Annotated in this window: 49 protein-coding genes (1 of these 49 only partly in view); 32 read left to right on the forward strand and 17 right to left on the reverse strand. The window is 40.2% G+C overall.

The window, feature by feature from the left end:
- From uvrA to VCM39_RS08420, 3 genes are all read left to right on the forward strand, one after another.
- A protein-coding gene (gene uvrA / locus VCM39_RS08410) for an excinuclease ABC subunit UvrA (protein WP_221649924.1) crosses the window boundary here: on the forward strand, nt 1–1,747 show its 3' portion. Its footprint begins 1,079 nt before the window's first position; the window shows 1,747 of its 2,826 coding nt (coding positions 1,080–2,826); the start codon falls outside the window, past its left edge; the stop codon is at nt 1,745–1,747.
- Between the two features lie 367 nt (nt 1,748–2,114).
- Entirely contained in the window at nt 2,115–2,594 is a 480-nt protein-coding gene (gene ybaK, locus VCM39_RS08415) for a Cys-tRNA(Pro) deacylase (RefSeq protein ID WP_002562639.1), read from the forward strand.
- 76 nt (nt 2,595–2,670) lie between these two features.
- Nucleotides 2,671–4,191 (forward strand): peptide MFS transporter, encoded by a 1,521-nt coding sequence (locus VCM39_RS08420; RefSeq protein ID WP_221649925.1) that lies wholly within the window; start codon nt 2,671–2,673, stop codon nt 4,189–4,191.
- A 352-nt stretch (nt 4,192–4,543) separates the two neighbouring features.
- Here the strand turns inward: VCM39_RS08420 and VCM39_RS08425 are convergent, their stop codons facing one another.
- Nucleotides 4,544–5,794, reverse strand: coding sequence for a phosphatase PAP2 family protein (locus VCM39_RS08425; RefSeq protein WP_255585686.1), 1,251 nt, complete (start codon nt 5,792–5,794; stop codon nt 4,544–4,546).
- A gap of 470 nt (nt 5,795–6,264) precedes the next feature.
- Between VCM39_RS08425 and VCM39_RS08430 the strand changes: the two genes are divergently transcribed.
- The 8 genes from VCM39_RS08430 (at nt 6,265) to VCM39_RS08465 (ending at nt 18,337) form a co-directional block, all read left to right on the forward strand.
- Entirely contained in the window at nt 6,265–6,864 is a 600-nt protein-coding gene (locus VCM39_RS08430) for an RNA polymerase sigma-70 factor (RefSeq protein WP_221649926.1), read from the forward strand.
- Between the two features lie 123 nt (nt 6,865–6,987).
- Nucleotides 6,988–8,079 carry a FecR family protein gene (locus tag VCM39_RS08435; RefSeq protein WP_221649927.1) on the forward strand — a complete coding sequence of 364 codons (1,092 nt, stop codon included), beginning with the start codon at nt 6,988–6,990 and terminating at the stop codon, nt 8,077–8,079.
- A gap of 115 nt (nt 8,080–8,194) precedes the next feature.
- The gene (locus tag VCM39_RS08440) at nt 8,195–11,806 is read left to right on the forward strand and encodes a SusC/RagA family TonB-linked outer membrane protein (protein ID WP_289291991.1); all 3,612 of its coding nucleotides are present in this window, start codon (nt 8,195–8,197) and stop codon (nt 11,804–11,806) included.
- 18 nt (nt 11,807–11,824) lie between these two features.
- Nucleotides 11,825–13,315 (forward strand): RagB/SusD family nutrient uptake outer membrane protein, encoded by a 1,491-nt coding sequence (locus VCM39_RS08445; RefSeq protein ID WP_322933082.1) that lies wholly within the window; start codon nt 11,825–11,827, stop codon nt 13,313–13,315.
- A gap of 12 nt (nt 13,316–13,327) precedes the next feature.
- Entirely contained in the window at nt 13,328–14,185 is an 858-nt protein-coding gene (locus VCM39_RS08450; RefSeq protein WP_195348792.1) for a putative zinc-binding metallopeptidase, read from the forward strand.
- Nucleotides 14,186–14,190: 5 nt separating this feature from the next.
- Nucleotides 14,191–15,459: a DUF4302 domain-containing protein gene (locus VCM39_RS08455; RefSeq protein WP_289291987.1), complete on the forward strand. Its 1,269-nt coding sequence runs from the start codon at nt 14,191–14,193 to the stop codon at nt 15,457–15,459.
- A gap of 29 nt (nt 15,460–15,488) precedes the next feature.
- Nucleotides 15,489–17,066 carry an FISUMP domain-containing protein gene (locus VCM39_RS08460; RefSeq protein WP_289291985.1) on the forward strand — a complete coding sequence of 526 codons (1,578 nt, stop codon included), beginning with the start codon at nt 15,489–15,491 and terminating at the stop codon, nt 17,064–17,066.
- A gap of 68 nt (nt 17,067–17,134) precedes the next feature.
- Nucleotides 17,135–18,337, forward strand: coding sequence for a T9SS type A sorting domain-containing protein (locus tag VCM39_RS08465; protein WP_322933081.1), 1,203 nt, complete (start codon nt 17,135–17,137; stop codon nt 18,335–18,337).
- Nucleotides 18,338–18,454: 117 nt separating this feature from the next.
- Here the strand turns inward: VCM39_RS08465 and VCM39_RS08470 are convergent, their stop codons facing one another.
- Nucleotides 18,455–18,952 (reverse strand): GNAT family N-acetyltransferase, encoded by a 498-nt coding sequence (locus tag VCM39_RS08470; protein ID WP_322933080.1) that lies wholly within the window; start codon nt 18,950–18,952, stop codon nt 18,455–18,457.
- A gap of 273 nt (nt 18,953–19,225) precedes the next feature.
- On the opposite strand from VCM39_RS08470, the gene VCM39_RS08475 reads away from it, so the two are divergent.
- The 4 genes from VCM39_RS08475 (at nt 19,226) to VCM39_RS08490 (ending at nt 22,363) form a co-directional block, all read left to right on the forward strand.
- Nucleotides 19,226–19,552, forward strand: coding sequence for a PadR family transcriptional regulator (locus VCM39_RS08475; RefSeq protein ID WP_002562628.1), 327 nt, complete (start codon nt 19,226–19,228; stop codon nt 19,550–19,552).
- 21 nt (nt 19,553–19,573) lie between these two features.
- Nucleotides 19,574–20,653 carry a PspC domain-containing protein gene (locus VCM39_RS08480; protein WP_289291979.1) on the forward strand — a complete coding sequence of 360 codons (1,080 nt, stop codon included), beginning with the start codon at nt 19,574–19,576 and terminating at the stop codon, nt 20,651–20,653.
- Between the two features lie 135 nt (nt 20,654–20,788).
- Nucleotides 20,789–21,787 (forward strand): MBL fold metallo-hydrolase, encoded by a 999-nt coding sequence (locus tag VCM39_RS08485; RefSeq protein WP_322933079.1) that lies wholly within the window; start codon nt 20,789–20,791, stop codon nt 21,785–21,787.
- 69 nt (nt 21,788–21,856) lie between these two features.
- Nucleotides 21,857–22,363, forward strand: a complete 507-nt coding sequence (locus VCM39_RS08490; RefSeq protein ID WP_044095616.1) for a flavin reductase family protein — start codon at nt 21,857–21,859, stop codon at nt 22,361–22,363.
- Nucleotides 22,364–22,503: 140 nt separating this feature from the next.
- On the opposite strand, the gene VCM39_RS08495 is transcribed toward VCM39_RS08490, so the two are convergent.
- From VCM39_RS08495 to VCM39_RS08520, 6 genes are all read right to left on the reverse strand, one after another.
- Nucleotides 22,504–22,716 (reverse strand): DUF6132 family protein, encoded by a 213-nt coding sequence (locus VCM39_RS08495; RefSeq protein ID WP_221649931.1) that lies wholly within the window; start codon nt 22,714–22,716, stop codon nt 22,504–22,506.
- 328 nt (nt 22,717–23,044) lie between these two features.
- Entirely contained in the window at nt 23,045–24,292 is a 1,248-nt protein-coding gene (locus VCM39_RS08500) for a hypothetical protein (protein ID WP_025867120.1), read from the reverse strand.
- A 164-nt stretch (nt 24,293–24,456) separates the two neighbouring features.
- A complete protein-coding gene (locus tag VCM39_RS08505; protein ID WP_322933078.1) occupies nt 24,457–26,544 on the reverse strand; it encodes a S9 family peptidase in 2,088 nt (695 codons plus the stop codon).
- A gap of 76 nt (nt 26,545–26,620) precedes the next feature.
- On the reverse strand, nt 26,621–27,952 hold the full coding sequence (locus VCM39_RS08510) for an MATE family efflux transporter (RefSeq protein ID WP_322933077.1): 1,332 nt from the start codon (nt 27,950–27,952) through the stop codon (nt 26,621–26,623).
- 127 nt (nt 27,953–28,079) lie between these two features.
- On the reverse strand, nt 28,080–29,930 hold the full coding sequence (gene yidC / locus VCM39_RS08515; RefSeq protein ID WP_289291969.1) for a membrane protein insertase YidC: 1,851 nt from the start codon (nt 29,928–29,930) through the stop codon (nt 28,080–28,082).
- A gap of 30 nt (nt 29,931–29,960) precedes the next feature.
- Complete coding sequence (locus VCM39_RS08520; RefSeq protein ID WP_221649936.1) at nt 29,961–31,565, reverse strand: CTP synthase; 1,605 nt, start codon at nt 31,563–31,565, stop codon at nt 29,961–29,963.
- A 234-nt stretch (nt 31,566–31,799) separates the two neighbouring features.
- Here VCM39_RS08520 and VCM39_RS08525 point away from each other — a divergent pair, with 234 nt between their 5' ends.
- The 11 genes from VCM39_RS08525 to VCM39_RS08575 all read left to right on the forward strand — a co-directional run bounded on the left by VCM39_RS08525 (nt 31,800) and on the right by VCM39_RS08575 (nt 41,685).
- Nucleotides 31,800–33,245 carry a DUF3078 domain-containing protein gene (locus VCM39_RS08525; RefSeq protein ID WP_289291967.1) on the forward strand — a complete coding sequence of 482 codons (1,446 nt, stop codon included), beginning with the start codon at nt 31,800–31,802 and terminating at the stop codon, nt 33,243–33,245.
- A gap of 181 nt (nt 33,246–33,426) precedes the next feature.
- Nucleotides 33,427–33,846 carry a SoxR reducing system RseC family protein gene (locus VCM39_RS08530; RefSeq protein ID WP_289291965.1) on the forward strand — a complete coding sequence of 140 codons (420 nt, stop codon included), beginning with the start codon at nt 33,427–33,429 and terminating at the stop codon, nt 33,844–33,846.
- A gap of 7 nt (nt 33,847–33,853) precedes the next feature.
- Complete coding sequence (locus VCM39_RS08535; protein WP_322933076.1) at nt 33,854–34,753, forward strand: Fe-S cluster domain-containing protein; 900 nt, start codon at nt 33,854–33,856, stop codon at nt 34,751–34,753.
- A 35-nt stretch (nt 34,754–34,788) separates the two neighbouring features.
- Nucleotides 34,789–36,126, forward strand: a complete 1,338-nt coding sequence (rsxC, locus tag VCM39_RS08540; RefSeq protein WP_322933075.1) for an electron transport complex subunit RsxC — start codon at nt 34,789–34,791, stop codon at nt 36,124–36,126.
- 6 nt (nt 36,127–36,132) lie between these two features.
- Nucleotides 36,133–37,128, forward strand: a complete 996-nt coding sequence (locus VCM39_RS08545) for an RnfABCDGE type electron transport complex subunit D (protein ID WP_221649940.1) — start codon at nt 36,133–36,135, stop codon at nt 37,126–37,128.
- A complete protein-coding gene (locus VCM39_RS08550) occupies nt 37,125–37,763 on the forward strand; it encodes an RnfABCDGE type electron transport complex subunit G (RefSeq protein WP_221649941.1) in 639 nt (212 codons plus the stop codon). Before VCM39_RS08545 ends, VCM39_RS08550 begins: the two co-directional genes overlap by 4 nt.
- Before the next feature lie 17 nt (nt 37,764–37,780).
- Nucleotides 37,781–38,365, forward strand: coding sequence for an electron transport complex subunit RsxE (rsxE, locus tag VCM39_RS08555; RefSeq protein ID WP_221649942.1), 585 nt, complete (start codon nt 37,781–37,783; stop codon nt 38,363–38,365).
- 124 nt (nt 38,366–38,489) lie between these two features.
- Nucleotides 38,490–39,062 (forward strand): electron transport complex subunit RsxA, encoded by a 573-nt coding sequence (rsxA, locus tag VCM39_RS08560; RefSeq protein WP_002562594.1) that lies wholly within the window; start codon nt 38,490–38,492, stop codon nt 39,060–39,062.
- 219 nt (nt 39,063–39,281) lie between these two features.
- Nucleotides 39,282–40,316 (forward strand): UDP-glucose 4-epimerase GalE, encoded by a 1,035-nt coding sequence (galE, locus tag VCM39_RS08565; RefSeq protein WP_221649943.1) that lies wholly within the window; start codon nt 39,282–39,284, stop codon nt 40,314–40,316.
- A gap of 338 nt (nt 40,317–40,654) precedes the next feature.
- A complete protein-coding gene (locus VCM39_RS08570) occupies nt 40,655–41,164 on the forward strand; it encodes a chromate transporter (protein ID WP_413544834.1) in 510 nt (169 codons plus the stop codon).
- Nucleotides 41,161–41,685 carry a chromate transporter gene (locus VCM39_RS08575; RefSeq protein ID WP_322933074.1) on the forward strand — a complete coding sequence of 175 codons (525 nt, stop codon included), beginning with the start codon at nt 41,161–41,163 and terminating at the stop codon, nt 41,683–41,685. The genes VCM39_RS08570 and VCM39_RS08575 overlap by 4 nt, the downstream gene beginning before the upstream one ends.
- 70 nt (nt 41,686–41,755) lie before the next feature.
- Here VCM39_RS08575 and ispE read toward each other — a convergent pair whose 3' ends face one another.
- The 5 genes from ispE to VCM39_RS08600 all read right to left on the reverse strand — a co-directional run bounded on the left by ispE (nt 41,756) and on the right by VCM39_RS08600 (nt 48,256).
- Nucleotides 41,756–42,583, reverse strand: coding sequence for a 4-(cytidine 5'-diphospho)-2-C-methyl-D-erythritol kinase (ispE, locus tag VCM39_RS08580; protein WP_322933073.1), 828 nt, complete (start codon nt 42,581–42,583; stop codon nt 41,756–41,758).
- A gap of 377 nt (nt 42,584–42,960) precedes the next feature.
- Complete coding sequence (locus VCM39_RS08585; protein ID WP_413544835.1) at nt 42,961–43,998, reverse strand: GAF domain-containing protein; 1,038 nt, start codon at nt 43,996–43,998, stop codon at nt 42,961–42,963.
- Between the two features lie 141 nt (nt 43,999–44,139).
- Nucleotides 44,140–45,438: a Na+/H+ antiporter NhaC family protein gene (locus VCM39_RS08590; RefSeq protein ID WP_322933071.1), complete on the reverse strand. Its 1,299-nt coding sequence runs from the start codon at nt 45,436–45,438 to the stop codon at nt 44,140–44,142.
- 219 nt (nt 45,439–45,657) lie between these two features.
- Complete coding sequence (locus tag VCM39_RS08595; RefSeq protein ID WP_322933070.1) at nt 45,658–47,148, reverse strand: altronate dehydratase family protein; 1,491 nt, start codon at nt 47,146–47,148, stop codon at nt 45,658–45,660.
- A gap of 43 nt (nt 47,149–47,191) precedes the next feature.
- Complete coding sequence (locus tag VCM39_RS08600) at nt 47,192–48,256, reverse strand: LacI family DNA-binding transcriptional regulator (protein WP_221649949.1); 1,065 nt, start codon at nt 48,254–48,256, stop codon at nt 47,192–47,194.
- A gap of 339 nt (nt 48,257–48,595) precedes the next feature.
- Between VCM39_RS08600 and VCM39_RS08605 the strand changes: the two genes are divergently transcribed.
- The 3 genes from VCM39_RS08605 (at nt 48,596) to VCM39_RS08615 (ending at nt 50,765) form a co-directional block, all read left to right on the forward strand.
- Nucleotides 48,596–49,621, forward strand: a complete 1,026-nt coding sequence (locus tag VCM39_RS08605) for a sugar kinase (RefSeq protein ID WP_002559795.1) — start codon at nt 48,596–48,598, stop codon at nt 49,619–49,621.
- 50 nt (nt 49,622–49,671) lie between these two features.
- Nucleotides 49,672–50,031 (forward strand): four helix bundle protein, encoded by a 360-nt coding sequence (locus VCM39_RS08610; RefSeq protein WP_251236999.1) that lies wholly within the window; start codon nt 49,672–49,674, stop codon nt 50,029–50,031.
- Nucleotides 50,032–50,096: 65 nt separating this feature from the next.
- A complete protein-coding gene (locus VCM39_RS08615; RefSeq protein WP_002559797.1) occupies nt 50,097–50,765 on the forward strand; it encodes a bifunctional 4-hydroxy-2-oxoglutarate aldolase/2-dehydro-3-deoxy-phosphogluconate aldolase in 669 nt (222 codons plus the stop codon).
- Between the two features lie 221 nt (nt 50,766–50,986).
- Here the strand turns inward: VCM39_RS08615 and VCM39_RS08620 are convergent, their stop codons facing one another.
- The 3 genes from VCM39_RS08620 to VCM39_RS08630 are packed head-to-tail and all read right to left on the reverse strand — an operon-like array spanning nt 50,987 to nt 52,521.
- Entirely contained in the window at nt 50,987–51,502 is a 516-nt protein-coding gene (locus VCM39_RS08620; protein WP_025867131.1) for a threonine/serine exporter family protein, read from the reverse strand.
- Nucleotides 51,499–52,272 carry a threonine/serine exporter family protein gene (locus VCM39_RS08625; protein ID WP_195348755.1) on the reverse strand — a complete coding sequence of 258 codons (774 nt, stop codon included), beginning with the start codon at nt 52,270–52,272 and terminating at the stop codon, nt 51,499–51,501. Before VCM39_RS08625 ends, VCM39_RS08620 begins: the two co-directional genes overlap by 4 nt.
- 9 nt (nt 52,273–52,281) lie before the next feature.
- Entirely contained in the window at nt 52,282–52,521 is a 240-nt protein-coding gene (locus tag VCM39_RS08630; protein WP_025867132.1) for a hypothetical protein, read from the reverse strand.
- Between the two features lie 740 nt (nt 52,522–53,261).
- Here VCM39_RS08630 and VCM39_RS08635 point away from each other — a divergent pair.
- From VCM39_RS08635 to VCM39_RS08645, 3 genes are read left to right on the forward strand one after another with little or no spacing between them, the layout of a single operon-like run.
- The gene (locus VCM39_RS08635) at nt 53,262–54,167 is read left to right on the forward strand and encodes a cation diffusion facilitator family transporter (RefSeq protein WP_322933069.1); all 906 of its coding nucleotides are present in this window, start codon (nt 53,262–53,264) and stop codon (nt 54,165–54,167) included.
- 55 nt (nt 54,168–54,222) lie between these two features.
- Nucleotides 54,223–55,821: an aspartate:alanine exchanger family transporter gene (locus tag VCM39_RS08640; RefSeq protein ID WP_002559802.1), complete on the forward strand. Its 1,599-nt coding sequence runs from the start codon at nt 54,223–54,225 to the stop codon at nt 55,819–55,821.
- Complete coding sequence (locus VCM39_RS08645; protein ID WP_322933068.1) at nt 55,821–56,633, forward strand: DUF4846 domain-containing protein; 813 nt, start codon at nt 55,821–55,823, stop codon at nt 56,631–56,633. The genes VCM39_RS08640 and VCM39_RS08645 overlap by 1 nt, the downstream gene beginning before the upstream one ends.
- A gap of 13 nt (nt 56,634–56,646) precedes the next feature.
- Here the strand turns inward: VCM39_RS08645 and VCM39_RS08650 are convergent, their stop codons facing one another.
- Nucleotides 56,647–57,321, reverse strand: a complete 675-nt coding sequence (locus tag VCM39_RS08650) for a hypothetical protein (protein WP_320997476.1) — start codon at nt 57,319–57,321, stop codon at nt 56,647–56,649.
- Nucleotides 57,322–57,671: the final 350 nt, after the last annotated feature.

Genomic DNA, 57,671 nt, shown 5'->3' on the forward strand with positions numbered 1-57,671 from the left:
GAGTTCACTCATTGGCACCTCTTCTGATTATTTCGTAACGTATGAGGGTGTAGTGAAGTATATCCAGATGTTGCAGGAGAAAGATGCTTCGGCTACAGCTCAGAAATGGGCAGAACAGTTTGCCCGTACTACCGTCTGTCCTGAATGCAAGGGAGCGAAACTTAATAAAGAGGCATTGCATTTCCGCATTCATGATAAGAATATCAATGAACTCTCCAATATGGATATCAGCGAGCTTTATGACTGGTTGCAGAAGGTGGATGAGTTTCTGTCTGATAAACAAAAGAAGATTGCAGCCGAGATATTGAAAGAAATTCGTACACGCCTGAAATTCCTGTTGGATGTAGGGTTGGATTATCTATCTCTCAATCGTAGTTCGGTGAGTTTATCGGGTGGTGAGAGTCAGCGTATTCGATTGGCAACACAGATTGGTTCACAGTTAGTGAATGTGCTTTATATTCTGGACGAGCCGAGTATCGGACTTCATCAGCGGGATAATCTGCGTCTGATTAACTCATTGAAGGAATTGCGCGATATGGGTAATTCTGTGATTGTGGTAGAGCATGACAAAGATATGATGTTGGCTTCTGATTATGTGATTGATATGGGACCTAAAGCGGGCCGTCTGGGTGGTGAAGTGGTATTTGCCGGTAAGCCACAGGAGATGTTACAGACGTCTACATTAACCTCGCAGTACCTGAATGGTCAGCAGAAGATAGAAGTTCCTGCCAAACGCCGTCCCGGTAATGGTAAGTCATTATGGCTTCGCGGTGCAAAAGGAAATAATCTGAAGAATGTGGATGTGGAATTCCCATTGGGTAAATTGATTTGTGTGACCGGTGTATCGGGTAGTGGCAAATCTACGTTGATAAACGAAACATTGCAGCCTATTCTTTCGCAGAAGTTTTATCGCTCTCTTCAGGATCCGTTGGAATATGGTTCGATTGAAGGATTAGAGAATATTGATAAAGTGGTCAATGTAGATCAATCTCCGTTGGGACGTACACCACGTTCCAACCCGGCTACCTATACAGGTGTTTTTTCTGATATTCGCAATTTGTTTGTAGGATTACCGGAAGCAAAGATACGTGGTTATAAGCCGGGACGTTTCTCGTTCAATGTGTCTGGCGGACGTTGTGAAGCGTGTTCCGGGAATGGTTATAAGACAATTGAAATGAACTTTCTGCCGGATGTATATGTACCCTGCGAAGTGTGTCATGGCAAACGTTACAACCGCGAAACTTTGGAAGTACGTTTTAAAGGAAAATCCATAGCCGATGTGTTGGATATGACTATCAATCGTGCAGTTGAATTCTTTGAAAATGTGCCACAAATTCTGAATAAGATAAAAGTGATACAAGACGTTGGTTTGGGATATATTAAGTTAGGGCAGTCGTCAACTACTCTTTCCGGTGGTGAAAGTCAGCGTGTGAAGTTGGCTACCGAACTCTCAAAGCGTGATACCGGTAAGACACTTTATATCCTTGATGAACCTACCACCGGACTGCATTTTGAAGATATCCGTGTGCTGATGAATGTACTGAATAAGCTTGTAGATAAGGGAAATACGGTTATTGTGATAGAGCATAATCTGGATGTAATAAAGATGGCAGACTATATCATTGATATGGGCCCGGATGGTGGAAAGGGAGGAGGAAAACTTCTCAGTTTCGGTACGCCTGAAGAGGTTGCGAAGAGCAAGAAAGGATATACGCCGAAGTTTCTTCGCGAGGAACTTTCCCTTTAGCGAGGAATACCGTTTCCGGTAGCGGATTTTACCGGACTTGTACGCCTGCTGGTGGTAAAGAAAACTGAAAATATATACCTTAAGATGAAGAATCAATTGTTTATTTTATCGTTGTTATTTGTTTCTCGGTATCTGCCAATAGTGGTGCCATACTGGATAGCCTGTGAAAATGGTCAGACAAGATGGTGTGAAAACCTTTAAGTTTATGAAAAAATAAAAAGATACTTCGTTACTATACGCAGGAGATATGCGTTTGAAGTATTATAAAGGTGTATTTCCCCCGGTAAAAACGAATCAACGTTTTTGCCGGGGGATAATTTTTTCCTATTTTTGTTCTCCGAAATCTATAAACAGAAAGAAATAAGTCATGAAAATAAATAAAACCAATGCTGCCCGCTTGTTAGATAAGGCTAAAATATCTTATGAACTAATTCCTTACGAGGTAGATGAAGATGATTTGAGTGCTGTACATGTGGCAGCAAACTTAGGCGAGAATATCGATCAGGTATTTAAGACTCTTGTTTTGCATGGAGATAAGACCGGGCATTTTGTTTGTATTGTTCCCGGCGACAAAGAGGTGAATCTGAAACTTGCTGCTAAAGTATCCGGCAACAAGAGTTGTGATATGATTCCGATGAAGGAACTTCTTCCTACTACCGGATACATTCGTGGTGCCTGTTCACCTATCGGGATGAAAAAGCATTTTCCTACCTACATTCATGAGACCTGTCTTGAGTTTCCGTATATTTATGTAAGTGCCGGCCAGCGGGGGTTACAGATAAAAGTGGCTCCTAACGATTTAATTAAGGAAGCACGCGCTGAAGTTTGTGTCTTGTTCACTGAATAATTCAAAAAAAAGTATATATTTGCAGAAATTATACTTGAAATGACAATTCAAATTATTAATTAAATATTTATATCTTATGTTTAGTAAACACCCTAAAGGGTTAATCCCAGCCGCTTTGGCCAATCTTGGCGAACGTTTCGGCTTTTATACTATGATGGCAATCCTTGTTCTTTTCCTGCAAGCTAAGTTTGGGCTGGATGGAAAGACCGCAGGGATTATTTATTCAACGTTTTATTTCTCTATTTACATCCTTGCCTTGGTAGGGGGTATTATTGCCGATAAAACACGAAACTACAAAGGAACGATTATGGTAGGTATTGTTTTGATGGCCTTAGGTTATCTGATGCTTGCTATTCCTTCCAAAACTCCGGTTGACAATCAAACTTTATTTTTAACTATCACCTGTATCGGATTGTTTGTTATTGCTTTTGGTAACGGACTTTTTAAAGGTAACCTGCAAGCATTGGTCGGACAAATGTACGACAATCCTCAGTACTCTTCTATGCGTGACTCCGGTTTCTCATTGTTCTATATGTTCATCAATATAGGTGCTATTTTTGCTCCGATGGCAGCAATCGGTGTACGTAACTGGTGGTTGTCTACTTTCGGTTATGCCTATAATGCCGATCTGCCTGCTTTGTGCCATGGGCAGTTGGCTCAGACTTTAACTCCGGAAGCTATCGAAACTTATACCAGATTGGCCTCAGAGTCTTCTTCTACTCCTGTAACCGATCTTACAACTTTTGCTGCTGATTATCTGAATGTATTTACTACCGGTTTCCATTATGCTTTTGCTGTTGCTATTGTAGCAATGGCTGTTTCACTTCTTATCTATATGTTGAATAAGAAGAACTTCCCGGATCCAAGTAAGAAAGCTGTTGCTGATAAGAGCAATACTGCTGCAACTGTAGTAGAGATGAGTGCACAAGAGGTAAAGCAGCGTATTTATGCTTTGTTTGCTGTATTTGGTGTTGTTATTTTCTTCTGGTTCTCTTTCCATCAGAATGGTTTGACGTTGACATTCTTTGCAAAAGAATACACCGATCTTAATCTCTTCGGAATGCCTATCTCGGCTGAATTGTTCCAATCGTTGAATCCTTTCTTTGTGGTGTTCCTTACTCCGGTGATAATGGCTGTATTTGCTCGTCAGCGTGCGCGTGGGTGTGAACCGTCTACTCCGAAAAAGATAGCAATCGGTATGGGAATAGCAGCTTTGGGATTTGTTGTAATGGCCATTGGCTCTTATGTTGCCGATTTGCCTCTGCATAAAGAAATCCTGGCTGTAGGAACTTCACCGGTGAAAGTCACTCCGTTGTTGTTGATGTTGACTTACCTTATCCTTACAGTTGCTGAATTGTATATTTCTCCGTTGGGAATCTCGTTTGTCTCCAAAGTGGCTCCTCCTAAATATCAGGGTATCATGCAAGGTGGATGGCTTGGTGCTACTGCTATAGGTAATCAGTTGCTTTTCATCGGTGCTGTGCTGTATGAGACAATTCCTATTTGGATGACATGGACAGTATTTGTGGTGGCTTGTAGTATTTCGATGATTACAATGCTCTTTATGCTGAAATGGCTGGAAAGAGTGGCTAAATAAGAAATAGTTTTATTACCATAGAATATAACGAGGGTATCTAATCTTTTTAGATATCCTCGTTTTTTTTATTTTGCTCCTTGTTCATAATGTGAACCCAGTCTTCCTTTCTGTACGGTTTTGAGTGTATTTCACCACAGAGTAACACAGAGTTCCACAGAGTAGTCTTTATCTGATGAAACGCGGATTAACACAGATTAATACAGATTAAAAGACTGTAGTTCTTTATCATATATTTGTTTCCCTTTGTGAAAATTTGCGTTCATCTGCGTTTTAATAAAGATTTAAACTCTGTGTTACTCTGTGGTGAGTTCATTTCTGATCAGTTTAATAGTAAATATCATTGTGTCTTTCTTCAAAAAATCACAGATACAGCACTGCCTAATGTCATAATCTGTGTACATGTCTTATCAGACTTCACAGGAGTAGGTATCAGATTATAATCCAGAAAGAATCTTACTCCCAGATTTTGTTTTGCCAGGAAAGTAAACGAAGCACCTGTCCCCATACTGAATCCACCTCTGCTACCTATCACTGCTACAGGCAAGTTACAGGATGAATAGTAACTATAGCCTGCCAGAACCTTGCTTCCTACCAGTAGGCGTGGTGTGATGGGATATGAGAAATAGATTCCTACATGCCCAGCTAAAAGATCGGTTGACTCTTCCAGTGCCTCATTATTGAATATCACTGCCATGTTGATTGCCGAGAAGCGCCCACCTAATCCTATATATGGGTTGAGAAACCAGGCTCCTTCCAGTCCGGCAGTACTACCGGATGAAAAGTGGAATCGGTCTTTATCGGATAGAGTGTAAGTACCTGGGGCAACATTGAGTCCCAGATAAATGCCAAAGAAAGAGGGATTAATTTTCCATTCAAAATCACTCGAAGTAGAAAAGTTATGGATACCTTTATCTTTGAATATAAGATCAGCCAAAAAATACCCAAGTTCTGTTGATAAAATGCCAAACCCGGCTCCTGCCAATACGTCACTCAACCAATGCTTGTTATTTGCCATACGGGTAAGTCCCGTTGCTGTAGCCACTGAGTAGGCGCCGATACTATACCATGGACTACGTTCTCCATACTCCTTATGCATCATAGTAGCCGTCATAAAGGCCGTGGCTGTGTGTCCGGAGGGAAAAGAATGATTGTTGGAATTGTCGGGACGTGTTACTCTGGTCTGTGTCTTTAATCCGTTAACTATTGAAGTCATTATAATGGCAGAAAAAGCATCGGATACAAGCATGCGTCCCCACGAACTACGTCCTTTTACACCGCCAATCTTCATACTTAACATTGTTACAGCGGGGAGGTATTGAAGATAATCGTCATAATGTTGTTTGAAAGAGGGCAGACGGCTGTTGCGTAATCCACGAAAATGATCGTCTTCACTTTTCACAATAAGACCGCCTATTACAAGTGGTACACCTACATAAGTCATTTGGTAGACTCGTGAATTGGCTATTTTATGCATTGTATACTGGAAGCGGTTTGCCGGTACTGATGGAGTGAGTGATGGCAATGAATCAGTCAGATTTGGCTCATTTGCAGAGTGCAAGAACGGACAGATATAGCATAGCAATAATATAAGAATAAGCTTCATAATCTAGTAGTAGTTTTAATCGCTACAAAGATATAAGGCAATTCTGTAAGAAAACTGAATTTATACAGAAATAAATTCAATTTATCGTTTACTATGATAGTATACTAATCTGTGTTGTATTATTGTTTTTCCTTTTATCAGTTTTAAGTTGTTGTATTACAGTAAACTTTATAAGTATATAAACTGGTGTGTATATAAATAAAATGCTGGTATATGTGATGATTCGGTATATGTTTTGTTATGGACTATTACACATATTACTGTATAAAGAAGGTTTGATAAACTAAGAATCATAAAGTACTGCATTGTTTTATTTTTTTTCTGATTATTTAGGTGGGTTTCTCTCACTTTGTAGATAAAATTAGGCGATTTGTTTCTTTATTTTGTTTTTTATCTGTGTTTTCTTACATATTAAATTAAATTTCGTATAACTTTGTGGCACAAGATAAAATTGCAAGGTAAACAATTAAATGAATCCTTATCATATAGAAACCGAATTACTTATTCAATTAAGGAATGGAGAACACAATGCTTTTCGCCGTTTGTTCGATCTCTATTATGCATTGATGTGCGCTATAGCCTATGAATATATAGAGGATGAATATATATGCCAGGGTATAGCCGAAGATGTATTGCTATCGGTATGGGAAAAACGGAAGCAACTTGACATTAATATTTCGTTGAAAGGGTATTTAATCCGTTCGGTGCGTAACAGGAGTATTGATTATTTGCGTAGTAATGTGCAGGAAACCAAGGTTGTGCGCATGAGTACTATTGATGAATATGAAACTTGTTTTATTGCTGACGAAGAGTTGTTTGATAAAATAGCTTTATTGGAGCTGGAGGATAAAATAGAAGAGATAGTGTCAACATTGCCAATTGAATGCCGGACTGTATTCCAAATGAGCCGGTTTGAAGGGCTTTCTAATCAGGAAATAGCAGAACGTCTGAATATCTCTATCAATACAGTTAAATATCATATTAAAAAGGCCCTATCCGTACTAAAAGAAGGGCTTGGTGACTATCTTTTTGCTATAGTTGTTGCATTTGTCTTTTTGTTTAGACACTAATATCTGAAAATACAGCTCTTTGTGTGATTAAATTCGCCATAATTGTTTTTTCTTGAAATTTTTTTTAGAATTTCACTACCCCTACATCTTAAAAATCTCGTCTCCCTATTAAAAGGACTTAATATGGGTGAAAATAATAATATAATTGAAGAACTTATTGATAAGCAACTTTCAGGGCTTCTGTCTTCTGAAGAGTATACTTATTTGCGGCAATGGTATAATGCCAGTCCGGAAAATAAGAAACAGTATGAGGAGTATTGTATCTTAAAAAAATATCTGCATGTTCTGAATAGCAAAAAGCGTTTTAGACCTTCGGTTGAATCTGCCTATAAGCGCTTTGTGGTCAGAATAGGAACTGTAAGCAGGAAGCATCGTACACTCTCTCTGTATAGAACTTTGCGTTATGCGGCTATTTTATTACTTGTTTTTGGTTTGGGAGGTACTACCTTTTATTTCATTCAAAGTCACTATATTCAGACTCGGCTAACACAAACGATAGAAATTCCGTTTGGTTCTAAATCAAAAATTGTTTTGCCGGACGGTACAACCGTCTGGTTAAACTCAGGGAGTATTCTTTCGTATGAAAATAATTTTGGAAAAAATAACCGTGACGTAAAGTTAAGCGGCGAAGGTTACTTTGAAGTAACTAAGAACCGGAATTTGCCATTCAAAGTTTTTTCGGGTAAGGTACAGGTAGAAGTATTGGGTACCAAATTCAATTTTAAGTCTTATTCGGATGATGAAAGTGCTAAAGTGACTCTTGTTGAGGGAAGCCTGAATGTAGGAATTGAGGATAAGAAACAAGAAGTTCATCTGGTTCCTAATCAGCAGGCTATTTTTGATAAGGCAAAAAAGGATATGAAGGTGAAAAATGTGAAGGCCGATCTGTATGCCATGTGGACTTTACCTAAAGAAGAGCCTATTGATAAGAAACAAATAAACGTAGATAAGGTCCTGACAAAAACAGAAAATCCGAATATAACTCTACGGAATACTTTATTTTTTGATGAGGAATCTCTTATTCAGATTGTCCGCGATCTGGAAAGGGTTTTTAATGTACAGATTGAAATAAAAGATGAAAAGTTGAAGTATGAAAAATTCTATGGAGATTTTAGAAATGAAGAAACTTTGTATGATATTTTGAAAATGATGGCAGAAAGTAACAATTTACACTATGTTGTCGATAATAATAAAATAGTAATATCAAGAAAATAGGAGGGAATCTATGAGGAATAAGATATAAAAACAAAGAGTCGGGTTCTGTTGGCGCACTCCCGACTCCGGTCTCAGCATATAAAAACATATTGTTTAATATATAAAGATGTTACAAATGTATGAAAATAAGTTGAATAGCATCCTGAAAATTAGTACTATTTTAATAGTTTTATTATGTAGTAAGAATTTATTGGCTCAGGATGTTACATTATCTCTGAATCTTAAAAATGTTACAGTCAAAGAAGCACTGGAGCAGTTGAAAAATGATACAAAATTTTCATTGTGGTTCAATGTCAATGATGTAGAATTATCTAAAATTGTCACTGTACAGTTAGAGAATAAAAGCATTGAAGATGCTTTGAAGATTATTTTGGACGGTCAGAATCTGAATTTTGAAGTTAAAAATAAGCGTATACAGATTTTTAAGCATAAAACAAATGCAGAAAAGCCGAAACAGAAAGTCAAAAATATAACCGGGCAGGTTACCGATGAGAGCGGAGAGGTATTGCCAGGCGTGACAATACAGATAGAAGGAAGTACCTCTACGGGTACAATTACAGATTTTGATGGGAAATTCCAATTAGATGTTCCTGATAATGCCAGAAGGTTTATTGTTTCATACGTCGGAATGAAAACTCAGGAACTCAATATAGCTCCCGGTTTTACTAAAATAGTATTACTTTCGGATTCTCAGGAATTGGATGAAGTTGTTGTTACCGGATACCAGAAGATAGACCGCAGATTGTTTACTGGAGCTGCCGATCGTATTTCGGGTGATAAGGCAAAGGTTGACGGAGTAACCGACATTAGTAAAATGCTACAGGGGAAAACGGCAGGAGTGCAGGTACAGTCTGTATCCGGTACATTTGGTGCCGCTCCGAAGATACGCGTTCGTGGTGCATCTTCCATATATGGTAACCAAAGCCCTTTATGGGTAGTTGACGGGGTAGTCCTCGAAGATATGGTGGAAGTATCTCCGGATGATTTGTCTTCCGGAAATGCAGCTACTCTTATCAGTTCAGCTGTTGCCGGATTGAATGCTGACGATATTGAGAGTTTTCAAATATTGAAAGATGCTTCGGCTACTGCACTTTATGGAGCGCGTGCAATGAACGGAGTAATTGTTGTGACGACAAAGAGGGGTAAGAAAGGCACTGCATCCATTAGTTATACAGGAGAGTTTACCATGCGTACCCGTCCTTCGTACTCGCAATATAATATTATGAACTCAAAAGATCAGATGTCTGTCTATCTGGATATGGAGCAGAAAGGTTGGCTGGATCATGCTACAATTTCACGGGCTGAGAATGGAGGGGTATTTTTTCAGATGTATGATCTTATTAACCAGTTTGACAAGACTAACGGACAGTTCGGGTTGATGAATACACCTCAATCCCGTTCGCGTTTTTTGCAGTCAGCAGAGATGCGTAATACAGATTGGTTTAGTATTTTGTTTAAACCAACTCTTCAAAGTAATCATTCACTAAGTATTTCATCAGGAAATGAACGTTCCCGTTTCTATACTTCTCTTAGTTTTTATAATGATCCGGGTTGGACAGATGCAGATAAGGTAAACCGCTATACTGCCAACATGAATGCTTCATTTGATTTGAATAAATACCTGACTTTCGGAGTAAATACCAGCGGATCAATTCGTAACCAGAGGGTTCCGGGAACCATGGATCGTGACATGGATGCCGTGAATGGAGAATATACACGTGATTTTGATATCAATCCTTTCAGTTATGCATTGAATACGAGTAGGACAATGTCAGATCGTACAGTTAATGGGGATCCTGAGTATTACCGGATGAACTATGCTCCTTTTAGTATTCTGAATGAAATGAATTCCAACTTCATTGATATGGATATGATGGACCTGAAGTTGCAAATGGAATTGAATTATAAGCCTTTCAAGAGTTTGGAGCTGAATGCTTTGGGCGCAATAAGGTATGTTAAGTCTACACAGGAACATAAAATATACGGTAATTCTAATATGGCAATGGCCTATCGTGCAGCAGATGATGCTACCATTCGTGATAAAAATAAGTTCCTTTATAAAGACCCGGATAACCCGGATGCATTGCCTGAAGTGGTAATGCCCGAAGGCGGTTTTTATAATACGACTAATAATACGATGCTAAGTTACTACTTTCGGGCAACGGCCAATTATAATAAAATGTTGTTTGGGAAGCACCCTTTTAATTTGATGGTTGGTCAGGAAGTAAAGTCTGCCGACCGTAAAAACGGTTTTAATAATGGTTACGGATATCAATGGGATAAGGGGGGTGTTCCTTCTGTTGACTATCGCATCTTGCAGCAGATATTGGTAGGAGGTTTTGATTATTATGGAATGGAAGAAAATTATGATCGTTTTGTTGCCTTCTTTGGAACTGCCAGTTTTTCGTATAATGGGAAATATACTTTGAACTTAACCGGACGTTATGACGGTTCGAATCGTTTGGGACGTGCGCGTGATTCCCGTTGGTTGCCTACCTGGAATGTCAGTGGTTCATGGAATGCTTTGGAAGAAAGTTTCATGAAAACCCAGACTCTTTTTTCTGCATTGACACTGAGAGCTACCTATGGATTGACAGCCAGTATGGGACCAGCCAGCAATGCTTTGGCTATTTTCAGAAATCAGGTTACTTTTCGCGATACGCAAGGAAACAGAGAGAATCAGGTTTTAATAAGCTCATTGCAGAATTCGGAACTTACCTGGGAGAAACAATACGAAACGAATGTAGGTATTGATATGGGATTCCTGCGTAACCGGATAAGTTTGAGCGCAGACGTTTATTTCCGCAACGGATTCGACCTGATTGGTTATATGCGTACATCCGGAATCGGGGGAGAAGCGATGAAAGCTGCGAACTATGCAGATATGAAATCCCGTGGTGTAGAATTTACATTAAATACAAAGAACATCGTTACGAAGAATTTCAACTGGACTTCTAATCTGACTTTCTCATTCAACCATAATGAGATTACGAATCTAAAATCAATGCCCAGAGTCATCGACCTGGTGAAAGAAGAAGGAGGCCCTTTGCAAGGTTATCCTGTGAGAGGACTGTTTTCGTATCAGTTCAAAGGATTGGATAGCAACGGATTTCCCACCTTTATCAATGAAGACGGAGAATTGACTTCTACTGATATTAATTTTCAGGAAAATAATAATATCGGCCATCTGAAGTATGAAGGTTCTATTGATCCGAAAGTAACCGGTGGATTTGACAACGGTTTTACGTACAAAAACTGGAAGATGAACGTGTATTTCACTTATCAGTTTGGTAATGTGATTCGTCTGTATCCGGAGTTCTCTGCTGTATATTCGGATATGAGTGCTATGCCGAAAGAGATGAAAAACAGATGGATGCAGGCAGGAAATGAGAAGTATACCGACGTACCGGGTATTCCTTCGAAAAGGCAAGTGTCTAATATAGAGAATCTCAATGTGGCTTATAATGCTTATAACTACTCGGATGCGCGGGTTGCCAATGGTTCTTTTATTCGTTTGAAAGAAATTTCTCTTTCTTATGATTTCAAAGGAAACTGGATGAAGGTGGTCGGGATGAATAATTTGCAGTTACGTTGCGTTGCTTCTAACTTATGGCTGATTTATTCCGATAAAAAGTTGAACGGACAGGACCCTGAATTTTTCCGTTCGGGTGGTGTAGCAATGCCTACTCCGAGACAATTTACCTTGTCTGTGCGAACAAGTTTCTAACCATGATAAAATCAAGATATGAAAGTACGATATTATATATTTATCTCAGCTGCGGTTCTTTTGTCCGGATGCAATGATTTCCTGGATAAAGTGCCTGATAATAGAACAGAACTGGATAATGCCAAAACTATATCCGAGCTATTGGTTTCGGCATATCCAAACAGAGCTTATGTTGAATTCTGCGAAGCTATGAGTGACAATGCCGAAGATAAAGGAGTAGCCATTCAATCAGACAGGGCTGTTGAAGAGTCTTTTAAGTGGAAAGATGTTTCGTATACCTTACAGGATTCTCCTACAGGTTATTGGAGTTCATGTTATGAAGCTATTGCTGCTGCCAATCATGCTTTGGAAGCTTTGGATAAGCTGGGTGGGATGGATACGCAGGCCCAGCGTGGTGAAGCTTTGGTAGCAAGGGCCTATTGCCATTTTATGTTGGTGAATATTTTTTCTCAACATTATGATCCGGCAACAGCCGATAAAGATTTAGGCGTTCCATACGTTACTGAACCCGAGACTGTTGTGTTGAAGGATTATAAGAGGGAGAGTGTAGCAAAAGTGTACGAATTGATAGAGCAGGATTTGAAAGAAGGTCTTTCTCTTATTCAGGATCACACTTATACCGTTCCTAAATATCACTTTACGAAGGCTGCCGCACATGCTTTTGCCAGTCGATTCTATCTGTATAAAGGTGATTGGGACAAGGTTATCGAACATGCTAATGCCGTTTTTGGTACAGGAGATGTTGCTTCTCAGTTGCGTGACTGGATCACTCATGGACAACTGTCTACTTCTGTTCGTGAGAAAGAATATACATCTGCCGAGCAGCCCTCTATTTTATTGTTGGCTTCATCTTTGACAAAGATTGCCCGTTACCAGGAGTTCTATCGATATGGTTTTAACAGTTCTTTGGAGTCGAAGCTATTTCGTAGTGCCAAGGTAAATGCGATAGGTTTGCCCTGGGCGTATGTACTTGAGAAGTGGCAGGCAGATAAAGGTGATCCGATTACCATGCTCAAATGGAAGGAGTATTTCCAACAGATAGGCATCAATGCAACGACTGGTTATTTGTATGCCATGATTCCCATTCTTACTAAAGATGAGGTGCTGCTTAACCGTATAGAGGCTTATGCCATGAAGAAAAGGTATACGGAAGCTTTGGCAGACATCAATGCTTTTTATAGCAAACGGACTTTGTCTTATGATATTTCTAAAAACGTAAAAGCCGAAGATATAACAAAGTTCTATGCGGATTATGCTCCATTGAATCCTTTCTATGAGATGGATACGGAGCAGGCAGCATTTGTGCAATGTGCTGTAGAACTTCGCCGGGTGGAGTTTGTGATGGAAGGCATGCGGTGGTTTGATGTGAAGCGGTTTGGCATAGAAATCGTTCATTATCCATATGGCATGCCCAGTCAAAAGGATGTGTTGGTCAAACGCGATCTTCGTAGAGCCGTTCAGGTACCGAGTGATGCTATTGCCTATGGTTTAACACCTAATCCCAGATAAATACGTATGATTATGAAAAGAGTATTGTTACTATTGGTTTGTGCATTGAGTATGGGACTATTTCACTCATGCTCAGAAGATTTGGGAGAATCAGGTATTGAAATTCCTGAATTCAATCTCAAAGATTTGAGTCCTACGGATTTGTATATCTATAAAAATTATACGAAACCCTATAATGTCGAAGTGATTTATCGCTGGAAAGATAGTGAGACGGATGTTGCCAAGAATCTGGTTCCGCCGGAGGAAGAGAAGGTAGAACCTTTCCTTGAAATTTTAAAAACTGTTTGGGTTGATCCTTATGTGGAAGAGGCAGGCAGCAATTTTCTTAAAGGTTTGATACCGAAACAAATATTATTGATAGGAAGTGCAAGTTATAATCCCGACGAAACGGTAACACAAGGTACTGCAGAGGGAGGACGTAAAATGGTATTGTACGAAATAAACAGTTTTAGTCCGCAGAATGTCACGAAGTTGAAGAGGTTTATTCATGTGATGCACCATGAATTTGCCCATATAATGCATCAGCAAGTAGCTTATAGCCGGGATTATCGTACTATAACGACCGGATATTCTTCCAGTTGGTATCTGCGTTCCAATGAATATGCTCAGGAAAGAGGATTTATAACAAATTATGCCATGTCTGCACCCGATGAAGACTTTGTGGAAATGATAGCTACTATGCTGACAAATAATAAAAGAGACTGGGATATAATGATCAATACGATCAAAAGTGAAGATGCCCGTTCTGCTTTACGCAAAAAAGAAGCAATTGTGGTGGGGTATCTAAAGGATGTATGGGACATTGATTTGTATCATTTTCAGGCGAAAATGGATGAAGTAATAAAGAATGTGGTATTAGGAGACTATTAGGAATTATGAGAAAATTGACTAAATATCTGAATAGAGGAATATGGATGCTATCTTTCATGGCTCTATTCTTCACTTCATGCAAAAATGAGGTGGATGATGTGTTTGCACAATCGGCAAGTGAAAGAATGAAGACTTTCTTAAAGCAATGCGATGATATACTGCAAACAGCTCCTAATGGCTGGCGACTGGATTACCAACCGGCTAATGCTGTTTCTTACGTTAGCTTCATCATGAAGTTTACGGGTAAAGACAGGGTTTATATGTGGTCCAACTATGAAGATGAATCTACTACCACCTATAATCTCAATTCGGGTGAAGGACCGATGCTGTCATTTGATACATACTCAGTGATCCATACTTATGCCGATCCTTCTACTACTCCTTTGGGTGAGGGGTATAAAGGTGACTTTGAGTTTATTATTATGGAATTGACTCAGGACTCTCTGGTTTGCAAAGGACGTAAAAATCAGGACCGGGTGGTATTTAAGAAAGTAGGTGTGGGAGAACAACATAAGATTCGCCTTATCCGTGAAATGGATATTGCCTCGATCTCCAATAATTCGTTTTTTCATTGTCTGAAGTCTCCTACGGCAGCTACGGCAGATGTGGCGCTATCAGATGATAAGAAAGAACTGGTATTTAAGGAAATGCAGGGAGAAACGGTAAAGACATCATCTGCTGCTTTTACCTTTACAGATACAGGATTTGATTTAACTGCTCCGGTGACGGTCAATAGTAAGAGTATTCAGCATTTTGTATGGAACAATGCCAAGGCCAGGTTTGTAGCCGAGAATACAGATACATTGATGACATCCAAAACTCCATTAATTGTATATCCTACTTTACAACAGGCTGCCGGAAACACTTACAGGCTGATCGGAGGAAGTTATGATGTTCAGGGTTGGGTTGAATTATACAAATATAAATATCCGAACTATGCCGGTGCCCAGCTGACTATGGATGTAGACGGTAAAACCGGTTTCTCCGTATTGCTTAGCATTGATGGTAAAGATGCACCTCAAACTGTATTGGCCAAAGAGATAAAAAAGCAGAGAGATGACATTGCTGTCTTTGTGAGGTATGGGAAGGATGAACCGGAAGGGTGGATTGGAGATGAGGTAATCAATATCTACGATAATATCATTGGCATTCAGATGTACTCTTACTTTTTTGATTCAACCGGGCACTCTGTGGTATTGAAGGACAATAAACTCTATCTGGTAAACACAAAGAAGAACTGGGTTTGGATGGAGTTTGAGAAAGTGAACAAATAAATTACAGATATAAACTAAATGAGAATTTTATGAAAAAGGAATTTAAATGGGTAGGCGTAATGCTGTTGCTGCTTGTCTCATTCGTTAGTTGTTCGAAGGAAGACGAACCTTCACTGTCTGTTTCGAAAGAAACAGTGAACTTTACAGCTTCGGCTGATGAAGAAATAATAACTGTAAGTACTAATCAGGCTACCTGGAAAGCTGTACGTCCCGAAAAAGACGATTGGTGTAGTTTAAGGTTTGAAGGTGCTTTACTGATTATTGAGGTGGACGATAATTTGAAAGTGCAGTCACGTACAACAACGGTTACCGTATATGCAGGTAATATCACAAAAAGTATTGCGGTGGAGCAAGCAGCTGCCAATGAAGTATTATCATTTGTGCCGGATAAAGTGGAACTGGATGCCAGTGGAGAAACTGTGAATGTAACCATAACGACGAATACAGATTCATGGACTTACAATGTTGATAAAACGTGGTGTAATGTATCTCGCAATGGAGATGTATTATCCGTTTCGGCAGATGAATATACGGATGGTGAACCAAGATCTGCTGTTATTACTGTTAAAGCCGGTTCTTTGAGCAAGGACATCACTGTAACCCAGAGCAATACGGGTATGGCATATGCTATTGATGTACCTGCTGATTTTTCGGCTAGCTATGTACAGAAAATAATGTATGGTGATGTACAGATTGCTGAGGTATGTAAAGAGTTTATTAAAACAAGTACTGTTTCCGAACAGATGGTTGTAATATATCCGGTTGTTTCCGGAAAGGCTGACTTGACTAAAGGGCTTGCTGTGAAAGACGGTGGTAATGTAGTGTGGGATATTGCTAAAAACAGTTGTACTTATACAGCCGGAACAGCTGGAAGTCCTTTACAAAAAGTATATCTTGAAAAAGATAAACTGGTAGCGACTTCTGCTTCTAAACTACAGAGAAACACGAGTGCTAAGGCAGATATATTGGTTGATTTAGACTATAACAAATACCGTGTTGTTAAAATTGGTACTCAATATTGGATTGCAGATAATTTTAAATGCGAAAGATATAGCAATGGATCTCCTATTAATAAAATAACCAGTGGCGCGGATTGGAAGAATGATACGGAGGGGGCTTTCTGTTATGTAAACAATGATCCGACGAATTACAAAGAGGTATTTGGAGCTTTGTATAATTGGAATGCAGTTGTAAACAGTAATAAACTTGCTCCGGAAGGATGGGATATACCTACTCAGCAGGATTTCTTATCTCTGAAAACTTATATTGTTCCGGGTGCCGATCCTACTAAAGCCATCAAATGTACTGCTTATTTAAAAGCAACCGATGGGTATTGGCAATCTTCTACAAGTGTTACACCCAATAATCTGACCGGCTTTTCTATGCAACCGGCAGGATGGAGAACGTTGGATACTTCAGACTTTACCTATTCATTTGACAGATTTGGCTATGAAGCCTACTTCTGGAGTACTACTGAATATTCGGGAGAAGATCCGTTTAGTAGAAATAGCGTCTATGTAATGAGAGCAGCTTATAATACGGATAATAGTACCCAAGGACCTTTGGGTAAAGTGTTCGGCATGTCTGTTCGTTGCATTAAGAGGTAAATATGCAGGGGCTCCCTTCACATTGTATGAAGGGAGCATATTAATAACTAAACTAAAATATAATTATTATGAAACAAAAGATTACTTTTATTCTTTGCCTGTTATTAATAGGTGGTTTGAGATTGAATGCTGTTGAAGTTTCTACATTTGCCGATTTTAAAACTGCAGTAGAGGCAGGGGGTGATGTTGTGGTTACTGCTGATTTGGAAAATGCTACATTGAGTAGTATTACGTTGACTAAAGATGTGAATATATCAGCAAAAAGCGGAAGAGTCAAAATGGATAATGTATTGTTTTCCATAGAAAGTGATATTAATTTCTCTATGAAGGGAATTATTGCATTTTGTTCATCGGAAGAAAAGACTCCTTCTAAGATATTAGTGAATATTCCGAAAGACATTGTTAAAGTATCTTCTTTGACAGTTGAAGATTGTGAAGTTTATGATTATACAATCTGTTTCCTTAAAGCATTGGGAGAAACAGAAATTCCAACTATCTCTGTTAAGAATACTGTAGTGCATGACTTGAATACCGGCAACCCTACCAATGCAGCTATAATGCTTCAAAAGGCAAAAGTTAGTAAAGCAGCTTTCTATAATGTTACTTTTTACAAGTGCCAGGGTGGTGGTTATTATTCTAATGATGCAACAACTCCGATTGATTTTTCAATGGAGAAAGTTAGCTTTATAGATTGTGGTGATGCTGATGCCGGACTTGCTGGTAGTAAAGATATCATTAATTTTGCGGCAAATGCTTCTTCCAAATATACATTGAAAGATTGTCTGATTAGCGGATCATATACAAATAAGGCTTTCTCATTTAAGTCAGTCCGATTGAGAGCTACAATCGGTCAGTTTACCATAACTAATAGTCTGAGCTATAAAGTAAATGTGTATGCTCTTGCAAATCCGGCTACTGAGCTTTATACCATGCCGTTGACTGCAACAGCGTTAACCGTTGATTATGATAAGAAAGCAATCACTACCACTCCTGCTACCATAAAAGGTATCGGTTCTTCTTATTTTAGTTTGAATGGTGCTATTACCGGAATTACCCAGGAAAATCTGACTTCTGATTTTTATATTACCGATTCTGAAGTTGTTTCTAAAGAAATATCCGACATAACAGTTTATGCTGTTTCGGGCACTCCTGTGATGGAACAAAGAGATGTGAATAATCTGTCAATAGCTTCTCTTAATAAGGGTGTTTATCTGGTTAAGGTTGCTACAAAAGATGGCAAAACAAGCATAAAGAAATTCATTAAAAGATAAGTCTCTCTCAAGTTTTACTTTACGTTAGAGCAAATGCCCCTTTACATATATTGTTATCATGCATAATAAATAATGTAAAGGGGCATTTCATATATTGTTATCGGGCAGTTAATCCTGTTATATTTCCATTCCCATGATGTAATCATTCATATAATACCCGTTTCCAATCGGGAAATCTCCTTCACGCAACTTTTTCATTCCCATCCGTTCATAAAATTGCAATGCTTTGTTGTTGCGGTTTACATTCAGTTCCATCAGGCAAGGGGCGGGATGTACTTCCTTAATGTATTTTATCGCTTCACGGAAAAGAAAGCTACCCAAATGCTGTCCTTGAAAAGAGGGGAGCACGTATATCTTTTGTAAATGAAATATATTTTCCTCCTGAGGCTGTACCGATACGTATCCACAAGGTTCTTCTCCCTTGTAGGCAATGAAGTAGACGTGTCCTTCTTCTTCCATTTGCTTGCGGATATTATCGTGAGAGTACATCCAATCCATCATGAATTCCATTTGTTCTGCTGAAATGATCTCTTTATAAGTAGCGGGAAATACGATGGAGGCCATATCGTGAATCAACCCGCAATCTGCTGTTGTAGCTTTTCTGATAGTAAACATATATGTATTGTATTTTGGTTTTATAAAACGCAAATATAAGAGATAAATAAGTATGATTGCAAAAGTACGTATTTAAATGTGAGTTAATATCCATTTTAAGACAGACTTAAATAGTATTTTAACAGAGACTTAAATACGTACTTTGGGATGAACGAATATATAATAAGGTGTACAACTGTTAATGACTTAATTATTATTAATTTATAGTACTTTGCATTGCATAGTACTAGAGTAATGCATATATTTGTTTCGTCAAACTAAAAAAAGAAGTTTATGAATGTAGATAATGTAAAGTCGCAGATGCGGAAAGGGATGTTGGAGTACTGCATCATGCTGTTATTGCATAAAGAGCCTGCTTATGCTTCGGACATTATCCAGAAGCTGAAGGAAGCCCGGCTGATTGTAGTAGAGGGTACATTGTATCCATTGCTTACCCGGTTGAAGAATGATGATTTACTAAGTTACGAATGGATAGAATCTACACAAGGACCTCCACGCAAATATTATAAACTGACAGAGAAAGGAGAGGGATTTCTCGGAGAGCTGGAAACTTCCTGGAAAGAACTTAATGAAACTGTGAATCATATAGCTAACAGATAATCCGATTAAAAAGAAATAACAATGAAAAAGACATTGACTGTAAATTTAGGTGGAACTGTCTTCCATATAGATGAGGATGCCTACCGATTGCTGGACAACTATTTGTGCAACCTCAAACTTCATTTTCGTAAGCAAGAGGGTGCCGAAGAAATAGTAGATGATATTGAGAACCGTATTTCGGAATTGTTTCTGGAAAAACTGAATGCAGGTTCGCAAGTGATTACACTTACTGATGTAGAAGAGGTAATTGCCCGTGTGGGAAAACCTGAGGATTTCGGAACTACCGATGAAGAAGAAAAGAAAACTTCAACAAGTAATTCTACTTCTTATACCTATACTACCCGGCGCCGGTTGTATCGTAATCCGGATGATAAGTTGTTGGGCGGAGTATTGAGTGGGCTGGCTGCCTATTTGGGATGGGATCCGACCTTGTTGCGCCTGTTGGCACTGGTCATTCTTATTTGTGGATATGGTACATTAATTCCTGTATATATCATTTGCTGGCTTGTTATTCCGGAGGCCCGTACTGCGGCAGAGAAGCTTAGTATGCGTGGCGAAGCGGTAACTGTTGAGAATATAGGAAAGACAGTGACCGATGGTTTTGAAAAAGTAGCCAATGGTGTGAATAGCTATATGCATTCAGATAAACCGCGTACCTTTCTTCAAAAACTGGGAGATGCGTTTGTTGCGGTTGCAGGATTCTTTTTGAAAGCCTGTCTGGTAGTGTTGGCCATTGTTTTCAGTCCGGTGTTGTTTGTACTTGCTATTGTCTTTGTGGCATTGGTTATTGCTGCCATTGCGGCAGCCATTGGTGGGGGAGCCGTTCTGTATGAAATGCTTCCAGCAGTCGACTGGGCACCTTTGGCATCTATCTCTCCGTTTATGACGGTGGCAGGCAGTTTAGCCGGTGTGGTTTTGATGGGTATCCCGTTGGCGTGTATCGTTTATACGATCCTTCGGCAAATATTCCATTGGCCACCGATGGCAACTGGTCTGAAGTGGTCTTTACTGGTTCTCTGGATACTCGGACTGGTTATTTTCCTGGTAAATCTCTCTGCTTTGGGATGGCAATTTCCGCTTTATGGTATCCATTCAATCTAAGCATTTGTTAAATATTTAGTTAGTTTTATAAAATGTGCCCCGTTTAGTGTGTCCGGGGCACATTTTTTGTTTATTCTATTTGTAAGTCAATGATTTTTATTTAAGTTTGTGATATCTTATTTGGTTTAGAGAAATATGGGTGAGCATATATGTTTCAGACGTAACGAGCGTCTGGCCACTATAAACCCCTATTGGAGGGGAAATCCAATGGTAAAAGGGCGGTTCTTCAATCGGCAGCATCGTTTTCGGCCCGGAATGGGCAGTGTGTTGAAATGGCGTTTGTCTCCCAATCCGCAACGGAAAGAGAAACGTACCGTTAAGTGGGAACCGAGAGTAAACTATCTTCGTTCATTGGATGCAGTTACGGGAAACTCATTGATATGGCTTGGGCATAATTCTTTTTTTCTGCAACTGGCAGGGAAACGTATTATGTTTGACCCGGTATTCGGGAGTATTCCCTTTGTACGTCGAAGAAGTCAGTTTCCTGCCAATACGGACATTTTTACCGGAATTGATTATCTGTTGATTAGTCACGATCATTTTGATCATTTGGATAAACAGAGTGTCGGTTGTCTATTAAAGAGCAATCCTCAGATGAAACTTTTCTGCGGCTTGGGTACCGGAGAGTTGATAAAAAGCTGGTTTCCGGAGATTGAGATGGTAGAGGCCGGATGGTATCAGCAGATAATGGATGAAGGATTGAAAATCACTTTTCTGCCTGCCCAGCATTGGAGTAAACGTTCGGTGCGTGATGGCGGACAGCGCCTTTGGGGTGCATTTATGATTCAGGGAGATGGTATGTCTGTTTATTATAGTGGTGATACCGGATATTCACAACATTTTTCGGAGATGCCGGAACTTTTCGGTGCTCCCGATTATGCCTTAGTGGGGATTGGTGCTTACAAGCCCCGCTGGTTTATGCGTCCCAATCATATTTCTCCTCATGAAGCATTGACGGCTTCACAAGAGATGCAGGCAGGATTGACTATCCCGATGCATTACGGAACATTCGATTTATCAGATGAGCCACTTCATGATCCTCCTCAGGTATTTGCTGCTGAGGCAAAAAAACGGAAGGTCAATGTGGTTATTCCTGCACTTGGAGAGATTGTGAAGTTGAAAAGACAGAAGTAAAGATTGTATTATTATTTTTATAAAGAACATCGCTTGTCGCACCTCCCTGTGCGGGAAGCACAAATAGCAATGAAAAAGGTAGAAATAAAAGAGCTTTCGGAGAATTTTTTTGAAGCCATTGGCAAAGAGTGGATGTTGGTGACAGCCGGTAACAAAGATGGTTTTAATACCATGACTGCTAGTTGGGGAGGTATTGGCTGGTTGTGGAACAAACCGGTAGCCTTTGTCTTTGTTCGCCCCGAACGATATACGTATGAGTTTATTGAGAAAGGCGATTATCTCACCCTCTCTTTTCTGGGAGAAGAAAATAAAAAGATTCATGCCGTTTGCGGATCAAAGTCAGGTAGAGAAGTAGATAAAGTGAAAGAAACCGGATTGAAGCCGTTGTTTACAGAGCAAGGAAATGTGTTTTTTGAACAGTCCCGTCTGAGTTTAGAATGTAAAAAGCTCTATGCGGATGCTATTGATCCTGAAAATTTCTTTGATAAGAAACTGATTGATAAATGGTATGGAGGTGCACATGGTGGTTTTCACAAAATGTATGTGGTTGAAATAGAGAGCGTGTGGATGCGTTGATACTGGTCTGTTATTCTTCTGAGAAGGATGCAGTTGGTATAACTTTTCAACCTCATCCTTCTCAGAAGAAATGAATAATCAAATCACCTAAAACCTATTTTTATTTTTCCTTGTTTCCTTTCCACTTTTAGCCATTTTTTTCATTTTGTTTTTTCTTTAGTTGTCACTTTAAAAGAACTTAGGAGTAGTCCACCCATAAGTGCCCCCCATAAAGCACTATTAACAGGTGAAGATGTGATAGGGCAACTCCCGGTGGCGCAACCTACAAATTTCCAGTACAGAAAACCACCCAATGCACCAACTGCTATTCCTGTCAAAGTAAGCCACTGGCTTTTAAAGAAATTTCTTATCATATTATTCTGTTATTAAAGCTTCGTTTTGAAGCATATAGTTATGTAATCAGCTTAACTATTTTTCTATTAAAACAAATTTCCTTCGGAAAATATTTGTATAGCAACATTTATTTGCTAATAATTCATGGATTTGATAAGAATTAAGAAAAAGGGATCAACTTTGTTGTGTATAAACTTGCTTGATTTCTATTTTGATAGTGTAATTCCGTTCATCAGTTATAAAATGGAGTTCTGACAGAAGAGAATAGCTTGTCTCCTGAGTATGTAAAGTCATTGTAAAAGACCATAGTAAGAATAAGTAATAATCTTTACCCTCACTAGGTCATTATTAAAAAGTATATCCTATAGCACCCGACCATGCATTGTAGAGTGGAAGGCCAAGACCTGCATGGTGAGCAGCTTCAAACTGTGCCCGCAATACAATATATTGATCTCTATGCTTTACCGGTTTGAATTGTAAGCCTGCATTGACATAGTATCCTAAAGCTGTATCTTCTGCAACGTTTTCTGCTATAGAGCTATAATCTCCTTCCTGTTCCGGACCGAACTTTCTGCCAATCATACCTGCAAATGCTCCACCGGCTTCTATAAAAGGACGTATTCTGCCTTTTGGATATGTATAGCGGATACCTAATTTTGCAGAGAGTGATGTTAGTGAGCTACTTCTGGTATAATGATGAAGATAAGTTTCAGAAATACTGCCATCTACCATCTTATAGGTTTGATAAGATCTTTGCTCTACACTGTTGAAATGAGAAATGGAAATATCCATAGATGCGCTTAAAGAGCTCATCCAACGTCGGCTGTTCAATGCCAGGTTTACACCAAACAGATAGGATAAATCAGGTTTACTAAAATTATGCCAAGGGCCTCTTGAAGGGAAACTGTATTGTTGTATTCCGGCATAAGGAGTCACATACAGTCTTAGGGAGTGTTTGTCTTCTTTAGTCTCAAATTCAATGCAATCTTCATTGCTGGTACACATTGCATAATGATAATCTTTTGCAATATCAATCAGGCCTTTATGAGTAAATGATGTTCTTCTGATTTTATGTTCCAAAGCTGGGCAATCTCCAAAGGCATATTGTAATATTGGAATATAGCGTTTCACATTACCAGTATATTGGCTGCCATTTTCTCTTTTAGTAATGATCTTGGGTGCATCTACTTTTATCAATTTATCACCACTCTCTACAAAGTAGATAGACTCATAATTCTCTGTTTCATAATAATACAGACTTTTTATACCTTGAAGAAGGTATTCTAGAAAAACAGGCTGAGGTGCTTCACTGTGCTTTAGTTCTATCGTATATGAAATATAATATTTTCCGTCATCCGTGAATCTATATCCCTGTATATCATTTGGATAATAGGTTATAATATCCGAACTCCTTTCCGGCTTAAACACACATCGTTTGGCATTCATCTTATCTGTCCGGAAGTCTATCTGTCCATATACAGTATCGTTTTGGATCGTAATAATCAGTCCGGGACGATAATTACTTTGTGCATAAGAAAGTAGAGGTAGGAAAGCAGGTGCCCAGATGAGAAGTAGTTTTAAAAGAATTGTTTTCATAGTTCTATTTTATGTAAAGTTAATCAGAGGGTTTCATTATATCTATTATAAATACACCTGACACGACGTTAGTGCTAAACACATTCCTCGTTCTTTTTCTTATAAAATGAAAAAAGTCCCTTTGATGAATCAAAGAGACTTTTACTATTTATCGGATTGGTTCTTTATTTCAACCATTTATCCAGCCATTCAAAGAATGTGCGTTGCCACAAGATACCATTCTGTGGCTTGAGTACCCAGTGGTTTTCATCCGGATAGATAAGTAATTCTGCAGGAACACCTCGCATTACCGCAGCATCGAATGCAGCCATTGCCTGATTGGCAAGGATACGGTAGTCTTTCTCTCCATGGATGCAAAGGATAGGGGTGTCCCATTTGTCTACGAACAGATGTGGAGAGTTGGCAAAGGTACGTTGCGCTGTTGCATTTTGTTTCTCCCAGTAGGCGCCACCCATATCCCAGTTGGCAAACCATTTTTCTTCTGTTTCCAGATACTGCATTTCCATGTTGAAGATACCGTCGTGTGCAATAAATGCTTTAAAACGTTTATCATGATGTCCGGCGAGCCAGTACACAGAGAAACCACCGAAGCTGGCACCTACGCAGCCCAAACGGTCTTTATCAACAAACGGCTCTTTTGTCATTTCATCGATTGCCGTGAAATAATCTTTCATGCATTGGCCGCCATAATCGCCGCTGATAGCTTCGTTCCATTCATTACCAAAGCCGGGAAGTCCGCGACGATTCGGGGCAACGATGATATAGTCATTAGCTGCCATAATCTGGAAGTTCCAGCGATAACTCCAAAACTGACTAACGGGGCTTTGTGGACCACCTTCACAGAAGAGTAAGGTTGGATATTTTTTGTTCGGATCAAACTTAGGGGGATAAATTACCCAAGTCAGCATCTGTTTTCCGTCTGTAGTCTTCATCCAACGTTCTTCTATTTTACCCATTTCAAGCTGATCGTAGATCTGTTGGTTCTCCTGTGTCAGTTGAGTGGTTTTTCCGTCCAGGGAGATGGCATAAATTTCGTCGCCCATACTCATTGAATGACGTTTGGCAATTAGTTTATCCCCGAAAAGGGCAGGAGCATCATAGTCATACATTCCTTCGGTGATCGGTTTGATAGAATCATCAGCAAGGTTGAGGGCATATATCTGTACTTCTCCATGCCATACGCCGGTGAAATAGATCGTTTGTGCATCTGCACTCCAGATGAAAGCATCTACGTTTGATTCAAATGTTTTACTGACAAACCGTTTTTCGCCTGTTTCGAGGTTCATTACGAAAAGGCGGTTCTGATCTGCTTCATAACCGTCGCGTTCCATACTCTGCCAGGCAATGTATTTACCATCCGGAGAATACTGCGGATTGGTATCATATCCTTTGTTCTCTTCGGTAATATTAGTCGTTTGCTTTGTTTTCAGGTCATACACATAAATATCCGAATTGGTAGAAACAGCGTATTCTAATCCCGTCTTTTTACGGCAGGTATAAGCTATCTTATCTGAAGTTGTATTCCATGCCAGTTGTTCCATACCACCCCAGGGTTTCATCGGACTTTCATAAGGTTCGCCATCCAGGATATCAACGATATTGGAGATTGAGTTTCCGTCAAAATCGGCTACAAACGGATGTGGGGCAGTTGTTACCCATTCATCCCAATGCTTATACATCAGGTCGGTAACGATGATACCCGATGCTTTGGGCAGATCCGGATATTTATCAGCTGTGCTTTTTACTGTTTTCACTTGTGAGACAAAAAGAATCTTTTTTCCATCCGGTGAAATAGAGAAGCCTTCAATATCCCCGTCATAGTTGGTGAGTTGTTTACGTCCGCTACCGTCCGGATTCATCTCATAAATCTGGCTGCTTCCGTTATCATTGCTTAGAAAAGCTATTTTAGTTCCATCCTTAATCCAGATGGCTCCATTCTCCTGATAGGGGGTGTGAGTGATCTGTTTGTTGTCACTTCCGTCCGCTTTCATGGTGAAAAGTTCGCGGTTACTTTTGTTTTCCGGTACACTGTAGTAAGCTACACTATACACAATTTTCTGATTGTCGGGTGATACGGATACCTCACCGATGCGTCCCATGGCCCATAGTGCTTCGGGTGTCATACGCATTCCTTCAATCTTGATATCCGATTTGCCGATGAGTGCTTCTGCGCTCTGTCCTGCATCTTTTGTTCCACCGCAGGCTGCTAACATCATTGTTGTTGACATAACTAACAGTTTGGCTTGTCTCATATTTTTTCAGTTAAATTAAGATGTGCGAAGATAACGATTAAATTTTATTCATGGATTGGGTGACAGATAAATTGAATTATATTTTCTTTTTCTGCCAGTTTCCTTTCTTTATATACCACCAGCATAGTATCAACGTGAGAGTGGCATACAGATGTTCTGTTGTCCAGCAGATAGCTACGTCTACTCGCAGATACAGGATGATGTATGTGATATATGCAATATAAATAGCTAACACACACATTTCCATGACTAATGCAGTTCGCGTGTTACCGGTTCCGGATACGGACTGGAAATATACATTACACGGAATCATTATCAGATAACCCGTGCATAGTACCCATAATGATGGTATGGAGGCTTCCCGCAGTTCCGGAATATCGGTGTAAATACTCAGTACAAGGTTGGGGAACAGAGCAAAGAATATCAACAGTGGTAATACAAAAGCATATGCGATGCGGATATGCTGACGAATGGTGCCTTGTACACATTGTATTTCTCCGGCTCCGATCAGGTTGCTGACTAATGAACCACAGGTAGAAGCAAATGCCATTGTCATCATAAATGGTATGCCTGAGACATTGCGGATGATGTTGGTAACGGCCAGTGCCCGTTCGCCCAGATGTTCTACAAAGAGGAAGAACATAAACCAGGTGGACATGGACAGCAGGTTTTGTATCATAGTCCAGAAAGACACTCCCAATATAGTTTTCAACGTTTTAGATTGAAAGGCCGGGAGCTTGTGTAGTGCATACTTCCGGCAATCAATCCGTTTCCAGGTATAGATGACGAAGAACAGTACCGATACCAATTCTGCCAGTGATGAGCCAATGGCTGCTCCGGCAATACCAAGTTTTGGAAAACCGAATTTACCAAAGATCAGGATATAGTTGAATACAACGTTTGACAGTACCATTACAATGGAGTTCAGGGTTAGGGTTTTTGTCTGCGTAGTACCTACAAAATAAGCGCGGAACATCACCATTATGAACGAGAAAAAGAAACCGAATACACGCCAGTTGATGTAACTGATGGCGGCTTCATAGATGTTTGGTGAAGAGATAATATTCTTCAGTATATGCGGTGAAAAGCATATCGATAAGGTAAACATGACGGCGGCTAATGCTAATAGGAAATAGATTCCCTGATAGAAGATAGGACCTATTTCGTTGTACCGTTGTTCTCCGTTGCGGCGGGCAATCATGATTTGTGCTCCGATACTGAAACCGAATGCCATCATAAAGATAGCCAGGTAATAGATTCCGGCAATGGCAGATGCACCCAATTCAATCTCTCCGACACGTCCTAAAAAGGCTGTGTCCGTCATTCCTATCATCTGCTCCATGATAAGGCTGATAAGGATAGGGTAGGAGATAATCCATATCTCCTTATAAGTATATTTAGTTTTCATCTCTTTGTTTGTTTATAGTCGTTTTATCGCTTGGCGTACTTTCCCGTGCGGGAAGCACAAGCATAAAGCCGGACAAATACCCTTTTGGATTTGCCCGGCTTTCTACATCATACAGAATTAATTTTTATTATTTCTTCTGTTGTTGTCTTGTTTTTGCCATTTGTTCCTGTTGCTTTTGCATAGCTTCCAGGCGAGCGGCAAAACCGGTCTTTTTCATTTGTTTCGGGTCTTTTTTCTTTGCTTCAAGGATAGCCAGCAACTTGTCTTCATCCGTTGTTTTGCGCAATACGATCATTGTACCCACACTGATCAATGTTGAAATGAAATAGTAATAGTTCAATCCCGAAGGATAATCGTTCAATACGAAAAGGAACATTATCGGCATCAGATACATCATCCATTTCATTGCTGCCATCTGAGGCTGTGCACCGGTATCCTGTTGTTGCATAGTATACTTAGTGTTCAAAACATTGGTTACTGTCATCAGCAAACAGAACAAACTGAGGTGATTACCCAGGAATGGGATATGGAACGGGAATGTAATGAAGGCATCATACGTAGAGAGGTCCGGTGCCCACAAAAAGCTCTGTTGACGAAGTTCAATAGCACTCGGTACAAACATAAACAATGCCATAAGAATCGGGAACTGTAATAACATCGGCAGACATCCTCCCATTGGGCTGACGCCATACTGGCTATACAGGCTCATTACTTCCTGTTGCTTCTTCATTGCATCTTCCTGCTTCGGATACTTCTTATTGATTTCATCAATTTTCGGCTTCAATACACGCATCTTGGCAGATGACATATAGGTTTTCCAAGTTGCCGGATATACTGCAATTTTCACCATGATGGTCAATAGCAATAATACAAGACCCATACTCAGTCCCCAGCCCGAAAGCCAATCGAACACGTTGATTGTAATATACTTATTAATCCAGCGAATCAGAGGCCACCCCAAATAAACCAGATTGTCGAGCTCCCATTTGTCATCACGTCCCTTATCAAGTGCTTTAAGCGTTTTGTAATGATTCGGTCCGAAGTAGAAGTACATATCAGTAGCCTGTTTACCTGTCGGATCAAAGAAAGTATTCATTTCAGCAGAATAGTCTTTGATATAACCGGTTCCTTGTTTCTCCATCTTTGATTTTACTACTACCTTGTCGAAGTCCTGATTAGCAATAAATACAGAGGAGAAAAACTGATTTTTGAAGGCAACCCAGTCTACGCGGCCTTCAATCTGCTTTTCATCGTCCTTGGCAGCTGAGAGGTTATCGGTTCCATCATTTGCTACCTTATACATCAATTCAGCCAGACGGTTTTCGTAAGTGTATCCTTTTTCAAGCTGACGGGCGCGTTGCGACCATGAGATATCTACATAGTCTGTTGAAGCAAGTTTGCCAGTCATACCCGTTGCCTGGATGGTAAATCCAAGTAGATAACTGTCTGGTTTCAGAGTGTAAGCAAAATCAATATAACTGTCTTTATCAGCAGCCAGACGCATCGTAATGCTACTATCGGTCTTATTAACTACTTCAAAATAGTAATCCCTGGTTTGTACTGTTTCTTTCTTATTGTAGAAATTAAAGCTCATCTCAGCATCACTGCCATTGAACAATACGATTGGTTTGCCATCTTGCCCGTTATAATCTTTCAGCATGGCAGAGTAAACACGGCCTCCTTTATTGACAAATGTAATTTCTACCAGATTATTCTGAATGGTGGTGAAGGACTCTTTACCCTCCATGGCATCAAAAAAGAGTGAAGTAGAATCTACGCTTGTTGTTTCTTCTTTTTCATTAGCCAATGCAGCGGCAGTTTTAGCTTTTAGAGCTTCCTCCTGTTTTTGCACCACTGCAATGGAGTCGTAGTATCTCTTTTGTGCAGCAAGCTGTTCTTCACTCGGACGACTAAAGAAACTGAAACCCACTAATAATAGCGCTATTAAAACGAGACCCGTAATGGTGTTCTTATCCATTTTTTTAGAGTTATGAATTATGATTTATTTTTATTTTCCGATTGCCGCCTTGATGAATGATACGAACAATGGATGTGGATTCAATACCGTACTGCTATATTCCGGATGGAACTGAGTACCTACGAACCATTTCAAGGTAGGGATTTCTACAATCTCTACAAGACCTGATTCAGGATTGATACCAGTACATTTCATGCCGGCTGCTTCATATTCAGTTTTAAAGTCGTTATTGAATTCGTAGCGGTGACGGTGACGTTCCTGAATGTGTTCTGTTTTATAGGCTTCGTAAGCTTTACTACCTTTTTCCAATGTACATTCATATGCACCCAAACGCATGGTTCCTCCCATATTAGTGATTGCCTTCTGCTCTTCCATGATGTCGATAACATTGTGCGGTGTTTTCTCATCCATTTCACGTGAGTTGGCATCTTTGTATCCAAGTACGTTACGGGCAAATTCGATAGCAATGCACTGCATACCCAAACAAATACCGAATGTAGGAATGTTGTGGGTACGGGTATACTTGATAGCTACAAATTTACCATCAATACCACGTTGGCCAAATCCGGGACCTATCATTACGCCGGACATTCCCTTCAATGCTTCTTCTACATTGTCATCTGTAAGTGTTTCACTGTTTACGAAATCCACCTCAACTTTGCAGTCATTGTAAGTTCCGGCTTGTGAAAGCGCTTCACGGATAGATTTGTATGCGTCTTGCAAGTCGTATTTACCAACTAACGCAATATGTACGGGTTCTTTCTGTTCTGCTTTATGACGACGTTCGAGGAATGCACGCCACGGACCTAATCCCGGAGTTTCTCCAACAGGAAGTCCCATCTTTTTCAGGATTGTTTCATCTAATCCCTGAGCCTGCATCAGCAAAGGTACTTCGTAGATAGTAGGAGCATCAATACTTTGTACTACTGCATTCTCATCTACATTGCAGAACAATGCCACTTTTTTACGAAGTCCGGCGGTAAGTTCGTGCTCTGTACGTAATACCAGAATATCCGGTTGGATACCTGCACTTTGTAACTCTTTTACCGAATGCTGAGTCGGTTTGGTTTTCAGTTCACCGGCTGCAGCCAGATAAGGTACATAAGTAAGGTGTACACATAATGCATCTTTACCTAATTCCCATTTTAACTGGCGAATACTTTCCACATAAGGAAGTGATTCAATATCGCCTACTGTTCCGCCAATTTCGGTAATTACAAAGTCGAATTTGTATTTATTACCTAATAGTTTGACGTTGCGTTTAATTTCGTCTGTAATATGTGGGATTACCTGAATGGTTCTGCCCAAATAGTCACCACGACGTTCTTTGTCAATTACACTTTTGTAAATACGTCCGGTAGTAATGTTATTGGCTTTTGTTGTCTGAATTCCTAGGAAGCGTTCGTAATGTCCTAAATCGAGGTCAGCTTCGTGTCCATCTACAGTCACGTAACATTCTCCGTGTTCATAAGGGTTCAGTGTTCCCGGGTCGATGTTGATGTACGGGTCAAACTTCTGAATGGTTACATTGTAACCTCTTGCTTGCAGCAATTTACCGATGGATGATGAGATAATACCTTTTCCTAACGAGGAAGCTACACCACCGGTGACGAAAATATACTTTGTTTCTCCCACAGCTATAACTGTTTTAATTATTTGTTTACTAGTAGTATTCTAAAGAATCTAACGCATTAAAAACTGCAAAATTACAAAAAAATGAGGAAGTAGTAAGTATTCACAGAAACAAATTTATTAAAAAATGCAATTCCCTCCTTAAAGCCTTACAAAAAGGTTGGTGAAAACAACTTTTTACTTTTTCTATGTTTTCTGAAGTTTTTGATGTATTTTTGCGCTCAAATAGCATGAATTATGAAAAATAGTTATATCTCATCATTCGCATTGGCGATTATTTTTTCTTCGTCTGTTGTGGCGCAAGATGTAGTCGGGACTGTGTCGAAAAACAGGACTAATGTAATAAAAGCTGATACACTGTTGACCATGAAACCTGATACGCTTTCGGAAGGACTTCAGCCTTATCTCTTTTTGAAATTGAATACTGAGACCAATAAACTGGATACAGTTTCTTATTTGTATCAAAAGTATATTGGAGAGTTAGATTATTTGAATGATCCTGCTGTGCCGGAACGTTATATTCCGGTTCATCCGAAATACTATCGTCTTTTTGTGCCGTTGGCATATTATTATTCTCCGATTGCATATTACTCTAAAATTGATTGGGAGATGCCTAAACTGGATTCTGTTTCTGTGGATTATTCTAATTGGTTACCTTATGATAAAGATCGTTTCACGACTTTGGAACGCGCCAACAAGATTGTTGACCAGTCATTGATGGGGGTTTACTTGAATGCTCCTCAGTTGGTTCGCACAACAGAAGATCGTATCAGAAGCCGAAAGGTGTTCCGTGAAGATGTGAAGCCTAAGGCAAAAACAGAGGTGCTTCGTTTGTTTGATAAAGAGCCGATGGATGTTGCAGTAGGAGAGGCTGAACTGAAAATCAGTAAACCTAACTGGTGGGTAACTGGTGGTAATGGCTCTTTGCAGATTACCCAAAACTATATTTCGGATAACTGGTATAAAGGAGGAGAAAGCAATAATGCATTGCTTGCCAATTTGAAACTGTTTGCTAATTACAATGACCGTGAGAAGGTGCAGTTTGAGAATATGCTGGAAGCTAAATTAGGATTCAACTCTACTCCGTCGGATAAGTACCATAAATATTTAGTGAATACAGACCAGCTTCGTTTGTATAGTAAACTGGGTATTCAGGCTGCTCATAACTGGTATTATACTGTTTCCGCTGAATTCAAAACTCAGTTTGCTAATGGTTATAAAGCCAATAGTGAAGAACTCGTTTCTGCTTTCTTTGCTCCGGCAGATCTGGCAGTCAGCATTGGTATGGATTATAAATTGAAGAAGAAGAAATTTAACTTCTCTCTGTTCTTGGCTCCTTTGACTTATAACCTCCGTTATATAGGTAACAGTGAAGTAAATGAAACAAAATTCGGTCTGGATGAAGGCAAATGTTCTAAAAATGATTTTGGTTCACAATTTCAGCCGACTCTGACCTGGACGATCATTCCTTCCGTGACTCTTGACTCTCGTTTAAATTACCTCACCAGTTACAAATGGGTGCGTATAGAGTGGGAAAATACAGTAAACTTTGTTCTGAACCGTTATCTGTCTACTAAACTTTATGTACATGCACGTTATGATGACAGTTCGAAACCAACTGAGGGAAGTAGCTATTTTCAAGTAAAGGAATTGCTCAGTTTTGGTATCAATTATCAATGGTAAGTTAACTTTTTGTAAGCATATTAACGAAGGGCGGCCATATAGGTCGCCCTTCGTTATTTATTGTGTGCGATAACAAAAAACGTAAAAATAACACTTTAACACATAGAAAAAACAGCCTAACGCTTCGTAGTTCACAAATAATGCTTAAATTTGCCGCAATTTGTAATGTTCAGTTTGCAAAATGGCTAATACAATAAAGCATCAAGGTATTGTGGAAAACATAAATGGTTCTCATCTTTCAGTGAGAATTATCCAGACATCAGCATGCTCGGCATGCAGTGTCAAAGGGCATTGTTCCTCTGCAGACAGTAAAGAGAAGGTTATCGACATTGTTGATCCTTCGGCATCTTCTTATCAGATTGGAGAACAGGTAATGGTGACCGGCGAAACCTCTATGGGGATGATGGCTGTTGCTTTGGCTTTCGTATTTCCTTTTGTACTTTTAATACTTTCCCTTTTCTTATTTATGGCAGTGATGAACGACGAGCTCTATGCGTCACTTACATCACTTGCTCTTCTTATTCCTTATTATTGTGTATTGTGGTTGAATAAGAACCGATTGAAACAGAAATTTTCATTTACTATAAAACCAATAAAATAACTAATTTATGAATTTGATTCTGATTGCAGTAATTTCATTGGGAGCCATTGCGCTGGTTTCAGCCGCTATTCTGTATGCCGCTTCCAAGAAATTTGCCGTGTATGAAGACCCGCGTATTGCCCAGGTGTCCGAAGTGTTGCCCCAAGCCAATTGCGGTGGATGTGGCTATCCGGGATGTAGTGGATTTGCTGACGCTTGTGTGAAAGCTGGTTCGCTCGAAGGTAAATTCTGTCCTGTAGGTGGACAGGATGTTATGACGCAAGTGGCCTCTATCCTCGGACTCGATGCCGGTGAAGCCGAACCAATGGTTGCGGTGGTGAGATGTAACGGAACCTGTGCTAATCGTCCTCGTACCAATCTGTACGACGGTGCAAAGAGCTGTGCGATAGCTGCTTCTCTTTATGGTGGAGAAACAGGTTGTAGTTTTGGATGTCTGGGATGTGGCGACTGTGTAGCTGTTTGCCAGTTCGATGCTATCCACATGAATCCGGAGACCGGGCTTCCGGAAGTAGATGAGGCAAAATGTACCGCTTGTGGTGCTTGTGTAAAAGCTTGTCCGAAAGCAATTATTGAAATCCGTCCGCAAGGTAAAAAGTCGCGTCGTGTGTATGTGTCTTGTGTTAATAAAGACAAGGGTGCAGTGGCACGCAAGGCTTGTACTGTTAGTTGTATCGGTTGTGGTAAATGTGTGAAGACTTGTCCGTTCGAAGCTATCACGCTCGAGAACAATCTGGCTTACATTGATCCCAATAAGTGTAAATCATGTCGTAAGTGTGTGGAAGTTTGTCCGCAAGGAACAATTATTGAGTTAAATTTCCCGCCGCGTAAACCAAAGGCTGAAGGGACTCTTGCAACAGAGGCTCCCAAAGCGGAGACTCCTAAAGCAGCTCCCGCAGCCGAAGCGTAAATAATAGAATAATAACAGATAAAATACAGAATTGTATGTTGAAGACATTTTCAATTGGTGGTGTTCATCCACAGGAAAATAAACTCTCAGCACATCAGCCCATCATTACAGCAGAGGTTCCGTCAAAAGCGGTAATTCTACTGGGCCAGCACATTGGTGCTCCGGCAAAGCCTGTTGTGGCTAAAGGTGACGTGGTGAAAGTGGGCACAAAGATTGCCGAGCCTGCTGGTTTTGTTTCGGCAGCTATTCATTCTTCTGTCAGCGGAAAGGTAACCAAAATTGACTCGATTGTTGATGCAAGCGGTTATGCCAAACCTGCCATTTTCATTGATGTAGAAGGAGACGAATGGGAAGAAAATATCGATCGTAGTGAAACACTGGTGAGAGAGTGCGAACTGAGCTCTGAAGAGATTGTAAAAAAGATAGCCGATGCAGGTATTGTTGGTTTGGGTGGTGCCTGTTTTCCTACACAGGTAAAATTGTGTCCTCCTCCTTCATTCAAGGCTGAATGTGTTATTATTAACGCAGTAGAGTGTGAACCTTATCTGACGGCCGACCATCAACTAATGCTGGAACATGCTGAAGAAATCATGGTAGGTGTTTCTATCCTGATGAAGGCTGTGAAGGTGAATAAGGCATTTATTGGTATCGAGAATAATAAACCTGACGCTATTGAACTGATGACCAAAATAGCTTCTGGTTATGCCGGCATTGAAGTAGTAGCTTTGAAAGTGCAATATCCGCAGGGAGGTGAAAAGCAATTGATTGATGCCGTTATCAAACGCCAGGTTGGGAGTGGAGCGCTTCCTATCTCTACCGGTGCTGTAGTGCAGAATGTGGGTACTGCTTTTGCTGTTTATCAGGCTGTGCAGAAAAATAAACCTTTGTTTGAGCGTGTTATTACCGTTACCGGTAAGTCGCTTGCCAAACCTTCTAACTTTATGGCACGTGTAGGTACACCGATGCGTCAGTTGATTGATGCTTGTGGTGGTTTACCCGAAGATACAGGTAAGGTAATCGGTGGTGGTCCGATGATGGGGAAAGCATTGGTTAATATTGACGTTCCTACTGCTAAAGGTAGTTCCGGTATTCTCATTATGAATCAGAAAGAAGCGAAGCGTGGCGAGATACAAAATTGTATTCGTTGTGCGAAGTGTGTAGGTGCTTGCCCGATGGGACTGGAACCTTATCTGCTTTCTGCATTGGCCGAAAACGGAGAATTTGAAAGAATGGAAACTGAGAGAATCATGGACTGTATTGAATGTGGCTCCTGTCAGTTCACTTGTCCGGCTTACCGTCCGTTGCTCGACTATTGTCGTTTAGGCAAAGGTAAGGTAGGGGCTATGATTCGTGCACGTCAAGCTAAAAAATAATGAAGTATGGAAAATAAATTTATAGTATCACTATCACCTCACGTTCATGGCGGAGACAGCATACAGAAGAATATGTATGGTGTACTAATTGCATTATTCCCTGCCTTTATCGTGTCGCTACTCTTTTTCGGGTTGGGTGCCCTTATTGTTACAGCTACTTCTGTGGTAGCCTGTGTCTTTTTTGAATGGGCTATCGGTAAGTACCTGCTGAAGAAAGAAACTACTACTATTTGTGACGGTTCGGCTATCATCACCGGTGTGTTGCTTGCCTTCAATCTTCCGTCTAACCTTCCTGTCTGGATTATCATTTTGGGTGCACTGTTTGCTATTGGTGTAGGCAAGATGTCATTCGGAGGTTTAGGTAATAACCCTTTTAATCCGGCATTGGCAGGACGTGTATTCCTATTGCTCTCATTCCCGGTGCAGATGACTACATGGCCGGTTGTAGGCCAGCTTACAGCTTATGCTGATGCTACTACGGGAGCTACTCCACTGGCTATTATGAAGGGGATTATCAATGGTGCTCCCGGTGTTTCACTGGATCAGCTTCCTGATGCTCTGACTCTTCTTATTGGTCAGAATGGCGGATGTTTGGGCGAAGTAAGTGCTGCTGCATTGCTACTCGGACTTATTTATATGTTGTGGAAGAAGATTATTACCTGGCACATTCCGGTATCTATTCTGGTTACTGTATTTGTGTTCTCCGGCATTATGCATTTGGTGAATCCGGCATTGTATGTATCTCCGGTTCTTCAATTACTTACCGGTGGTTTGATGTTGGGAGCTATCTTTATGGCAACGGATTATGTTACTTCTCCGATGAGTAAGAAAGGTATGTTGATTTATGGTGTATGTATCGGTCTGCTGACTGTCATTATCCGTTTGTTTGGTGCTTATCCTGAGGGTATGTCGTTCGCTATTTTGATTATGAATGCATTTACTCCGCTGATAAATACATATTGCAAACCTAAACGCTTTGGGGAGGTAGCGAAGAAAAAATGAAAAAATTAGAATCATCATTAAAGAATATGTTGCTGGTACTTACCGGGGTTACTGCTATTTCGGTGGCGTTACTGGCTTATGTAAATGAACTTACCAAAGGACCGATAGCCGAAGCCAATGCTAAGATATTGAGCGATGCTATTAGTGTTGTTGTACCTGCATTTGATAATGACCCTACTACAGAAGCTACCAAGCAAACTATAGATGGGGTTGAATATACTATTTATCCTGCTAAAAAAGACGGTCAGTGGGTAGGTGCTGCTGTAGAATCTACTACTATGGGCTTTGGTGGCGAACTGAAAGTTCTGGTAGGTTTTGATGCCGATGGTAAAATCTATGATTACTCTTTGCTGTCTCATGCAGAAACTCCGGGATTGGGCTCTAAAGCTGCTGACTGGTTTAAGGAAGGTGGCAAAGGAAGCATTAAAGGTATGAATCCGGGTGAAGCTCCGTTGAAAGTGAGTAAAGACGGTGGTCAGATAGATGCTATTACCGCTTCGACTATTACTTCACGTGCATTTCTTAATGCAGTGAATGCTGCCTATGCCGCTTACAAGGGCAATGATGACACCAACGGAACTACTGGTGCTACACAAAAAGTTGTTGAACCTGCTGAATCCATCAGTGCTAATTAAGAAAGGAGTATTAAGAAATGAATAACTTTAAAGTATTGATGAACGGGATTATCAAAGAGAATCCTACATTTGTGCTCCTGCTGGGTATGTGTCCTACGTTGGGAACTACCTCTTCTGCCATTAATGGTATGGGTATGGGACTGGCCACGATGTTTGTACTTATTTGTTCCAATGTCGTTATCTCGCTGATCAAAAATCTGATTCCCGATATGGTGCGTATTCCGTCCTTTATCGTAGTTATTGCATCCTTTGTGACTCTGTTGCAGATGGTGATGCAGGCTTATGTTCCGGGATTGTATGCCACACTGGGGCTTTTCATTCCGTTGATTGTTGTGAACTGTATTGTGTTAGGACGTGCCGAAGCTTTTGCAGCTAAGAATAACCCGGTATCCTCTTTGTTCGATGGTATTGGTATGGGCCTTGGTTTTACGTTTGCTTTGACTCTGCTGGGTGCTATGCGTGAATTCTTGGGTACTGGTAAAGTATTTGACTTTGCTATCTTCCCGGAAGAGTACGGTATGTTGGTATTTGTATTGGCTCCGGGTGCTTTCATTGCATTGGGATACCTTATTGCATTGATTAACAGTTTGAAGAAAAACTAAGAAAATTAAATTTAGTAGTTGGTGGCTGGTAGTTAGAATCCATCCGGCATAGTAACTGACATACTGCATAGATTCTATCTACTAACTACTGAATTCTAATTTATAATTTTTAATTAATAGGTTTATGGAATATATATTGATATTTATATCGGCAATCTTTGTAAACAACATCGTATTGTCACAGTTTCTGGGAATTTGCCCCTTCTTGGGGGTTTCCAAGAAAGTAGAAACTGCGTTAGGTATGAGTGCCGCAGTAGCATTTGTGCTTACCATTGCTACTATCGTAACCTTTCTGATTCAGAAGTTTGTACTCGATGCTTTCGGACTCGGTTATTTGCAGACTATTACTTTCATCCTGGTAATCGCCGCTTTGGTACAGATGGTAGAAATTATTTTAAAGAAAGTATCTCCTGCATTGTATCAGGCGCTGGGAGTATTTCTTCCCTTGATTACGACCAACTGTTGTATCCTGGGTGTTGCTATTTTGGTTATCCAGAAAGACTTTGATCTGTTGACGGGTGTTGTATATGCATTTTCTACAGCTCTTGGTTTCGGACTTGCTCTTGTGCTGTTTGCCGGTTTACGCGAACAGATGAGTCTAGTGAAGATTCCTGAAGGGATGAAAGGAACACCGATTGCTTTGATTACAGCAGGTTTGCTGGCTATGGCATTTATGGGATTCTCCGGAGTAGTGTAGTAGTTATAAGCTACTCATTATAAGTTACGGGCTACAGTTACGAATAATTAAATGTCTGTGTTTTATACACAGCTATTTATGGTTCGTGGCTTGTAGCTCGTAACTTTTTTATTTTGTGGTGATTTTTTTTGTACCAATCCTGCTTTTCTAAATTAATTTTTCTAAATTTGCAAACAGAACAAAAGGACAAAACCGAAAGAACTAACCAAGTATAAATATATGAAAGAAAGAATTTTAGTAACCGGTGGAACTGGTTATATCGGTTCTCACACTGTAGTAGAACTTCAAAACAGTGGATACGAAGTAATCATCATTGATAACCTCTCAAACTCAAATGCTGACGTAGTTGATAATATCGAGAAAGTATCTGGTATACGTCCCGTTTTTGAAAAACTTGACTGCTTGGATTTTAATGGCCTTGATGCCGTGTTTACCAAATATCCGGGTATTAAAGCAATCATTCATTTTGCAGCCAGCAAGGCAGTAGGCGAATCTGTTCAGAAGCCATTGCTTTACTACCGCAATAATCTTGTTTCTTTGATCAATCTGCTTGAATTGATGCCTAAGCATAATGTAGGTGGTATTGTATTTTCATCTTCTTGTACTGTTTATGGTCAGCCAGATGAACTTCCTGTAACAGAACAGGCTCCTATCAAGAAAGCTGAATCTCCTTATGGTAACACCAAGCAGATAAACGAAGAAATCGTTCGTGATACAGTAGCTTCCGGTGCACCGATCAATGCTATCCTGTTGCGTTATTTCAATCCGATAGGTGCGCATCCTACTGCATTGTTGGGTGAACTTCCTAACGGAGTTCCTCAAAACCTGATTCCTTATCTGACTCAAACTGCTATCGGTATTCGTAAGGAACTGAGCGTATTTGGTGACGATTATGATACTCCTGACGGTTCTTGTATCCGCGACTTTATCAATGTTGTAGACCTTGCCAAGGCGCACGTAATTGCTATTAAGCGTATTCTTGAGCAAAAACAAAAAGAGAAAGTAGAAGTATTCAATATTGGTACAGGTCGTGGCTTGTCTGTATTGGAGTTAATAAATGCTTTTGAAAAAGCTACCGGTGTGAAGTTGAACTATAAGATTGTAGGACGCCGTGCCGGTGATATCGAAAAAGTATGGGCTAACCCGGATTATGCAAATAAAGAACTGGGTTGGAAAGCTGTAGAAAGTATTGAAGATACTTTACGTTCTGCATGGAACTGGCAGCTGAAACTCCGTGAGAGAGGCATACAATAAAAAGAGTTTATGTTACATTAACATACAAGATATAAACAAATACATGAGTTATTTGTTTATATAGTGCAAATCGGCCTGAAGCCATTTATGTATATGTGAATATCCATACTCGGTACATATGCCTCCCCGGCATAGACAGGTAAGATTGCATAGTAGTTTTGTCGTGTTTTATTTTGTGTTTGTGTTGTGACGGTACTACGACGTGAGTCGTGGTACCGTTTTATGTTATATCCTATCTTATTTAGTTTTGATATTTCTTTTTTTCTTACCTTTGTAAGCATTACTTTTATGAATACGACATGTATCTGACACTTTTTCTCAATTTTGTAAAAATAGGGATGTTTACCATAGGAGGAGGATATGCAATGATTCCTCTTATCGAACGCGAGATAGTGAAGCGGCAATGGATGACTAAGGAAGATTTTATGCAGATGTTTGCTATTACACAATCTTTGCCGGGAGTCTTTGCTGTTAATATATCAATCTTTGTTGGTTATAGATTGAGAGGCTTCTGGGGAAGTTTAGTTTGTGCTTTGGGTACTATTTTGCCTTCATTTGTTATTATCCTGATTATTGCTTTGTTTTTTGATAAGTTTCAGGATAATCCATATGTTATCAGAATATTCAATGGTATTCGTCCGGCTGTTGTGGCATTGATACTGGTACCTTGTCTTTCGGCTATAAAGGCTATTCGCATGGGATATATGGAGTTGATTGCTCCGGCAATAGGTACGGTATTGATATGGAAAGCCGGTGTATCGCCGGTATATATTGTGTTGGCCGGCATCGTTGGGGGATTGGTATATACACTGTGGCTAAAAGATAAATTGAAAGGAAGAAGCGTATGATTTACTGGCAACTGATATGTGTTTATCTGAAAATTGGAGTATTTGGGTTTGGTGGTGGATATGCAATGCTCTCTCTTATTCAGTTTGAGATAGTAGAGCGTTATCATTGGTTGACGCTTCAACAGTTTACAGATGTAGTAGCAATCTCGCAAATGACTCCTGGTCCAATCGGCATAAACAGTGCAACTTACATAGGTTATACGGTAACAGGTAATATATGGGGTGCCGTTATTGCTACTGTAGCGGTCTGTCTGCCCTCTTTTCTGATGGTATTGTTTATCTCTTATTTCTTTGTGAAATTCAAAAACAACAAATATGTCAATGCCGCCATGTCGGGGTTGCTTCCTATGTCTGTAGCTTTGATTGGGGCGGCTGCTTTGTTATTGATGAATAAGGATAACTTTATTGATTACAAAAGTATCCTGATCTTTGTTGCAGTCTTTTTGCTGACCTGGAAATATAAGGTTCATCCGATTCTGATGATTCTATTGGCGGGAGTAATGGGATTTATTCTGTATTGAAGGATTCAGAATAAAAAAAATAAGGAACGCAGACTGTACACCTGCGTTCCTTATTTTTTTTATTCAAAGTTTATAGTTTTCCTTTAAATACAAAACTTCGTTCGCCAAAGTTAATATCCGGTATTGCGATATCCGGAGCAAACAATCCAAAGACTGATGACCCCGAACCACTCATAGCGGCATATATCGCTCCATTTTTATACAATTCTTCTTTTATTTCTCCAATAACAGGATATTGCGGGAATACACTTGCTTCAAAATCATTCACCATTTGTTCTTTCCATTCACTGACGGGATGAGTTATAATTTCTTTTAATGAATATTCCGGTTCATGAGGCCTGACCAGTGAGAAGGCTTCCCGGGTGGAAACGAAGATATCCGGTTTGACCAACAGAATCTGATAACCCTTTAAAGAGAGTGAAAGAGGGGAGAAGATATTTCCTATTCCTTCTGCATAAGTTGGGGTATTTTTTATAAAAAAAGCACAGTCGGCTCCTAATGTAGCTGCATATTCCTCTAATTTTTCATCTGTTAGCTTCAATTCAAATCGTTCATTCAAGAGTTTTAACATGAAAGCTGCATCTGAGGATCCTCCCCCCAAGCCGGCACCCGATGGAATATGTTTGTATAAATGAATATCTACCGGAGGGAGATCGAATTCTTTATCCAATAATAAATAGGCTTTTACCACAAGGTTGTCTTCTGCATTTCCTGCTATTTCCATACCAGCCTGATGCAAAGCAAACTTCTTATCTGTACTATTATTTAGCACATGGATTTCCAATGCATCTTCTATAGGTACAGGGTAGAAGACGGTTTCCAGATTATGATATCCGTCCGGACGCTTTGCTGTAATATTTAGTCCCAGGTTTATTTTGGCATTTGGAAATGTGATCATCTTTTTATTTACGATTTATTCCCTGCAGTTATGACTCTCATTGGAGGGTAATAACATAGGTACGTTTACGATGTTTATGAATGACGATGCAAAGTTAGCAAATTCTTCATTATTATATTCTATGTTTTAATCTGTTGAGGAATTAATTTCTTACAAGTAAAGGATAAGATACTCTTGTGTTGTACACTATGTATTCTTTTAATTGAAAGAGTACGTATTTAATGTTGACTTAAAATGCATATTAACAGTGTGTTAAGTACGTACTTTTACACCTCAAAAGTACGTACTTCTTTATTGCTTGATTTTCACTCTGATAAGATATTATAAAGGGTGTGTAAACCAGAAAGAAGAACCTGTATCTTCTGTTGATTCTACTCCTATTTCTCCTCCCATTTGTGAACGATTACTTTATTATTTTTATAGACAATTTGCATCTGGAGGTAACCCATGGGCATATGGCGGTATAAGTTGTTGAGATCTTGCCGCTCCTCTCTTGCTTTTTGCTCGGATTTACGCAGTTCAATACAGATGCTGATAATGTTTGCCAAAGAGGTAAACCATTGGTAATCTGCATTGCTCCAGTTACGATATCGTTTAACGATATCTATACCCATATATCCCCATACTCCTTTTTTTGATAAGAGTGGGACTACCATGAGTGATTTTATATTTTGTGGTTCTAAAATATTCCTGTCATATTCAGCTTCCGGAGGCATATCATCGAGTGTGTTCAGAATGATTGCCTTTTTGCTTAATATTTGTTGGCTCCACCACGAAGTCTGGTTAATGGGGAGGTCTTGAAGAAATTCTTGTTCCTTTGAAACATTTTCCGCTGTCACTTCATAAATGCAACTTTGTATGTTTTTCTCCGGAAGTATTTCGAAAATATAAGTCCGGTCTCCATTAAATTGCATTAGTATATCTTTCAGTATTTTCTGCACTGTTTCGGAGATATCATCTGTTTGCAAAAATGAAAATAGAGAATGGGATATACTGATTTGACGATAGAGTAATTTATTAAGCTCATCTCTTGTGGATAGTTTCTTTTCATTGACTTCAATATCATCAAGGCATCTTATGTAACCAAAAGATTTTAGATTATCTTGCTCAATATTCTTGTTGAATTCCATTTTAGATAATACCCAGGTTATTCCATATTTAGTATAAAGAGGGAAGATCAGTTCATAGGTACGCTGATTTTTAAGAGTCATAGATGCCTCTTTCAATTTGTCCCGGTAGTCTTCGTGAACAAGATTATGAAGATCTTTGAATTCAATAGTATCACTTTCGAGATCCAAAAGGTCTACTATAAATTCTGATAAAGTGTATCTTTGGTTTTTAAAGTCTGCTTCCCACCATCCAATTTGTGCCATGGAGGTTAATCTGAGAAGTTTATCGGAATTCAGATTTGACATATCTTCCTGTTGTCTGTAGATTTAAACACAAATATAGATAATACTTTCGGATCTTATTAAGATTCATATGTGATAAAACACTATAAATCGTAAAGTTATCTTCATCAGAAGATGCTATTTGTGACTTTTCTTAGAAGAATACTACGAATATCTTCGCGGATAGCGGAAAAGGATAGCCAATAATGCAAAAGTCCCCATTGTAAACGGGTAATACAAATTGCCTACAATGCTGATCGGAGAGATTTTTGCGAGCCCTGCTGCCATGAGTAATTGTGCTCCGTAGGGGATGATGCCTTGTATGAAACATGAAAATGTATCGAGGATACTGGCTGTTTTTCTACGATCTAAGTTGAACCTTCCGGCAATGTCTTTGGCAATAGGTCCGGTAGTGATGATAGCAATTGTATTGTTGGCTGTACAGAGGTTGGCTATACTGACCAGGGCGGCGATACTAAGTTCTGCTCCACGCTTGCCATTGACATGGCGGGTTAACTTTCCAATGATAAAATCAATTCCTCCGTTATAACGGATTGTTTCGAGCATACCACCTGCAAGTAGGGTGATGATGATAAGTTCGCCCATCCCGGTTATACCGTTTCCCATTGCTCCAAACCAGTCGAATATACCGAAGCTTCCCGTAGCAAGTCCTATGATGGCTGTGGAGATGATGCCTAACAAGAGAACGATCATCACGTTGATACCTGCTATGGCTGTACCCAATACGACAAGATAAGGGATGACTTTGAGCCATTCGATATCTTGTACCTGGGGAGGAGCGGTGATTGATAACCCTTGAACAATATAGATAATCAGCACAATAAGTGCAGCAGGTACAACGATCATTGAGTTTACGCGAAATTTGTCACGCATCACGCAACCTTGTGTTTTGGTGGAAGCAATGGTGGTGTCGGAAATAAAGGACAGGTTATCACCAAAAAAGGAACCACCTACAACGATAGCTACCATAAACGGAATATCTATGCCGGTTTTCAGTGCCAGGCCAGTGGCAACAGGGGTAAGAGCTACAATCGTTCCCACACTGGTTCCGATAGAAAGGGAGATGAAACAGGAAGCTATAAAGATGCCTGCCAATAACAAATTGTCGGGAAGAATGTGTAAAGTGAGGTTTACTGTTGCATCAATGGCTCCCATCTCTTTCGCGCTTTGTGCGAAAGCCCCGGCCAGGATAAAGATCCAGATCATCAGCATAATATTCTTATTGGAGGCTCCTACAGAGAACTGATAGACCCGTTGATCCAGCTTTAAACCACGTGTGATGGCGATAGCGTAACAGGAAGATACCAGAAAAGCTACTGTAATAGGGACTTTATAGAAATCATTGACTATAATGGAGGTTACCAGATAGAGGCACAGGAAAACAAATAGCGGGCTGAGTGCCCACCAGCCGGAGATATGCTTACTATTCTTTTCTTCGTTCATTTATATAGGGTTGTACTTGTTTTGGGATCGCAAAGATAATAATTAGTAGTTAAGAATGGGAGTAATAGGGGTTAGAATATAGTAGTTGGAATATAGTAGCCGGTAGTCAGAATCTATACAGCGTGTTTATGATTTACATACTAATATAGATTTAACTACCGGCTCTTTTATTCTAACTCCTAACTTCTATCTTCTAACTACTATCTTCTAACTTCTGATTTAAAGCGTTACTCCTGTCTTGAATATAGCGATTTCGCGATATCCTTTCTTCTCGTTGTTTACAAATTCACCACTTGCAACTTTGATAATATAGTCAATGAAACGTTCGCAAGTCTTTTCCATTGGTTCATTTTCAACGATAACGCCTGCATTAAAATCAATCCATCCCGGCTTGTTTTTAGCTAAAGTTGAGTTGGTAGAGATTTTCATAGTAGGTACGTAGGTACCAAATGGAGTGCCGCGACCGGTAGTAAACAACACTATATGGCAACCACAGGAAGCAAGGGCAGTGGCTGCTACCAGATCATTGCCTGGTGCAGAAAGCAAGTTGAGACCTTTCACCTGTAAGCGTTCTCCGTATGGTAATACACCTTCTACATAACTCTTACCACATTTCTGTGTACATCCCAGTGCTTTATCTTCCAGTGTAGAAATACCTCCGGCTTTATTTCCCGGTGAGGGGTTTTCTCCTACAGGTTCACCATGTGAGAGGAAGTATTCTTTAAAATCATTAATTAGTTTAACGGTTTCCTGAAATAACTCTTTGTTGTGACAACGGTTCATCAGAATTGTTTCGGCACCGAACATTTCAGGGACTTCAGTTAATACACTTGTACCACCTTGTGCTATAAGGAAGTCTGAGAACATGCCTAACAATGGATTGGCTGTAATGCCGGAGAAACCATCAGAACCACCACATTTTAAGCCTACACGCAGTTCTGACAAAGGAACTTCGGTACGCTCGTCTTTAGAAGCCTTAGCGTAAAGTTCGCGCAGGATTGCCATACCTTCTTCGTATTCGTCACCCACTTTCTGAGTAACCATAAACTTCACACGATCCTGGTCATAGTCACCTAAAAATTCGCGGAATACATCCGGTTGATTGTTTTCACATCCCAATCCCACAATAAGCACTGCACCTGCATTGGGATGAAGTACCATATCGCGAAGGATTTTCTTTGTATTTTCGTGGTCATCACCCAATTGCGAACAACCGTAGTTGTGTGGAAAAGCTACGATGGCATCCACGCCTTCACCTTCCGTTTCACGGCGTAAACCTTCGGCCAACTGATTGATAATACCATTGACGCAGCCTACAGTAGGAATAATCCATATCTCATTACGTACACCTACATCGCCATTTTTACGACGATATCCTTTGAAGGTCAGATCTTTCTTTGGAATATCGAGTGATACCTCTACCGGATTATAAGTATATTCCAGAAGTCCGGCCAGGTTGGTCTTTATATTATTTTCATTCATCCAATCACCCTGCTTCTTTACCATTTTGGCATGCCCGATAGGATAACCGTATTTGATGACGTCCTCTCCTTCGGCAAAGTTTTTCAAGGCAAATTTATGCCCGGCCGGAACATCTTCGTTCAGGATTATCTCAATGCCATCCACTGAAAGTTTCTCTCCTGCGGGTAGGTTAACGATAGCTACGGCTACGTTGTCAGCTGGGTTGATTTTTAGATACTTTGTTTCCATGATGCTTATTTATATTTACTATTTTACGATTGAAGAACCTTCTTTATTTATTGCTGTAATAGTCAATTGTTTCTACTGTCAACAGATCAATAGGCATATAGTTAATGCAATTTACCTCTTTTTTGAAAATAAGATGATCGCATAATGCCTTGATACCGTTGTATCCTTGTAGTTCCGGTTGCTGTGCTATAAGGAAATACACGCTTCCTTGTTTCAGGCAGGCTACATTTCGCTCCAGAAGGTCATAACCGATCAGGTTGAAATTATTTTTTTCCCGGGTTTGCAGATATTCTCCTACAATGTACACTTTCGAATTAAATGTGATTCCGTTGCGCACAGTAGGATGCTCCCGGAAGAAGTTGTCCAACATAAGAGCATCTTCATCATTACGTTCGGCATGAAGGTCCAGTTCTAATATATTACATGCAGGGTGATGTTCCTTCATATATTGTCTGAATCCTTTTTCTCTGTTCTCCTGCTGATTGGACCCTACGATACCTTCATGTATTTTGCGGAAGATGACGATCTCTTTTTCAGCTCCAGCCAGTAACATCAGCATGCGTGCAGCAAAGTATCCGCTTTGGCGTGAGTTTTGTCCGAAGAAAGCCAGTGGGGGTATATCCTTAATATTTGAATCTATATATATATAAGGTATATCCAGTTCTGTTAATTGCCCGGTGAAAATCCGGGTATATTCGCGTACGGTAGGTGCCACCATCACTCCATCCGGATGCTGTGCTATAATAGCATCACTTGCGTTAACGAATGACTGGTAATCATAAGGATCATAATAGGTGGTTTTTACTGTAGTATTGAAATCGGAATAGGTACTAAGTGCCTTACTGATACCTTTTTCTACATCTGTCCAGTATTCCCCTTCTAAATGTTGAGGGAGGAGACATGCAAAAGAATACTTTTTATTGGAAGCTAATGCACTTGCATACATATTGGGCTGATAGTCCAACTGTTTTAGGATCTCTTCAACGCGTTTCCGACTTGATTCGGAAACTCCGCTACGTCCATGAATGACGCGGTCTACTGTTCCTACTGATACATCGGCCAGACGGGCGATATCTTTGATTCTGATTCTATCAGGCAACTTATTCATATTTACGATTTGACTGTTTGCGATTTACGATTGAAAAGACATCAGACTTATGGTTGAATGAACGAAGTTTTATCAATCGTAAATCGTAAATGATCAAATCGTAAATCAATATTGTGCTCGTACACAATAATAATATTAATATTTTCGACACAAATATATAACAATTTTTGTAATTACGAAAATTGTTGTATCTTTGTGCCCGCACACGAAAGCTATGTGACGTACATTTATTGTTTGTATATATGTCATAGTATCAGTGTGTTAAGCTGCAAAATGGGCTTATAATGATAAATTGAAACTTAATAATATTAATTACTTATTTCATTAAAACATAGAATTATGGGAAAGAAAGTCGTTACGTTAGGCGAAATCATGCTTAGATTATCAACTCCAGGTAACACTCGTTTTGTTCAATCTGACTCTTTTGATGTAGTATACGGTGGTGGAGAAGCCAACGTTGCAGTGAGCTGTGCAAACTATGGCCACGATGCATACTTCGTATCAAAATTGCCTAAACACGAAATCGGTCAGTCTGCTGTAAATGCATTGCGTAAATATGGTGTAAAGACAGACTTTATTGCCCGTGGTGGTGATCGCGTAGGTATCTATTATCTTGAAACAGGGGCTTCTATGCGTCCAAGTAAAGTAATCTATGACCGTGCTCATTCTTCTATCGCTGAAGCTGATGCTGCTGATTTTGATTTTGATGCTATTATGGAAGGTGCTGACTGGTTCCACTGGTCTGGTATCACTCCGGCTATCTCTGATAAAGCTGCTGAACTGACTCGTTTGGCTTGTGAGGCTGCAAAACGTCATGGCGTAACAGTTTCTGTAGACTTGAATTTCCGTAAGAAACTATGGACTAAAGAAAAAGCACAGTCTATCATGAAGCCGTTAATGAAATATGTAGATGTATGTATTGGTAATGAAGAAGATGCAGAACTCTGTCTGGGTTTCAAGCCGGATGCTGATGTTGAAGCAGGACATACGGATGCTGAAGGTTACAAAGGTATCTTCCAGCAGATGATGAAAGAGTTTGGATTCAAATATGTAATTTCTACATTGCGTGAGTCTTTCTCTGCTACACATAACGGTTGGAAAGCTATGATTTACAATGGTCAGGAGTTCTATACTTCAAAGCGTTATGATATTGATCCTATCATCGACCGTGTAGGTGGTGGTGACTCATTCTCCGGAGGTATCATCCATGGTTTGATGACGAAACCGAACCAGGGTGAGGCTCTTGAATTTGCTGTTGCTGCTTCTGCATTGAAACACACTATCAATGGTGACTTCAACCTTGTATCAGTAGAAGAGGTAGAAGCGCTGGCAGGAGGTGATGCAAGCGGACGCGTGCAAAGATAAAGAGATTGACTATTGGACAATTTACTATTTACTATTTAATGTCAGGGCTAATGACCGCAGAGGAAATGAAAATGAGGCTGAAAAATTTGGCCGTACGTGTTATTAAATTAGTAGATAAATTACCTAATACTCCTGCTGGCCGAGCAATTGGCAATCAGATTATTCGTTCGGGAACATCGCCTGCTGCAAATTATAGAGCTGCATGTTTGGGTAAGTCAGATAAAGACTTTTTGAATAAACTGAAAATAGTGGAGGAAGAGTTAGATGAAACATTATATTGGTTGGAGCTGATTATGGAAATTCAAATGATAAAGTCAGATTTATTGTCTGCTTTATATGAAGAGAATAAAGAACTACTTAAAATTATAGTTAGTTCTATAACAACAATGAAAGCCAAACTCAATAAATAGTAAATTGTCTGATGTGCAAAACATTTAAATAGTAAATAGTAAATCGTCAAATTGTAAATAAGAAGATGGCAAAATTTGATAAAATAGCGGTTCTGAACAAGATTGGTTCAACCGGCATGGTTCCTGTATTCTACCATAAAGATGCAGAAATTGCAAAAAAAGTAGTAAAAGCTTGTTATGAAGGTGGTGTTCGTGCTTTCGAATTCACGAATCGTGGTGACTTTGCTCATGAAGTATTTGCTGAAATAGTGAAATTTGCAGCAAAGGAATGTCCGGAAATGGCTATGGGTATTGGCTCTATTGTTGATCCGGCTACAGCTGCACTGTATATTCAGTTAGGTGCTAACTTCGTAGTAGGTCCGTTGTTCAACCCTGAAATCGCTAAGATCTGTAACCGTCGTCTGGTAGCTTATACTCCGGGATGTGGTTCGGTATCAGAAGTAGGTTTCGCACAGGAGGTAGGTTGTGATCTTTGCAAAGTATTCCCGGGTGATGTATATGGTCCTAATTTTGTAAAAGGTCTGATGGCTCCGATGTCATGGTCTAAATTAATGGTGACCGGCGGAGTTGAGCCGACTAAAGAAAATCTGACTGCCTGGATTAAGGCTGGCGTATTCTGCGTAGGTATGGGTTCTAAACTCTTCCCGAAAGATAAAGTAGCTGCCGAAGATTGGGCTTATGTTACAGCTAAATGTGCTGAAGCATTGGGTTACATTGCTGAGGCTCGTAAATAAAGAAAAAATTTACGATTAGACAATTTACAGTTTATAATTGGGGTTACTTCAATCATAGAATCGTAAATCGTTCAATCGTAAATCTAAAATATGCCTCTAAGGGTTAGTTAGTTTAGTTAGTTGAGGCATATTTTTTTCATTTTGTTTAAAGGTGTTTAAAGGGGACAGCCATCGGAATGACATTGTTAGTGAATCATTCCGGTGGCTTGTTTTTATTATGTTTATTTCTTCACCAGTTTCTTCAGCAAGCGGGTTGCTGTGAATGATTGGCGATGGAAGATAAATACTGGTATGGCTGCACCTACTACCAGGGCAAAAAGCACGAAGATAGTGGTAGCTCCGTTGTGGCAAAACTCCACCAGGTATTTTAATGAAGCGGTGTCATCTTTTGTTTGCATGAATTGAGTTAATGCAAGAATACTCTTATAAGCAAACATTCCCGGAATCATAGGGAGTAAAGATGGGAACGAAAAAACTTCTGCCGGGCAATGAATGGCTTTTGCAAACGGGATAGCCAGCAGACCGATAGAGAAGGCGGCGAAGAACGAAGCCGTTGCAATCTCCAAAGGCATAGCAGTGTGCATAAGGAAATAACGCAATCCGTGACCTATGGCGGCCAGTAAAGCGGATATTAATATGGCTTTACGGGGTGGATTGGATATAATGGCAAACCCGATAGCAGCAATAGCGGCAAAGGCCCCATCTTGTATGATCTCTGTGATAAACTGTGCTGTCATAAGGCGCTGATTCCGGTTAATAAAAGAGTCATTGACAGACCTATCGCTATACAAATGATAAGCAGACAAGCGTTGATAAATCTCGAAGTCCCTGCCAATACATGCCCGTCGATAATGTCCATGATGGAGTTAATCAATGGCACCCCCGGAATAAGGTAGAGAACACTTGTACCCAGTGCCATATCGGGAGTATTGCCCCAATGCATCAGATAGCCTGTACTGCCAATCATTGAAGCCACGAAAGCGGAGATTATAAATACCGCCAGATGGTTCCAGTGATGTTCCATCAGTAGGGTACGGACAAAGAAACCTACCAGAGTGGCTGCAAATACAATTCCCATCGAAGTAAAGTCTCCCTGAAACAAGCGGCAAAAGGATGCATTGGCAAATGCAACAAGGATTAGTACCAGCCATTTGCTCTCGCGTGGCTTGCTGACAATGTCCAGATAACGGCGTTGCAATTCCGGCAATGAAAGGCGCTCATCATAAGCTTGCCAGCTAAGGGTACTAAGCTTTGAATTGATGGCAAAGTTCAATCCCATAGGCTTTATTTTGTTCACAGTACTGTATGAATGTGAATTGTCGGCGTCACGCAATGTCATAATGATCGTTTTCTGAAAGATCGTCATATCGCAGAGGAACCCGAATGATTCGGCTATACGCGCGGTGTTGCGTACAATACGTGAAGTTTGTACTCCTACAGCCATAAGGCTGGTAGAGTACTCCGACAGGAATTTAGAAAGCTCTTTTAATTCTTGATGGATATCCATGGGGGTGTTTTAACGTGCTAATTGATTCTTTACAATCCGGGTTATGATAAGTGTAATAATGTACAATACCGCGAAACCTACAATTCCGAAGATGAATGGTTTTTGTTCTTCAAATGTTCTGCGTACAGGTGTTGTAGCTACTGTGCCGGTGGTATAGGTGGTAACAGTTTGTATTGCCTCTTGAGATGTTGCGGTTGCCTGGCAACTGTCTGTGTTGGAAGTTTCTTCCACTTGTTCTCCTGATAACATAAATCTTTTCTCCTTATTAAATCTTTAAATCTAAAATAACACAATTGTTTCTCTGCAAAGAGAGTTAGGTCCCTGATGTCTATAACACAGTTCTTAGATTTTAGTTTAATTCCGGCTAAATATCGATTGTTTCAAGATGAAAAAGCGCTATTTCGGCGGCAAAGGTAATCAAAAAAACAGTAGACAAAAGAGAGAAGAGAATTTCTTTTGGATAAGTTTTCGGTTCATTTCTGTATCAACCGGAAGCTTATTTTTTTCTGTGTCTGAAAAAGTAGATCGGAAGGAATATCAGTAATATCCAGAGAAGGCTGATAAGAGGCAGGTAGCGATTATAAAGGTATTCACCATCTTCAGGGATATGATTCATAAGGCATTGTAAACAGTGACAATGGATGTTGGAATCATTGTGTGAAATAAGGCATAGGCAAAATGTAACAATACCGATTATGAGAAATAACAAAAGGATTGTCAAGTTTCTGCGATAATGTGTTCGTTTGGAAGTTGGTTTTGAGATAAGAACCATTGTTTTGTTATTATTTATCGTTGCAAAGTTACGTGTGAAACAAAGAAAGGACAATACCTAAATATGATGAATCCTCTTAGAACAATACTTATTTATGGGTATAAGCTTATCAGGTGAATTCTTATTTACTTGTTTTCCTGAACCAATTCAGGATATGAAATGTTTCCTTTTTAAATAGAGATCTGTTTTTCATAACAGGCTAAAATAGAATATAATAATGGTACACAATCACGAACATCATTCGCATGAGCACGTACATCAGTTATCGTCGCTTAATAAATCGTTCATTATAGGAATTACGCTCAATATACTTTTTGTCCTTGTTGAGTTCGGCATCGGTTTTTATTATGATTCTTTGGGTTTGCTTTCCGATGCCGGACACAACTTGGGAGATGTAGCGAGCCTTGTGCTCGCTATGCTTGCTTTTCGTTTGGCAAAAGTACATCCTAATAGTCGCTATACGTATGGTTATAAAAAGAGTACGGTATTGGTTTCTCTGCTCAATGCTGTAATTCTATTGGTTGCTGTAGGTATCATTATTACCGAAAGTATAGGCAAGCTACTTCATCCTACTCCTGTAGAGGGTGCTGCTATTGCCTGGACAGCCGGGGCAGGCGTTGTAATAAACGCTGTCACTGCCTGGCTTTTCATGAAAGATAAAGAGAAAGATCTGAATGTAAAGGGAGCATATCTGCATATGGCTGCTGATACGCTGGTCTCTGTAGGAGTAGTGATTTCGGGTATTATCATCATGTATACCGGCTGGACCATTGTCGATCCGGTTATCGGGCTGGTTATCGCAGTTATTATCGTTATATCTACCTGGAGGTTGTTGCATGACAGTCTTCGGCTTTCATTGGATGGAGTACCTGTAGGAATAGATACGGAGAAAATAGAACAGCTTATACTTTCACAACCCGGCGTTGTGGGGTATCATCATCTTCATATCTGGGCGTTGAGTACCACTGAAACTGCATTGACTGTACATATTGTATTGGATGAAATGAATCATATGGAGGAAGCTAAGCATCTCATCAGGCGTGTATTAGAGGATGCGGGCATTCATCATATTACGCTTGAGTTTGAGTGTGAAGGTGCCACCTGCGACGAAGAAACTTGTTGATTGAGGCTTTTTTACGTACCTTTGCCGCCCTAAACTAACAAACCCTTTAAAACCTATGCTTACTGATTTATTGAACTCCTCTTATTTTGCACTTTTTCTGATTGTTGCTTTAGGCTTCATGTTGGGAAGAATCAAGATCAAGGGGCTATCGCTCGATGTATCGGCGGTCATTTTTATTGCTTTACTTTTCGGACATTTTGGTGTAATTATCCCCAAAGAGTTGGGTAACTTCGGATTGGTACTTTTTATATTTACGATTGGTATCCAGGCCGGTCCCGGATTTTTTGATTCTTTCCGAAGCAAAGGAAAGACCCTGATTCTTATTACGATGCTCATTATCTGTTCGGCTTCGCTTACGGCTGTAGGGCTGAAGTATGCTTTTGATATTGATACCCCGAGTGTTGTGGGACTGATTGCCGGTGCACTGACCAGTACTCCGGGGCTTGCTGTAGCTATTGACAGTACAAATTCTCCGATGGCCTCCATTGCTTATGGTATTGCTTATCCGTTCGGTGTTATCGGAGTTATCTTGTTTGTGAAACTGCTTCCTAAGATCATGCGGGTGAACCTCGACCAGGAGGCACGCCGTCTCGAAATAGAACGTCGCGGACAATTTCCTGAATTGGGAACCTGTATTTATCGCGTCACCAATCCAAGTGTGTTCGGTCGTAGCCTGATGCAAATCAATGCCCGTGCAATGACCGGAGCTGTTATTTCCCGGCTGAAGCACGACGAAGAAATTTCGATCCCTACTGCCCACACGGTGCTTCGTGAAGGAGATTATATTCAGGCTGTGGGGAGTGATGAGTCTTTGAATCAGCTTGCCGTGTTGATTGGTAAGCGTGAAGAGGGTGAACTCCCATTGGATAAGACTCAAGAGATTGAGTCGTTGCTGCTCACTAAGAAAGATATGATAAACAAACAGTTGGGCGACTTGAATCTGCAACGCAACTTTGGTTGTACGGTGACCCGTGTTCGCCGAAGTGGTATTGACCTTTCTCCGTCACCGGATCTTGCGCTGAAGTTTGGTGATAAGTTAATGGTGGTAGGCGAGAAAGAAGGTATACAGGGAGTGGCGCGTTTGTTGGGCAATGATGCCAAAAAGCTGTCGGATACCGATTTCTTTCCTATTGCGATGGGGATCGTACTTGGCGTATTATTTGGAAAGCTCAATATATCCTTCCCCGGTGGATTGTCTTTCTCTCCGGGATTGACGGGTGGTGTACTGATAGTGGCTCTGGTGCTTAGTGCAGTAGGTAAAACCGGACCAATCCTTTGGTCAATGTCCGGACCTGCCAATCAATTATTGCGCCAATTAGGGTTGTTGCTCTTTCTTGCTGAAGTCGGTACCTCTGCCGGAAAGACTCTTGTAGCTACTTTCCAGGAGAGCGGATTGCTGATGTTCGGGGTAGGGGCAGCTATTACAATAGTGCCTATGCTGGTAGCCGTACTCGTAGGCAGGCTGGTTTTCAAAATTAATGTACTCGACTTATTGGGAACCATAACCGGAGGCATGACCAGTACACCGGGGCTTGCTGCTGCCGACTCAATGGTAGACAGTAATATCCCAAGTGTGGCTTATGCTACGGTTTATCCGATTGCAATGGTATTTCTTATTCTCTTTATACAGATTATATCAACGGTTGTATATTAATGAAGACGCTTTTTCTTATAAGCATTGTGTTTACGCTTTCTGCTTTGTCCGTATCCGGGCAAAGTATTGAAAGGCGTGTGACACCTCCTGCGGGATATGTTCGTGAAGCCTGTGATCTCCATTCGTTTACAGCATATTTGCGGACACTGTCTTTATTACCGGCAGGGAGTAAAGTGTTGCTTTACAACGGGCAGGTGAAGCGGAACCAGGCTGCGGCTTACGCTGTGATCGATATGGAGATCGGTAATCGTGACTTGCAGCAGTGTGCTGACGCTGTGATACGATTGCGTGCTGAATATTTGTGGGCACAGAAACGATATGATGAGATAAAGTTTAACTTCACCAGTGGTTTCCCTGCCGAATATAAAAAGTGGGCAGAGGGTAATCGTATTAAAGTAAACGGAAACAAGGTACAGTGGTATGCCGCAACTGCTCCCGATTATTCTTATAAGACTTTCCGCAAATATCTGGATATAGTATTTATGTATGCCGGTACGGCTTCCTTGTCAAAAGAGCTTGTTGCTGTTCCTTATGCCTCTTTGTCTCCCGGTGATGTATTTATACAAGGCGGTTCTCCCGGGCATGCTGTTATTGTGATGGATGTGGCGGTGAATCCGCAAACCCGGAAAAAAGTATATCTGCTGGCACAAAGCTATATGCCTGCGCAGCAGATACATTTATTGGTTAATCCTCAAAATCGTTCACTCTCTCCGTGGTACGAACTTTCATCCGAAACTACCGGCAAACTCTATACCCCCGAATGGGTCTTCAATAAGAGTGATTTAAAACGTTTTATCTCCGGAAACGAATAAAAAGCTCCGGAGTTTAAAATATCTTATTCGTTCTAAAGTAATTAACTACCTGGTCCAGAGCTTTTGCATAACGATCCAGATTCTGATCGGACAAAGGATAGTCTTTTGCAGGAAGCACAGGGAATACTTTTACCGGGAAGTCCGTAGCGTCATAAGCTTTACCGCAGATCATGGTAAATGCTTTACCGTCTACCGGCTGATAGAAAGGCGACAGGCTTTCTTTTCCGTTGCGTCTGGGTTCGGCAGCCCGTAAAAAGTCGGTATCACCTTCGTAGAAACCGAGTTGCTGAAGCCAGTAATTTGTTTGCAAAGACATTGCCAGTATACATTTTATGGAAGGATTCTCCGACAAAATCCATTTGATGTGTTCGATGCCTTTTTGTGCTTTTTCTTCGGGTATGAAAGTTCTTTTTCCTTTGGGAGCCGGTTCTACATCATCGTTGCACAAATTGGTGATGTACACATCTTCGGGAGTTAACTGATGATCGGTGAGTCTCATTACATAGTTGAAGAGATTGCGTGACTCCACGTTTCTACTGCGCTCTCCGTGATCTTCCGGAAATCCGCGAAAATAATAATCGGCAAACATAGCGTACTTTGCTACGGTTTCCGACCACTGCAAGTTTGAATCTTCTCCTATCACAAGTATCCTGGGGGTATTTATCGCTTTCCAGTCTTTCGTTCTCATTGTAGTTTTATTATTAAATAAATATGATACGACAAATGTACTGTTAATCTGTTAATATCCGTTGAGAAACGCATGAAAAGTTTTCATAGGGCCTTCCCGGCCGGGGAGGTACGACAGGCGATAGTACATTGAAACACAGGTGAGCGCAAATTCTCGCAAAGTGTCTCATAGAGGAACGTATGAAGTCTCGGTGTGTAAGATTGTTTTAGATGTACATGTAAAGCAGTACGACATGTACATGTGGAACGGTACGACATGTGCATGTGGAACAGCACGACATGTACATGTAAAACAGTAATACATGTCGAGAAAAGGAACATTCCTTTCTGAGAAAAACAAAGTACGATACC

It is taken from the genome of Bacteroides mucinivorans (assembly GCF_034654355.2).
Lineage (GTDB): Bacteria > Bacteroidota > Bacteroidia > Bacteroidales > Bacteroidaceae > Bacteroides > Bacteroides nordii.

What these genes read in the sequence shown, in the direction of transcription:
- ybaK (WP_002562639.1), top strand. Translation starts at nt 2,115, where the DNA reads ATGAAAATAAATAAAACCAATGCTGCCCGCTTGTTAGATAAGGCTAAA.
- VCM39_RS08420 (WP_221649925.1), top strand. Translation starts at nt 2,671, where the DNA reads ATGTTTAGTAAACACCCTAAAGGGTTAATCCCAGCCGCTTTGGCCAAT.
- VCM39_RS08425 (WP_255585686.1), bottom strand. Translation starts at nt 5,794, where the DNA reads ATGAAGCTTATTCTTATATTATTGCTATGCTATATCTGTCCGTTCTTG.
- VCM39_RS08430 (WP_221649926.1), top strand. Translation starts at nt 6,265, where the DNA reads ATGAATCCTTATCATATAGAAACCGAATTACTTATTCAATTAAGGAAT.
- VCM39_RS08435 (WP_221649927.1), top strand. Translation starts at nt 6,988, where the DNA reads ATGGGTGAAAATAATAATATAATTGAAGAACTTATTGATAAGCAACTT.
- VCM39_RS08440 (WP_289291991.1), top strand. Translation starts at nt 8,195, where the DNA reads ATGTATGAAAATAAGTTGAATAGCATCCTGAAAATTAGTACTATTTTA.
- VCM39_RS08445 (WP_322933082.1), top strand. Translation starts at nt 11,825, where the DNA reads ATGAAAGTACGATATTATATATTTATCTCAGCTGCGGTTCTTTTGTCC.
- VCM39_RS08450 (WP_195348792.1), top strand. Translation starts at nt 13,328, where the DNA reads ATGAAAAGAGTATTGTTACTATTGGTTTGTGCATTGAGTATGGGACTA.
- VCM39_RS08455 (WP_289291987.1), top strand. Translation starts at nt 14,191, where the DNA reads ATGAGAAAATTGACTAAATATCTGAATAGAGGAATATGGATGCTATCT.
- VCM39_RS08460 (WP_289291985.1), top strand. Translation starts at nt 15,489, where the DNA reads ATGAAAAAGGAATTTAAATGGGTAGGCGTAATGCTGTTGCTGCTTGTC.
- VCM39_RS08465 (WP_322933081.1), top strand. Translation starts at nt 17,135, where the DNA reads ATGAAACAAAAGATTACTTTTATTCTTTGCCTGTTATTAATAGGTGGT.
- VCM39_RS08470 (WP_322933080.1), bottom strand. Translation starts at nt 18,952, where the DNA reads ATGTTTACTATCAGAAAAGCTACAACAGCAGATTGCGGGTTGATTCAC.
- VCM39_RS08475 (WP_002562628.1), top strand. Translation starts at nt 19,226, where the DNA reads ATGAATGTAGATAATGTAAAGTCGCAGATGCGGAAAGGGATGTTGGAG.
- VCM39_RS08480 (WP_289291979.1), top strand. Translation starts at nt 19,574, where the DNA reads ATGAAAAAGACATTGACTGTAAATTTAGGTGGAACTGTCTTCCATATA.
- VCM39_RS08485 (WP_322933079.1), top strand. Translation starts at nt 20,789, where the DNA reads ATGGGTGAGCATATATGTTTCAGACGTAACGAGCGTCTGGCCACTATA.
- VCM39_RS08490 (WP_044095616.1), top strand. Translation starts at nt 21,857, where the DNA reads ATGAAAAAGGTAGAAATAAAAGAGCTTTCGGAGAATTTTTTTGAAGCC.
- VCM39_RS08495 (WP_221649931.1), bottom strand. Translation starts at nt 22,716, where the DNA reads ATGATAAGAAATTTCTTTAAAAGCCAGTGGCTTACTTTGACAGGAATA.
- VCM39_RS08500 (WP_025867120.1), bottom strand. Translation starts at nt 24,292, where the DNA reads ATGAAAACAATTCTTTTAAAACTACTTCTCATCTGGGCACCTGCTTTC.
- VCM39_RS08505 (WP_322933078.1), bottom strand. Translation starts at nt 26,544, where the DNA reads ATGAGACAAGCCAAACTGTTAGTTATGTCAACAACAATGATGTTAGCA.
- VCM39_RS08510 (WP_322933077.1), bottom strand. Translation starts at nt 27,952, where the DNA reads ATGAAAACTAAATATACTTATAAGGAGATATGGATTATCTCCTACCCT.
- yidC (WP_289291969.1), bottom strand. Translation starts at nt 29,930, where the DNA reads ATGGATAAGAACACCATTACGGGTCTCGTTTTAATAGCGCTATTATTA.
- VCM39_RS08525 (WP_289291967.1), top strand. Translation starts at nt 31,800, where the DNA reads ATGAAAAATAGTTATATCTCATCATTCGCATTGGCGATTATTTTTTCT.
- VCM39_RS08530 (WP_289291965.1), top strand. Translation starts at nt 33,427, where the DNA reads ATGGCTAATACAATAAAGCATCAAGGTATTGTGGAAAACATAAATGGT.
- VCM39_RS08535 (WP_322933076.1), top strand. Translation starts at nt 33,854, where the DNA reads ATGAATTTGATTCTGATTGCAGTAATTTCATTGGGAGCCATTGCGCTG.
- rsxC (WP_322933075.1), top strand. Translation starts at nt 34,789, where the DNA reads ATGTTGAAGACATTTTCAATTGGTGGTGTTCATCCACAGGAAAATAAA.
- VCM39_RS08545 (WP_221649940.1), top strand. Translation starts at nt 36,133, where the DNA reads ATGGAAAATAAATTTATAGTATCACTATCACCTCACGTTCATGGCGGA.
- VCM39_RS08550 (WP_221649941.1), top strand. Translation starts at nt 37,125, where the DNA reads ATGAAAAAATTAGAATCATCATTAAAGAATATGTTGCTGGTACTTACC.
- rsxE (WP_221649942.1), top strand. Translation starts at nt 37,781, where the DNA reads ATGAATAACTTTAAAGTATTGATGAACGGGATTATCAAAGAGAATCCT.
- rsxA (WP_002562594.1), top strand. Translation starts at nt 38,490, where the DNA reads ATGGAATATATATTGATATTTATATCGGCAATCTTTGTAAACAACATC.
- galE (WP_221649943.1), top strand. Translation starts at nt 39,282, where the DNA reads ATGAAAGAAAGAATTTTAGTAACCGGTGGAACTGGTTATATCGGTTCT.
- VCM39_RS08570 (WP_413544834.1), top strand. Translation starts at nt 40,655, where the DNA reads ATGTTTACCATAGGAGGAGGATATGCAATGATTCCTCTTATCGAACGC.
- VCM39_RS08575 (WP_322933074.1), top strand. Translation starts at nt 41,161, where the DNA reads ATGATTTACTGGCAACTGATATGTGTTTATCTGAAAATTGGAGTATTT.
- ispE (WP_322933073.1), bottom strand. Translation starts at nt 42,583, where the DNA reads ATGATCACATTTCCAAATGCCAAAATAAACCTGGGACTAAATATTACA.
- VCM39_RS08585 (WP_413544835.1), bottom strand. Translation starts at nt 43,998, where the DNA reads ATGTCAAATCTGAATTCCGATAAACTTCTCAGATTAACCTCCATGGCA.
- VCM39_RS08590 (WP_322933071.1), bottom strand. Translation starts at nt 45,438, where the DNA reads ATGAACGAAGAAAAGAATAGTAAGCATATCTCCGGCTGGTGGGCACTC.
- VCM39_RS08595 (WP_322933070.1), bottom strand. Translation starts at nt 47,148, where the DNA reads ATGGAAACAAAGTATCTAAAAATCAACCCAGCTGACAACGTAGCCGTA.
- VCM39_RS08600 (WP_221649949.1), bottom strand. Translation starts at nt 48,256, where the DNA reads ATGAATAAGTTGCCTGATAGAATCAGAATCAAAGATATCGCCCGTCTG.
- VCM39_RS08605 (WP_002559795.1), top strand. Translation starts at nt 48,596, where the DNA reads ATGGGAAAGAAAGTCGTTACGTTAGGCGAAATCATGCTTAGATTATCA.
- VCM39_RS08610 (WP_251236999.1), top strand. Translation starts at nt 49,672, where the DNA reads ATGACCGCAGAGGAAATGAAAATGAGGCTGAAAAATTTGGCCGTACGT.
- VCM39_RS08615 (WP_002559797.1), top strand. Translation starts at nt 50,097, where the DNA reads ATGGCAAAATTTGATAAAATAGCGGTTCTGAACAAGATTGGTTCAACC.
- VCM39_RS08620 (WP_025867131.1), bottom strand. Translation starts at nt 51,502, where the DNA reads ATGACAGCACAGTTTATCACAGAGATCATACAAGATGGGGCCTTTGCC.
- VCM39_RS08625 (WP_195348755.1), bottom strand. Translation starts at nt 52,272, where the DNA reads ATGGATATCCATCAAGAATTAAAAGAGCTTTCTAAATTCCTGTCGGAG.
- VCM39_RS08630 (WP_025867132.1), bottom strand. Translation starts at nt 52,521, where the DNA reads ATGTTATCAGGAGAACAAGTGGAAGAAACTTCCAACACAGACAGTTGC.
- VCM39_RS08635 (WP_322933069.1), top strand. Translation starts at nt 53,262, where the DNA reads ATGGTACACAATCACGAACATCATTCGCATGAGCACGTACATCAGTTA.
- VCM39_RS08640 (WP_002559802.1), top strand. Translation starts at nt 54,223, where the DNA reads ATGCTTACTGATTTATTGAACTCCTCTTATTTTGCACTTTTTCTGATT.
- VCM39_RS08645 (WP_322933068.1), top strand. Translation starts at nt 55,821, where the DNA reads ATGAAGACGCTTTTTCTTATAAGCATTGTGTTTACGCTTTCTGCTTTG.
- VCM39_RS08650 (WP_320997476.1), bottom strand. Translation starts at nt 57,321, where the DNA reads ATGAGAACGAAAGACTGGAAAGCGATAAATACCCCCAGGATACTTGTG.